At 59.9% G+C, this 55903-nt stretch carries 57 protein-coding genes, 1 tRNA gene and 1 riboswitch (2 of these 59 cut by a window edge); of the genes, 32 read left to right on the top strand and 26 right to left on the bottom strand.

Annotation, left to right across the window (positions count from 1 at the left end):
• Positions 1–837 carry the 3' end of a penicillin-binding protein 1C gene (gene pbpC, locus BDE40_RS16605; protein WP_134016708.1) on the top strand. The gene continues 1095 nt to the left of window position 1, outside the view, so the window shows 837 of its 1932 coding nt (coding positions 1096–1932); its start codon lies beyond the left edge, outside the window; the stop codon is at positions 835–837.
• Here the strand turns inward: pbpC and BDE40_RS16600 are convergent, their stop codons facing one another.
• Positions 838–2013: an acetyl-CoA C-acyltransferase family protein gene (locus tag BDE40_RS16600; RefSeq protein ID WP_134016465.1), complete on the bottom strand. Its 1176-nt coding sequence runs from the start codon at positions 2011–2013 to the stop codon at positions 838–840.
• A 97-nt stretch (positions 2014–2110) separates the two neighbouring features.
• Positions 2111–2926 (bottom strand): metallophosphoesterase family protein, encoded by an 816-nt coding sequence (locus tag BDE40_RS16595; RefSeq protein WP_162848115.1) that lies wholly within the window; start codon positions 2924–2926, stop codon positions 2111–2113.
• Between the two features lie 160 nt (positions 2927–3086).
• Between BDE40_RS16595 and BDE40_RS16590 the strand changes: the two genes are divergently transcribed.
• Positions 3087–4106 (top strand): NAD-dependent epimerase/dehydratase family protein, encoded by a 1020-nt coding sequence (locus BDE40_RS16590; RefSeq protein ID WP_134016461.1) that lies wholly within the window; start codon positions 3087–3089, stop codon positions 4104–4106.
• Here BDE40_RS16590 and BDE40_RS16585 read toward each other — a convergent pair.
• Entirely contained in the window at positions 4103–4663 is a 561-nt protein-coding gene (locus BDE40_RS16585; RefSeq protein ID WP_134016459.1) for a DUF2585 domain-containing protein, read from the bottom strand. The two genes, BDE40_RS16590 and BDE40_RS16585, sit on opposite strands and share 4 nt — an antisense overlap.
• A 92-nt stretch (positions 4664–4755) precedes the next feature.
• Here BDE40_RS16585 and BDE40_RS16580 point away from each other — a divergent pair, with 92 nt between their 5' ends.
• Positions 4756–6324: a hypothetical protein gene (locus BDE40_RS16580; RefSeq protein ID WP_134016457.1), complete on the top strand. Its 1569-nt coding sequence runs from the start codon at positions 4756–4758 to the stop codon at positions 6322–6324.
• Between the two features lie 61 nt (positions 6325–6385).
• Here the strand turns inward: BDE40_RS16580 and serA are convergent, their stop codons facing one another.
• Positions 6386–7981 (bottom strand): phosphoglycerate dehydrogenase, encoded by a 1596-nt coding sequence (gene serA, locus BDE40_RS16575; RefSeq protein WP_134016455.1) that lies wholly within the window; start codon positions 7979–7981, stop codon positions 6386–6388.
• 72 nt (positions 7982–8053) lie between these two features.
• Positions 8054–9193: a phosphoserine transaminase gene (locus BDE40_RS16570; RefSeq protein ID WP_134016453.1), complete on the bottom strand. Its 1140-nt coding sequence runs from the start codon at positions 9191–9193 to the stop codon at positions 8054–8056.
• 158 nt (positions 9194–9351) lie between these two features.
• Here BDE40_RS16570 and serB point away from each other — a divergent pair, with 158 nt between their 5' ends.
• Positions 9352–10224 (top strand): phosphoserine phosphatase SerB, encoded by an 873-nt coding sequence (gene serB, locus BDE40_RS16565; RefSeq protein ID WP_134016451.1) that lies wholly within the window; start codon positions 9352–9354, stop codon positions 10222–10224.
• On the opposite strand, the gene BDE40_RS16560 is transcribed toward serB, so the two are convergent.
• From BDE40_RS16560 to BDE40_RS16545, 4 genes are read right to left on the bottom strand one after another with little or no spacing between them, the layout of a single operon-like run.
• A complete protein-coding gene (locus tag BDE40_RS16560; protein ID WP_134016449.1) occupies positions 10221–11003 on the bottom strand; it encodes a carnitinyl-CoA dehydratase in 783 nt (260 codons plus the stop codon). The genes serB and BDE40_RS16560 overlap by 4 nt on opposite strands.
• Positions 11000–13021, bottom strand: coding sequence for an acetate--CoA ligase family protein (locus tag BDE40_RS16555; protein WP_134016447.1), 2022 nt, complete (start codon positions 13019–13021; stop codon positions 11000–11002). Before BDE40_RS16555 ends, BDE40_RS16560 begins: the two co-directional genes overlap by 4 nt.
• A complete protein-coding gene (locus tag BDE40_RS16550) occupies positions 13014–14174 on the bottom strand; it encodes an acyl-CoA dehydrogenase family protein (protein WP_134016445.1) in 1161 nt (386 codons plus the stop codon). Before BDE40_RS16550 ends, BDE40_RS16555 begins: the two co-directional genes overlap by 8 nt.
• Positions 14174–14923: a class II aldolase and adducin N-terminal domain-containing protein gene (locus tag BDE40_RS16545; protein ID WP_134016443.1), complete on the bottom strand. Its 750-nt coding sequence runs from the start codon at positions 14921–14923 to the stop codon at positions 14174–14176. Before BDE40_RS16545 ends, BDE40_RS16550 begins: the two co-directional genes overlap by 1 nt.
• Before the next feature lie 100 nt (positions 14924–15023).
• Between BDE40_RS16545 and ade the strand changes: the two genes are divergently transcribed.
• From ade to BDE40_RS16525, 4 genes are all read left to right on the top strand, one after another.
• Positions 15024–16826, top strand: a complete 1803-nt coding sequence (gene ade, locus BDE40_RS16540; RefSeq protein WP_134016442.1) for an adenine deaminase — start codon at positions 15024–15026, stop codon at positions 16824–16826.
• On the top strand, positions 16823–18307 hold the full coding sequence (locus BDE40_RS16535) for an AMP nucleosidase (RefSeq protein ID WP_134016440.1): 1485 nt from the start codon (positions 16823–16825) through the stop codon (positions 18305–18307). Before ade ends, BDE40_RS16535 begins: the two co-directional genes overlap by 4 nt.
• 133 nt (positions 18308–18440) lie before the next feature.
• The gene (locus BDE40_RS16530; protein ID WP_073144880.1) at positions 18441–18731 is read left to right on the top strand and encodes an HU family DNA-binding protein; all 291 of its coding nucleotides are present in this window, start codon (positions 18441–18443) and stop codon (positions 18729–18731) included.
• Between the two features lie 100 nt (positions 18732–18831).
• Positions 18832–19701, top strand: a complete 870-nt coding sequence (locus BDE40_RS16525; protein ID WP_134016438.1) for a DMT family transporter — start codon at positions 18832–18834, stop codon at positions 19699–19701.
• On the opposite strand, the gene aroC is transcribed toward BDE40_RS16525, so the two are convergent.
• Positions 19698–20792: a chorismate synthase gene (gene aroC / locus BDE40_RS16520; RefSeq protein ID WP_134016436.1), complete on the bottom strand. Its 1095-nt coding sequence runs from the start codon at positions 20790–20792 to the stop codon at positions 19698–19700. The two genes, BDE40_RS16525 and aroC, sit on opposite strands and share 4 nt — an antisense overlap.
• A 92-nt stretch (positions 20793–20884) precedes the next feature.
• Positions 20885–20984, top strand: a riboswitch (TPP riboswitch).
• A gap of 35 nt (positions 20985–21019) precedes the next feature.
• Here aroC and BDE40_RS16515 point away from each other — a divergent pair.
• From BDE40_RS16515 to BDE40_RS16505, 3 genes are read left to right on the top strand one after another with little or no spacing between them, the layout of a single operon-like run.
• The gene (locus BDE40_RS16515) at positions 21020–22003 is read left to right on the top strand and encodes a thiamine ABC transporter substrate-binding protein (RefSeq protein ID WP_134016434.1); all 984 of its coding nucleotides are present in this window, start codon (positions 21020–21022) and stop codon (positions 22001–22003) included.
• Entirely contained in the window at positions 21979–23526 is a 1548-nt protein-coding gene (locus BDE40_RS16510; protein WP_134016432.1) for a thiamine/thiamine pyrophosphate ABC transporter permease ThiP, read from the top strand. The genes BDE40_RS16515 and BDE40_RS16510 overlap by 25 nt, the downstream gene beginning before the upstream one ends.
• The gene (locus tag BDE40_RS16505) at positions 23513–24208 is read left to right on the top strand and encodes a thiamine ABC transporter ATP-binding protein (RefSeq protein ID WP_134016430.1); all 696 of its coding nucleotides are present in this window, start codon (positions 23513–23515) and stop codon (positions 24206–24208) included. The genes BDE40_RS16510 and BDE40_RS16505 overlap by 14 nt, the downstream gene beginning before the upstream one ends.
• A 1-nt stretch (position 24209) precedes the next feature.
• On the opposite strand, the gene BDE40_RS16500 is transcribed toward BDE40_RS16505, so the two are convergent.
• The 4 genes from BDE40_RS16500 to petA all read right to left on the bottom strand — a co-directional run bounded on the left by BDE40_RS16500 (position 24210) and on the right by petA (position 27534).
• Complete coding sequence (locus BDE40_RS16500) at positions 24210–24659, bottom strand: CreA family protein (RefSeq protein WP_134016428.1); 450 nt, start codon at positions 24657–24659, stop codon at positions 24210–24212.
• A gap of 140 nt (positions 24660–24799) precedes the next feature.
• Positions 24800–25606 carry a cytochrome c1 gene (locus BDE40_RS16495; protein WP_134016426.1) on the bottom strand — a complete coding sequence of 269 codons (807 nt, stop codon included), beginning with the start codon at positions 25604–25606 and terminating at the stop codon, positions 24800–24802.
• A gap of 13 nt (positions 25607–25619) precedes the next feature.
• The gene (gene petB / locus BDE40_RS16490) at positions 25620–26957 is read right to left on the bottom strand and encodes a cytochrome b (RefSeq protein WP_134016424.1); all 1338 of its coding nucleotides are present in this window, start codon (positions 26955–26957) and stop codon (positions 25620–25622) included.
• Between the two features lie 13 nt (positions 26958–26970).
• Positions 26971–27534 carry a ubiquinol-cytochrome c reductase iron-sulfur subunit gene (petA, locus tag BDE40_RS16485; RefSeq protein WP_134016422.1) on the bottom strand — a complete coding sequence of 188 codons (564 nt, stop codon included), beginning with the start codon at positions 27532–27534 and terminating at the stop codon, positions 26971–26973.
• 137 nt (positions 27535–27671) lie between these two features.
• On the opposite strand from petA, the gene BDE40_RS16480 reads away from it, so the two are divergent.
• Both BDE40_RS16480 and BDE40_RS16475 read left to right on the top strand, forming a co-directional pair.
• The gene (locus BDE40_RS16480) at positions 27672–28130 is read left to right on the top strand and encodes a tRNA (cytidine(34)-2'-O)-methyltransferase (protein ID WP_134016420.1); all 459 of its coding nucleotides are present in this window, start codon (positions 27672–27674) and stop codon (positions 28128–28130) included.
• Positions 28131–28192: 62 nt separating this feature from the next.
• Positions 28193–28759 carry a hypothetical protein gene (locus BDE40_RS16475; protein ID WP_246030490.1) on the top strand — a complete coding sequence of 189 codons (567 nt, stop codon included), beginning with the start codon at positions 28193–28195 and terminating at the stop codon, positions 28757–28759.
• On the opposite strand, the gene BDE40_RS16470 is transcribed toward BDE40_RS16475, so the two are convergent.
• The 6 genes from BDE40_RS16470 to dapF are packed head-to-tail and all read right to left on the bottom strand — an operon-like array spanning position 28756 to position 33168.
• Positions 28756–29175 (bottom strand): GNAT family N-acetyltransferase, encoded by a 420-nt coding sequence (locus BDE40_RS16470; protein ID WP_134016418.1) that lies wholly within the window; start codon positions 29173–29175, stop codon positions 28756–28758. The genes BDE40_RS16475 and BDE40_RS16470 overlap by 4 nt on opposite strands.
• 2 nt (positions 29176–29177) lie before the next feature.
• Complete coding sequence (locus BDE40_RS16465; protein ID WP_134016416.1) at positions 29178–29792, bottom strand: glutathione S-transferase; 615 nt, start codon at positions 29790–29792, stop codon at positions 29178–29180.
• On the bottom strand, positions 29789–30421 hold the full coding sequence (locus BDE40_RS16460; RefSeq protein WP_134016414.1) for an FMN-binding negative transcriptional regulator: 633 nt from the start codon (positions 30419–30421) through the stop codon (positions 29789–29791). Before BDE40_RS16460 ends, BDE40_RS16465 begins: the two co-directional genes overlap by 4 nt.
• 19 nt (positions 30422–30440) lie before the next feature.
• Positions 30441–31106: a glutathione S-transferase gene (locus tag BDE40_RS16455; RefSeq protein WP_134016412.1), complete on the bottom strand. Its 666-nt coding sequence runs from the start codon at positions 31104–31106 to the stop codon at positions 30441–30443.
• A complete protein-coding gene (gene mtaB, locus BDE40_RS16450; RefSeq protein ID WP_134016410.1) occupies positions 31103–32335 on the bottom strand; it encodes a tRNA (N(6)-L-threonylcarbamoyladenosine(37)-C(2))-methylthiotransferase MtaB in 1233 nt (410 codons plus the stop codon). Before mtaB ends, BDE40_RS16455 begins: the two co-directional genes overlap by 4 nt.
• Complete coding sequence (dapF, locus tag BDE40_RS16445; RefSeq protein ID WP_134016409.1) at positions 32332–33168, bottom strand: diaminopimelate epimerase; 837 nt, start codon at positions 33166–33168, stop codon at positions 32332–32334. Before dapF ends, mtaB begins: the two co-directional genes overlap by 4 nt.
• Positions 33169–33275: 107 nt before the next feature.
• Here dapF and BDE40_RS16440 point away from each other — a divergent pair.
• The 4 genes from BDE40_RS16440 to BDE40_RS16425 all read left to right on the top strand — a co-directional run bounded on the left by BDE40_RS16440 (position 33276) and on the right by BDE40_RS16425 (position 36127).
• A tRNA-Lys gene (locus BDE40_RS16440) sits at positions 33276–33351 on the top strand.
• Positions 33352–33909: 558 nt separating this feature from the next.
• Positions 33910–34614: an ABC transporter permease gene (locus BDE40_RS16435; protein WP_134016407.1), complete on the top strand. Its 705-nt coding sequence runs from the start codon at positions 33910–33912 to the stop codon at positions 34612–34614.
• The gene (locus tag BDE40_RS16430) at positions 34608–35324 is read left to right on the top strand and encodes an ATP-binding cassette domain-containing protein (protein WP_134016405.1); all 717 of its coding nucleotides are present in this window, start codon (positions 34608–34610) and stop codon (positions 35322–35324) included. Before BDE40_RS16435 ends, BDE40_RS16430 begins: the two co-directional genes overlap by 7 nt.
• Positions 35321–36127 (top strand): ABC transporter substrate-binding protein, encoded by an 807-nt coding sequence (locus BDE40_RS16425; protein ID WP_134016403.1) that lies wholly within the window; start codon positions 35321–35323, stop codon positions 36125–36127. Before BDE40_RS16430 ends, BDE40_RS16425 begins: the two co-directional genes overlap by 4 nt.
• 2 nt (positions 36128–36129) lie before the next feature.
• Here BDE40_RS16425 and BDE40_RS16420 read toward each other — a convergent pair whose 3' ends face one another.
• Genes BDE40_RS16420 through BDE40_RS16405 form a run of 4 tightly spaced genes read right to left on the bottom strand, consistent with a single transcriptional unit; the run spans position 36130 to position 38582 of the window.
• Positions 36130–36624, bottom strand: coding sequence for a DUF6505 family protein (locus BDE40_RS16420; protein WP_134016401.1), 495 nt, complete (start codon positions 36622–36624; stop codon positions 36130–36132).
• Positions 36621–37322, bottom strand: coding sequence for a biotin/lipoate--protein ligase family protein (locus BDE40_RS16415; RefSeq protein ID WP_134016399.1), 702 nt, complete (start codon positions 37320–37322; stop codon positions 36621–36623). Before BDE40_RS16415 ends, BDE40_RS16420 begins: the two co-directional genes overlap by 4 nt.
• Positions 37319–38386, bottom strand: coding sequence for an Mrp/NBP35 family ATP-binding protein (locus tag BDE40_RS16410; protein ID WP_134016397.1), 1068 nt, complete (start codon positions 38384–38386; stop codon positions 37319–37321). The genes BDE40_RS16415 and BDE40_RS16410 overlap by 4 nt, the downstream gene beginning before the upstream one ends.
• Before the next feature lies 1 nt (position 38387).
• Positions 38388–38582 (bottom strand): DUF6494 family protein, encoded by a 195-nt coding sequence (locus BDE40_RS16405; protein ID WP_134016394.1) that lies wholly within the window; start codon positions 38580–38582, stop codon positions 38388–38390.
• A gap of 57 nt (positions 38583–38639) precedes the next feature.
• Between BDE40_RS16405 and BDE40_RS16400 the strand changes: the two genes are divergently transcribed.
• On the top strand, positions 38640–39371 hold the full coding sequence (locus BDE40_RS16400; RefSeq protein WP_134016392.1) for a c-type cytochrome: 732 nt from the start codon (positions 38640–38642) through the stop codon (positions 39369–39371).
• Here the strand turns inward: BDE40_RS16400 and BDE40_RS16395 are convergent.
• Positions 39365–41323, bottom strand: a complete 1959-nt coding sequence (locus tag BDE40_RS16395; RefSeq protein WP_134016390.1) for a 4Fe-4S binding protein — start codon at positions 41321–41323, stop codon at positions 39365–39367. The two genes, BDE40_RS16400 and BDE40_RS16395, sit on opposite strands and share 7 nt — an antisense overlap.
• A gap of 208 nt (positions 41324–41531) precedes the next feature.
• Here BDE40_RS16395 and BDE40_RS16390 point away from each other — a divergent pair, with 208 nt between their 5' ends.
• The 12 genes from BDE40_RS16390 to rfbA all read left to right on the top strand — a co-directional run bounded on the left by BDE40_RS16390 (position 41532) and on the right by rfbA (position 52210).
• Positions 41532–42098: a DUF3305 domain-containing protein gene (locus BDE40_RS16390; RefSeq protein WP_134016388.1), complete on the top strand. Its 567-nt coding sequence runs from the start codon at positions 41532–41534 to the stop codon at positions 42096–42098.
• Entirely contained in the window at positions 42095–42700 is a 606-nt protein-coding gene (locus BDE40_RS16385) for a DUF3306 domain-containing protein (protein ID WP_134016386.1), read from the top strand. Before BDE40_RS16390 ends, BDE40_RS16385 begins: the two co-directional genes overlap by 4 nt.
• Complete coding sequence (locus BDE40_RS16380) at positions 42697–43305, top strand: TorD/DmsD family molecular chaperone (protein ID WP_134016384.1); 609 nt, start codon at positions 42697–42699, stop codon at positions 43303–43305. The genes BDE40_RS16385 and BDE40_RS16380 overlap by 4 nt, the downstream gene beginning before the upstream one ends.
• Before the next feature lie 58 nt (positions 43306–43363).
• Complete coding sequence (locus BDE40_RS16375) at positions 43364–43555, top strand: twin-arginine translocation signal domain-containing protein (RefSeq protein WP_073145995.1); 192 nt, start codon at positions 43364–43366, stop codon at positions 43553–43555.
• A gap of 70 nt (positions 43556–43625) precedes the next feature.
• A complete protein-coding gene (locus tag BDE40_RS16370) occupies positions 43626–46595 on the top strand; it encodes a formate dehydrogenase subunit alpha (RefSeq protein ID WP_134016382.1) in 2970 nt (989 codons plus the stop codon).
• Between the two features lie 12 nt (positions 46596–46607).
• Entirely contained in the window at positions 46608–47201 is a 594-nt protein-coding gene (gene fdh3B / locus BDE40_RS16365) for a formate dehydrogenase FDH3 subunit beta (RefSeq protein WP_073145997.1), read from the top strand.
• A gap of 82 nt (positions 47202–47283) precedes the next feature.
• Positions 47284–48471 (top strand): formate dehydrogenase subunit gamma, encoded by a 1188-nt coding sequence (locus BDE40_RS16360; protein ID WP_134016380.1) that lies wholly within the window; start codon positions 47284–47286, stop codon positions 48469–48471.
• Positions 48472–48473: 2 nt separating this feature from the next.
• On the top strand, positions 48474–48608 hold the full coding sequence (locus BDE40_RS18510) for a hypothetical protein (RefSeq protein WP_281275465.1): 135 nt from the start codon (positions 48474–48476) through the stop codon (positions 48606–48608).
• Between the two features lie 244 nt (positions 48609–48852).
• Positions 48853–49404, top strand: coding sequence for a dTDP-4-dehydrorhamnose 3,5-epimerase (rfbC, locus tag BDE40_RS16355; RefSeq protein WP_134016378.1), 552 nt, complete (start codon positions 48853–48855; stop codon positions 49402–49404).
• Positions 49405–49419: 15 nt separating this feature from the next.
• Positions 49420–50457, top strand: coding sequence for a dTDP-glucose 4,6-dehydratase (gene rfbB / locus BDE40_RS16350; RefSeq protein WP_134016376.1), 1038 nt, complete (start codon positions 49420–49422; stop codon positions 50455–50457).
• On the top strand, positions 50457–51323 hold the full coding sequence (gene rfbD / locus BDE40_RS16345) for a dTDP-4-dehydrorhamnose reductase (protein ID WP_134016374.1): 867 nt from the start codon (positions 50457–50459) through the stop codon (positions 51321–51323). The genes rfbB and rfbD overlap by 1 nt, the downstream gene beginning before the upstream one ends.
• A gap of 14 nt (positions 51324–51337) precedes the next feature.
• Complete coding sequence (gene rfbA, locus BDE40_RS16340; RefSeq protein WP_134016372.1) at positions 51338–52210, top strand: glucose-1-phosphate thymidylyltransferase RfbA; 873 nt, start codon at positions 51338–51340, stop codon at positions 52208–52210.
• On the opposite strand, the gene BDE40_RS16335 is transcribed toward rfbA, so the two are convergent.
• Positions 52207–53142, bottom strand: a complete 936-nt coding sequence (locus BDE40_RS16335; RefSeq protein ID WP_134016370.1) for a glycosyltransferase family 2 protein — start codon at positions 53140–53142, stop codon at positions 52207–52209. The two genes, rfbA and BDE40_RS16335, sit on opposite strands and share 4 nt — an antisense overlap.
• 219 nt (positions 53143–53361) lie before the next feature.
• On the opposite strand from BDE40_RS16335, the gene BDE40_RS16330 reads away from it, so the two are divergent.
• Together BDE40_RS16330 and BDE40_RS16325 are read left to right on the top strand one after the other, a co-directional pair.
• Positions 53362–55716, top strand: a complete 2355-nt coding sequence (locus BDE40_RS16330) for a calcium-binding protein (protein ID WP_134016368.1) — start codon at positions 53362–53364, stop codon at positions 55714–55716.
• 94 nt (positions 55717–55810) lie between these two features.
• A protein-coding gene (locus BDE40_RS16325) for a S8 family serine peptidase (protein ID WP_134016366.1) crosses the window boundary here: on the top strand, positions 55811–55903 show its start. Its footprint extends 2256 nt past the window's final position; 93 of the gene's 2349 nt are visible here — the first part of the coding sequence; its start codon is at positions 55811–55813; the stop codon falls past the right edge of the window.

The following is a 55903-nucleotide window of genomic DNA, read 5'->3' as shown; positions in this document are numbered from 1 at the left end:
GTCGTGAGTGTGTTGGACAGGCTTGGCCCCGCAAACCTGATTGCTAAACTGCATCAGGCGGGAACGTCGCCGCAACTGGCGGGTGATCAGGCTGGCCTCGCCATTGCGCTGGGTGGTTTGGGCTTAAGTCTCACTGAACTTGTCCAGCTATATGCCGCTATTGCGCAGCCCGACGGGGCGAAGACCCTCGCGGCGATTCAAAAGGATATCACGCCCCTACCTTCGGTTTTGAGCAAGCGGGCAAGCTGGTATATTGGCGATATCCTCAAGGGTGTTCCGCGTCCGGCAATGGCAGGGCGCAAGGACGTCGCCTTCAAGACGGGGACGTCTTACGGGCACCGTGATGCTTGGGCGATTGGGTATAACGGACGGCATGTGATTGGCGTCTGGATGGGGCGGGTCGACGGCACGCCTGTGCCGGGGGCCTTCGGTAGAGAGCTGGCCGCGCCGCTCATGTTTCAAGCCTTCGATAAGGTAAAACCCCAGAGCGATCCGTTGCCTGCGCCGCCACGCGATGCGTTGCTGTTAGGAAACGCCGAACTGCCGCGGCCCCTGCAACGGTTTACCAGCCGCTCCGAGCAAAAAGGCGTGGCGCAGGATCATCCCAAGGTGGCCTTTCCACCTGATGGCGCGCGCGTTGCGCGGCGTGATGGTGCAGTGACGGTTCAAATCAGGGATGGTGTTGCGCCGTTCACATGGCTGCAAAACGGCGCGCCGGTTCTCACCAACAGCTGGGAGCGTCAGGCGCAGCTGGTCCCGTCAGGACGCGGGTATCTGCAAGTAAGGGTAATTGATGCCCGAGGCCGCGCCGCGGGCACCACTATTTTTGCCGAGTAATCAGACCCGTTCAATCGCCAAGGCTATGCCCTGACCGCCACCGATACACATGGTGATCAGCGCTTTTGATCCGCCGGTCCGTTCCAGTTCGTGCAAAGCTTTGACCGTGATGATGGCACCTGTCGCCCCAACCGGGTGGCCCAAAGCAATTGCACCACCGTTGGGATTCACTTTGGCAGGGTCGAGGCCCAGTTCCTGCGAAACCGCCAGTGCTTGTGCTGCAAAGGCTTCGTTGGACTCGATCACGTCGAAGTCGCTGGCTTTCAGGCCCGTGCGTTTCAGCAGGTTTTGCACCGCGGGAACGGGGCCAATACCCATGACCTCCGGCCGCACCCCTGCGTGGGCATATCCGATGATGCGCGCGCGAGGAGTCAGGCCGGATGCCTTTGCCGCAGCCTCCGTGGCCAGCACGACTGCGCCAGCACCATCATTGATGCCGGATGCGTTGCCGGCCGTTACGGTGCCGTCTTTCTGGAACACAGTACGCAGCCCTGCCAACACCTCTAGCGAGGTCGCTTTGGGGTGCTCGTCCGTGTCAAAAGGCACCATGTCACGTTTCACGCGGACTTCGACGGGCACGATCTCGTTCTTGAAGTAACCTGCCTCAATGGCGCGTGCGGCACGGGTCTGGCTCTCCAGCGCAAAGGTGTCTTGTGCCTCGCGGGTGATGTTATGTTCCGCCGCGACGTTCTCGGCGGTGATACCCATATGGCCAGTGCCGAACGGGCAGTTCAACGCGCCCAGCATCATGTCTTGGGATTTGATGTCGCCCATTTTCTGACCCCAACGCGCGTCGGGCATGATGTAGGGGGAGCGGCTCATGTTTTCTGCGCCACCCGCAAGGCCGAACTCTGCGTCGCCCAGCATCAGCGACTGGATCACCGAGACGATCGCTTGCACGCCGGAGCCGCATAGCCGGTTCACGTTCATCGCGGGAACGGTGTCAGGAACACCTGCTTGCATAGCGGCGGCGCGGGACAGGTACATGTCCCGCGGTTCGGTGTTGATCACGTGGCCGAACGCAACATGCCCGATTTGGGACGGGTCGACCCCGGCCCGCTCCATCGCCGCTTTCGAAACTGTTGCGCCAAGGTCGATAGGGGGGGTGCTGGCAAGTGCGCCGCCAAAGGTGCCGATGGCCGTGCGTGCGCCGCTCAGGATCATAATTTCAGACATTCTGGGTCCTCCGTGTGTGTCACGCCAAGCTTACTGCATTTCTTCGCGGGCGTAGAGGTTACGTTGCGTTGTCACCAATTCGAACGGTAGCGGTACCTCAGCCGTTTTGACGAGGCTCCGTGGTTTGTAAAAACTCGACGGTTCCGTCGGGCAGGATCGCGGCAGCAGTCAGGCAGCCAGTGGAATACCCACCAGTATCCACCGAAATGCGCCCGTCTTCGCAAACAGCGTTCTCCATGACGGTGTGCCCGTGCGCGACCCAGTGTCCGTCAGAGCGCGCCCGGCTCAGGAACTCGGGGTGACCCCAGAGCAGAACACGCGAAGACTGGTCGTCGATTGCGCGCCCCGGATCGGCTCCGGCATGGGTTATCATCAGATTTCCAGACCTGACCGACATCGGTAGGGAACGTACCCAATCTTCTACTTGGTCGCCCATCTGCGCGCGCAACGCAGCGGCGATGGCCCCTGAGGTCGCTGTCCAATCAGCCTCTTCAGGAAGGTCGATACCAAAGCTGGCCAGAGTTTGCGCCGCACCGTTCCGGAACCACCTTGCATGCCTGGCTTCTGGAGCGTCAAGAAAGTCGAGCATCATCTGCTCGTGATTGCCAAGGATACAGGTCACGTTCTGCGGAAACTCGCTTGCCAACTCGTACAGCCGCGTCAGGACGGCGGAGCTTGACGGTCCGCGGTCAACATAGTCACCGACGAAGACCAGCTTGGGATCGCTTAGATCCAACGAGCCGATAACATGGTCGATTTGCTCTAGAATATGTTCAAGCAAATCGAGCGTTCCGTGTAGGTCACCCACCACGAAATGGGCTGAGGTCGGGTTTGGCCGCGAGACGTTCCGCCCGTCAGAGTGCTCCTGAGTGGCGGCTTTCTTGCTTTTGAAAAAAGAACGCAGCAGGTTCATTGGGCTACTCTCGGTTGGGTGCCTTACAGTTGGTGGCCTCAGCGGCGAAATGCAAGCGAAACAGGGGCAACGGCACCAACTCGCGGAAAGTCGCACTTTTTCGTGTTTGACCTGATAGGCAAATTGCCAGACGTAGGCTTGGACACAGGGAGTAACGATCATGACAGCAAAGAAACGCGCCGCACTGGTCTCCGGTTCGGCAGGGTTTATTGGCTACCATGTTGCGGCCCGTTTGCTGGCGGATGGCTTCAAGGTCGTGGGCTTCGATGGCATGACGGATTACTATGATGTGACGCTGAAGCAGCGACGCCATCAGATGCTGTCCCAATCCCCTAATTTCACACCGATCGAAGGCTTGTTGGAAACGGACGGCTTGGTCATGGACATCATGTCTGAGCACGAGCCGGATGTCGTTATCCATCTTGCCGCGCAAGCCGGTGTCCGGTGGTCCATCGAAAACCCGCGCGCCTATGTCGACGCCAATCTGATCGGTGCGTTTAACGTATTGGAGGCTGTGCGGGCGCATCCGTGTGATCATCTGTTGATGGCATCCACTTCGTCGATCTACGGTGCAAATACCGTCATGCCTTATGAGGAGACCCACAAGGTCGACACTCAGATGAGCTTCTACGCCGCCACCAAAAAGGCGAACGAGGCAATGGCCCATTCCTATTCCCACCTCTACGACATGCCCGTGACGATGTTCCGCTTTTTCACGGTGTATGGTCCTTGGGGGCGTCCCGACATGGCGTTGTTCAAGTTCACCAAGGCGATACTCGAAGGGACCCCGATTGACGTCTACAACCACGGCGACATGAGCCGCGACTTCACCTATATCGACGACTTGGTGGAAGGTATCCGGTTGCTTGTCGACACCCCGCCTGTGCGCCCCGAAAGTAAGGTCACAGACGGCGATAGCCTATCACCCGTCGCGGCGTGGCGGGCGGTCAATATCGGCAACGGCGAGCCGGTGCAGCTTATGGCGTTTATCGAGGCGATCGAAGCAGCGACAGGACGCGAGGCGAAAAAGAACTTCATGGATATGCAGCCCGGCGATGTGCCTGCGACATGGGCCGAAGCTGATCTATTAAAGCACCTGACGGGGTATCAACCCAAGACAGACGTGCGCACGGGCGTTGCGCGCTTTGTCGAATGGTATCGCGTTTACTATCAGGTCTAGCCCGCCGCCTGCCACTCGCGGATCGCATCCAGCGGGTAAAGCAGCATGATGATATTCAGCGCCAGACCATCGCGGATGGCGGACATTACGACGACCTCGGCGATGATCACGATTGCGACGCTGACCCACACTGGCAACCGGTGTGCCAGCCAGAAGCCGACCCACATGGCGATGATGTCGAAGACCGAGTTCAGAACGCTGTCGCCGTAGTAATCCAGCGCTATTGTCACCTCGCGGTAGCGGTTGATGACGGCGTCGGTGTTTTCCAGAATTTCCCACGCGGCTTCGATCACGGTGGCGATGGTGAGGCGCCAGCCTATGTTGATCCGCCGCGCAACCAGCCAGAGCAGAAAGTAGAAGATGAACCCGTGCAGCAGGTGCGAGGGCGTGTACCAGTCCGAGATGTGCTGCGAGTTCTCGGAACTCATCGTCTCCAGATGCAGCAGCTTGATATAGCCGCATTTGCACATGGGAACACGGCCCATCCACAGCAGGATGAGGGCCGTGGCGACAAGGATGCCGAAGGTGATCCAGTAGGGAAGGTAACGCTTGCTCATGAAGCGCACGGAATCACGCAAGCGGTAGGGGTGTAAAGCCTTTTCTGTGTCATGAACTTGCCCGCGCCACGGCGTCGTGCGACGGTCGGCCAATGAATTCCTTAGATACCTTTGCTCCGTTCTCTGCGGCAGAACAGAAACTTATAGACGACGCAACAAACCCCGAGCGCACCAGCGTCGGGGATGGGAACTTGCCCAAAGCCGCCGAGCCTGTCCACACGATCAGGGGCGAATTAATCCGGCATTTGCTGTTGGGATTCGACGCGCTGCACGACAAGGGTATTCGCCTCCGCGGGGCGTGGATCAGCGGCACGCTGGATCTGCAAGGATGCGATTGCGAGCGGGACATTTCGCTGTCGCATTGCCACCTGAGCAACCCGATCAATCTGGTCAACGCGCGGCTGCGCGGGCTGCACCTTTCGACCTGTCACCTGACGGGATTATCCGCTGACAACACGTCGTTTTCAGGATCGGTTTACATCAGGGCCGGCACCATCGTCATGGGCGAGATTTCGATGGCAGGCGCGCGGATCAGTGGCGATCTGCAAATATGCGACGCGACCATCGAAAGCCCCACGCAAGACGCCATCTTCGCGCCGTCCTTGCGGGTGGAGGGTTCTGTCTTTCTGGGCAACTACCCCTATGCCAAGAGCGTGACAGAGTTGCACGCGACGGGGCTCTTGTTCTTCTCATCCGCACGGGTCGAGCATGATTTTTTCATCACCAACACCTCTATCAGTCTGCCGCAGAATGACGTCATTACGGCCCCCGTTTTCGATCCCAGCGAGGAGCATGGCTACGGCATGGCGTTGAGCCTCGCGCGGGCTCGTATCAACGGCATCCTGTATATGACCGATAACCACATTACGAAGGGCATGGTCAATCTGGCTGCCGCCGAGGTGGCGCGGTTTCGGGATGAGCCTGTGGGGCCTGGGGCTTCTTATCCGATCAGGCTCGACGGGTTTCGCTATAGCGATTTCTCCCGCCATGTGGACACCAAGATTACCGCGCGTCTGGACTGGCTTGCCCGCAAGCCGGACGACATGCCCTTCACTTCGCAACCCTACGAGCAGCTTGCGACCGTGCTGCAATCGCTGGGTCACCGCAAAGATGCCCGCTCGGTTCTGATGCGCAAGGAGCGCCTTTTGCGCGCGGAAGATAGACGCCTGATGGCAGAACGTGGGGTTAACGGCCCGCGACGTGCTTTGGCGCGGGTGGCGGATGATTTTCTGCGGTGGACCATCGGCTACGGCTACAGGCCCGGCAGGGCCGTGGTGGTGGCGATTGTGATGATCATCTCGCTTGGCGTGTTCTTCCAGCGGACGTGGGATGCGGGCGACATGGCGCCGAATGCGGCCCCCATTCTCGTGTCGCAGGACTGGGTCGCGGCGACCCAGTCGCATCCTGAAAACCCTGCGGTGTTCTGGTCCGCCCCCGGTCAGGGCGGGCAGGATTGGGAGACGTTCAACGCCTTCGCCTACGCCGCGGATGTGGTTATTCCGCTGGTGAATTTCGGGCAGGAGGGCGCTTGGGCACCGTCCACCTCACGCTCTCCTCTGGGCAAGATCGCGTGGTGGGTGCGGTGGTTCGCCAAGTCTATCGGATGGATCGTTGCGGCGCTGGGGGCGGGTGCCATTACCGGCTTGATCCGTAAGGATTAACCGCCAACGAAAAACGCCGCCACCCTGAAGGCAGCGGCGTTAAATGCGTGTAGATTTTAGATTATGCCACGTCGAAATGCAGTGTTTTCACCTGTTTGAACATGCCAGTCTCCGTCAGTTTCTTGAGGACCGGTGCTGGTACGGGTTCATCGACATAAAGCAGCGCAATTGCACCTTTTCCGGCGGATGAGCGGCCCAAGGTGAAGTTGGCGATGTTCACTCCATTCTCCCCCATGGTCTGGCCCAAAGTGCCGATGATGCCGGGGACATCCTCGTTGGTGGTATAGAGCATGTGCTCCCCGATCTCGGCGTCAATGTTGATGCCTTTGATCTGGATGAAGCGCGGTTTTCCGTCGGAGAATACCGTGCCAGCAATCGACCGCTCGCGCTTGTCGGTGACAACGGTCAGCTTGACGTAGCCGTCAAACACACCGGATTTGTCCTGCGTCGTGGTCGAAATTTTCACACCACGCTCCTTTGCGATAACCTGCGCCGACACCATATTCACATCTGGATTGGTAGCCTTCATGATACCTGCCACCGCAGCGCAATTCAGCGCCTCCAGATTCATTTGGGACACGTTGCCGTTATAGGTGATCTGGATTTCCTTCATCGCCTCGTCGGTCATCTGGCCGATGAACGCACCAAGGTGTTCGGACAATTTTACCCATGGCCCCATGACCTTAGCCTCTTCCGCCGTGACGGAGGGCATGTTCAGCGCGTTGGCAACCGCGCCTGTCAAAAGGTAGTCCGACATCTGCTCGGCCACTTGCAGGGCGACGTTTTCTTGCGCCTCGGTGGTGGCAGCACCCAAGTGAGGGGTCACAACCACGTTGGGCAGGTTGAACAGCGGGCTGTCAGTGGCTGGTTCGACCTCGAACACATCAAAAGCGGCGCCTGCGACCTTGCCGGATTTGAGCGCGTCGGCCAGTGCGGCCTCGTCCACCAAACCACCACGGGCGCAGTTGATGATGCGCACGCCGTCTTTCATCTTGGCGATGTTTTCCTTTGAAATCATGCCACGGGTTTTGTCGGTGGCAGGCACATGCAGCGTGATGAAGTCGGAGCGGGCGAACAATTCGTCGAGCTCCACTTTGGTCACGTTCAGCTTGTCTGCGCGTTCCTCGGACAGGAAGGGATCATAGGCGATCACCTTCATTTTAAGGCCAACGCCGCGTTCGCAGACGATGCCGCCGATATTGCCTGCGCCGATAACGCCTAGGGTTTTGCCGGTGAGCTCGACCCCCATAAACTTGGATTTTTCCCACTTGCCTGCATGGGTGGACGCCGACGCCTCGGGGATCTGACGGGCCACGGCGAACATCATCGCGATGGCGTGTTCGGCGGTGGTGATCATGTTGCCGAACGGGGTGTTCATCACGATGATCCCCTTTTTCGAGGCGGCGGGAATGTCGACATTGTCGACGCCGATACCAGCACGGCCAATGACCTTCAGTTTGTCAGCGGCGGCGATCAGTTTCTCGGTCGCCTTGGTGGCAGACCGGATGGCGAGGCCGTCATATTGGTCGATGATCGACAGCAGCTTTTCTTTGTCTTTGCCAAGGTCGGGCATGAAGTCCACGTCGATGCCGCGGTCGCGGAAAATCTGGACGGCGGTCTCGGAGAGTTTGTCGGATACGAGTACTTTGGGGGCCATGATGGGCTCCTATATTTAGCGGTATGAATTACGTCGGCTTTGCGTCGGCAAAGCGTATGGCACGAAACGGGTTTAGGAGTTGATCTCTTGCTCGAACGCATAGGCGAGCCACGGGAGCATGGCTTCGATGTCGGAGGTCTCGACCGTGGCGCCGCACCAGATGCGCAGGCCCGGAGGGGCGTCGCGATAGGCTCCGATGTCGAGGGCTACGTTTTCCGACTCCAGACGCTTGGCGATGGCCTTGGCGAATGCCGCGCCGTCGGTGATCCGGTCGTCGGTGAACTTCAAACACACGGAGGTGTTGGAGCGAGTCGCGGGATCGGTGGCAAGGAAGTCGATCCAGTCATGCGCCGCGACGAAATCGGTGATCGCGGCGGTGTTGGCATCGGCGCGGGAGATGAGGCCTTTGAGGCCGCCCACGGATTTGGCCCAATCCAGCGCGAAGAGGTAATCCTCGACGCACAGCATCGACGGCGTGTTGATGGTGGCACCTGTGAAGATACCGTCGATCAGCTTGCCGCTCTTGGTCAGGCGGAAGATTTTGGGCAGGGGCCATGCGGGGGTGTAGCTTTCGAGACGCTCCACCGCGCGGGGCGACAGGATCAGGACGCCATGCGCGCCTTCGCCGCCCAGCACTTTCTGCCAGCTGAAGGTGGTGACGTCCAAGCGGTCCCACGGCAGGTCCGTTGCAAAAGCGGCGGAGGTGGCGTCACACAGGGTCAAACCGGCCCGTTCGGCGGGAATAGAGTCTTTCGACGGCACGCGCACGCCGGAGGTGGTGCCGTTCCATGTGAAGCAGACATCGTTGTCGAAATTGACTTGGGTAAAATCGACGATCTCGCCGTAATCGGCGGTCGTGACTTCAGCATCGATCTTCAGTTGCTTGACCACGTCGGTGACCCAGCCGGAACCGAAGCTTTCCCACGCGAGCATCTCGACCGGGCGTTCGCCCAGCAGGTTCCACATGGCCATCTCATACGCGCCGGTGTCGGAGGCGGGCACGATGCCGATTTTGTAGTCGGCAGGGATACCCAGCACGTCGCGGGTGGTCTCGATCGCGGCAAGCAGCTTGGCTTTGCCGACAGCGGCGCGGTGCGAGCGACCCAGTGGGGCGTCGGCCAGTTTATCGAGCGTGAATGTGGGGGGTTTGGCACAGGGGCCGGAAGAAAAGCGCGGATTCGTCGGCTTGGTGGCCGGAGCTTTCGTAGTCATAATGTCTACCCTTACAGATATATTGCCTCTCGTTGGGGAGAGGTGTCCCACTGGCGTCACTACGGAAGGGCGCGGGCTTTCACAATAGAGAAAACGTCGCTATAGCGCCGCTTGAGTGATTATTTGCGACACGCTTCTCCACGATAGGAAACTTCCCGATGTTCGTAGCGACCCTTCTATGCGACCCATCTTCGCCGAAACTGGACGCCGCCTTGCCTGCGAACCTGCGCAACGCGTGGGGCGGCGGGGACGTGATCTGGTTAATGCCGGACGTCGCGGCGGAGTTTGCTTTGGCGAGCGTTCCGGCGAATGTGGAACAGGTGTGGGAGGAGTGTCAGACACTGGGCGTGGATCTGGTGATCCAGCCGATGGAAGGGCGGCGCAAGAAGATGCTGCTGGCCGACATGGACAGCACGATGATCCAGCAGGAATGTATCGACGAGTTGGCCGACGAAGCGGGCGTGGGCGCGCGCGTGGCGGATATTACGGCTCGGGCCATGAACGGGGAGCTGGATTTCGAGGCTGCGCTGAAAGAGCGTGTGGGGCTGCTGGAAGGGCTGGAGTCCGGTGTAATAGAGACTGTTCTAGCGACACGGATCACCTATATGCCCGGCGGGAAAGAGTTGGTTTCGACGATGAAGGCCAATGGCGCTTATGCGGCGCTGGTGTCGGGCGGGTTTACGGCGTTCACGGCCTCGGTCGCGGCGGCGCTGGGCTTTGACGAGAACCGCGCGAACACGTTGCTGGAAGAAGGCGGCAAGCTGACGGGGCAGGTCGCGATGCCGATTTTGGGCCGTGAGGCCAAGGTACAGGCGTTGGAAGAAATCACGGCGCGGTTGGGGATTTCAGAGGCTGACGTGCTGGCGGTTGGCGACGGTGCAAATGATCTTGGCATGTTGCAACGGGCAGGTGCGGGCGTGGCGTTGCACGCGAAACCGACGGTGCAGGCGCAGGCGAAGATACGGGTGAACCATGGTGATCTGACCGCGCTTCTGTTCCTGCAAGGTTATGCGGTGAACGATTTCGCCTAGCGGCCTTTCCAGACCGGATCGCGCTTTTCGGCGAAAGCTTTTGCGCCTTCAAGCTGGTCCTCGCTGGAATAGAGCCGTTTTACGGTCTCAAACTTGCTGCCGGTAATCTGGTCCATCGTGTCCTGAAACTTCTCATCCTCGGCTTCGCGCACGATTTCCTTGATCGCGGCGTAGACCAATGGCGGGCCGGAGGCGAGCAGGCGGGCCATGTCCCATGCTTCCTCCATCAGCTTTTCGGCGGGGTGGATGTGGTTAACAATGCCCCAGCCGCGCGCCTCCTCGGCGTTGAACCAGCGGCCGGTGAACAGCAATTCCATCGCGATGTGATAGGGGATGCGTTTTGGCAGCTTGACGGAAGCCGCGTCGGCCACGGTGCCGGAGCGGATTTCGGGCAGGGCGAAGGTGGCGTGATCGGCGGCAAGGATGATGTCGGCGGACAGCGCCAGTTCCAGGCCTCCGCCGCACGCAATGCCGTTCACGGCGGCAATCACCGGCTTGTTGAGGTTGGGCAACTCCTGCAGCCCGCCAAAGCCGCCGACGCCGTAGTCATCGTCGACCGCGTCACCGTCAGCAGCGGCTTTCAGGTCCCAGCCGGGGCAGAAAAACTTGTCGCCAGCGCCGGTGATGATGGCCACGCGCAGGTCGGGGTCGTCGCGGAAATCGGCGAAGACGTCGCCCATGATACGGGAGGTCGCGAGGTCAATGGCGTTGGCCTTGGGGCGGTCGAGCGTGACTTCGAGAATAGTGCCTTCGCGGCGGGTTCTGATGGGGTTTGTCATGGGGTCCTCCGGATGAGTGCGTCTGCTGCGACGGCGCTGTTTGGGCCGCAGATGAGGGGGTTTACCTCGACCTCCGCCACCGCGCCGTCTTGGGCGATGACATAGGATTGAATGGCGAGGATTGCGTTGGTGATTGCGTCGATGTCGCAAGGAGCCGCGCCGCGATAGCCGGTTAGTAAGGGATGCGTTCTAAGGCGTGTTAGAGCCTGTTTTATAGCTTCCGGCGTGCTGGGGATGAGCACGGATTGGGTGTCGTTTAACAGCTCTGTCAGTATGCCGCCTGCGCCGATGGTCAACAGGTAGCCATGGGCGGGGTCTTGCGTGACGCCGATCAACAGCTCCGCGCCTGCGTCGCACATTTCTTCGACGTGGAATGAGGTGGCGTTGATCATGCTGTCCATCGCGTCGCGCACCTCGGCGCGCGAGTTGCAGTCGAGGATCACGCCGCCGACATCGGATTTGTGCGCCATGCCCTCGGCCTTCACCACGACGGGGAAGGTCAGCGCGTCGAGGCCGGTGGCGCTGTGGTTCGTCTGGATTGCTTTGGGGACCGACAAGCCGAACGCGGCGAGGGCGGCTTTGGCGTCGAATTCGGACAGGGTCTCGGTGGCCTCCGCAAAGGGGCGTTTTAGCACGGGCTCGGACGGAGGCGATTTGCGCGGGCGGGATGCGGCCTCAACCGCGTTCAGCGCCTCGGCCAAGCCGGCGAAGGGGATCACGCCGCCTTCCATGAGCTGCGCCGCGATGGCTTCGGGCATGAGCTCGGGCAAGGTGGCGACAACGGCTACGGGCTTGCCGGTCGCCTTGCGCATCCGCAGGGCGGCGTTGGTGGCGCAGGCCCAATCGCTGGCGTCGCAGATGTCGCCGCGCGGGTAGTCGAGCACCACCAGCGTCAGCGCGATATGCGGCGCGGCCATGGCGGACCACGCGGCGGTCATCGCGTCTTCGTCGCGCCAGATATAGGTGTGGTAGTCAAGCGGATTGGCCAGCGCGACCTTGGGGCCGAGGGCGTTAAACAGGCTCTGTTTCTGCTCAATTGTGAGTTCAGGGAAGGTCAAGTCGTGGTGATCGGCCATGTCGGCGACCAAGGACGCCTCGCCGCCGGAGCAGCTGATGGAGGAGATCTGGTTGGAGGTGAGCGGCCCTGCGACATGCAACAGCTTCAGCGTTTCAAGGAAACTGGGCAGGTCGGGGGATCGGAGTATGCCGAGTCGGTCGAGGAACGCCTGCGCGGCGGTGTCACCACCTGCCAGCGATGCAGTGTGACTGATCGTGGCGGCCTGCGCGTGGGTGGATTTGCCGACCTTGAGGGCGACGAGCGGGATAGATTTTGCGTGCGCTTTAGCGGCGAGGGCTTCCCAATGGGTGAGGTCGCCGAAGCCTTCTATGTGCAGGCCGATAGCGGTGACGCGGGGATCGTCGAGCAGGGCCAAAGCGATGTGGGCTTGCGTGGTCTGCGCCTGATTTCCGGCGGTAATCATGTAACCGATGGGCAGGCCACGGGTCTGCATCGTCATGTTGATCGAGATGTTGGAGGACTGGGTGAGGATTGCAACGCCGCTATCGACGCGCTTACAGCCGTGTTGGTCGGGCCAGACGGCGACGCCATCCAGCGCGTTGATGAAGCCGTAGCAGTTGGGACCGAGAATCGGCATGTCGCCTGCGGCCTTGAGCAAACGAGCCTGCGCGTCGGTGCCGGAAATATCCTCGCCACTGGCTTCTGCATAGCCGGAGGCAAAGCAGACCGCGCCGCCAGCGTCGAGTTTCCGCATACGTTCAACCGCGCCGATGGTCGCCTCTCGGTTGATGCCGATGAAGGCGGCATCAGGGACTTCGGGGAGGTCAATCACGCTGGGATAGGCTCTGATTCCGGCGATCTCGGGCTTTACCGGATGGACGGCGTAAAGCGTGCCGCGATAGCCAAACTTGCGGGCCTGATGCAGCACGGCCTCGCCCCATGCTCCGCCGCCGATCACCGCGAGGGATTTGGGGTTCAGAAGGCGCGACAGGTCAGGCACCGAGCGCCCTCAGCAGGTCGCGGCTGATGATGTGGCGCTGGATTTCGGAGGTGCCGTCCCAGATGCGTTCCACCCGCGCGTCGCGCCAGAAACGCTCCAGCGGGAAGTCGTCCATGAGACCCATACCGCCGTGAATCTGGATCGCGGCGTCGGTGACGCGGCCCAGCATTTCGGAGGCGTAGAGCTTGGCCGACGCGATCTCGCGGTTAGACGGCAGACCTTGGTCCAGCCGGTCGGCGGCGGCGAGGGTGAGCAGGTCGGCGGCGTCAATCTCGGTGATCATGTCGGCAAGCTGGAAGCTGACGCCTTGGAACTTGCCGATGGGCTGGCCGAATTGTTCCCGCTCTGCGGCGTAGCTCAGCGCGTAGTCGAACACGCGGCGGGCGCGGCCGACGGACATCGTGGCGACGGTGATGCGGGTGGCGTAGAGCCATGTGTTCATCACCTCGAAACCGCCATCGACCTGCCCCAACACCTGTGCGTCGGGCAGGCGGCAGTCGTCGAAATCGAGGATCATGTTCTTGTAGCCGCGATGGGACACGGATTTGTAGCCGTCGCGGATAGTGAAACCGGGGGTGCCGCGATCAACCAAAAAGGCGGTAATTCTCTTTTTAGGGCCTTTTGGCGTGTCATCTTCGCCGGTGGCGATGAAGACGATGAAGAAATCGGCGTGGTCGGCGCCAGAGATGAAATGCTTGGTCCCGTTCACCACCCAATCGCCGCCATCACGGACGCCGGCGCATTTCATGCCGCGAATGTCGGAGCCTGCGCCCGGTTCTGTCATGGCAAGGGCGTCCATGCGCTCGCCCCGCACGGCGGGCATGAGGTAGCGTTCTTTCTGGTCGCCTTCGCAGGCCATCAGGATGTTTTGGGGGCGGCCGAAGAAGTGGTTGAGTGCCATGGAGCCTCGTCCAAGTTCACGCTCGACCAGCGCAAAATCAAGGTGGTTCAGCCCCGCACACCCTACGCTTTCGGGGAAGTTACAGGCGTAAAAACCCAGATTTAGAGTCTTTTGTTTGATGTCTTGGGCGATCTCGTCAGGCACCTCGCCGGTGCGCTCCACCAGTTCCTCATGCTGGTAGATTTCCTTTTCCACAAAACTGCGGACGGTGGAGACGATCATCTCCTGCTCTTCGGTCAGTCCATATTGCATCAGGTCGCGTAGTCCGGTTGTTCGGTGTCGAGAATGGCCTTGAGTTCGGCCAAATGGCGGATGTCCTGTTCTGGGTAGTTTTCAATCTCGTCCGCGGTCTTGGCGGCGATGTCATCGGGCAGGATCGACAGGGGGCGACCAGTTTGAAGGGCTCGGATATAGACCTCGCAGGCGCGCTCGAAGAAATACATGCGGTTGAAGGTGTCGGCCACGGTGTCGCCGATGACCATGATGCCGTGGTTGCCCATGATCATAACCTTCTTTTTCGGGTCGGTGAACAGTTGGGCGCAACGCTCGCCTTCCTCCTCGAAGGCCAGCCCGCCGTAGCTGTCATCGACCACCTGACGGTCGTAGAACATCGCCGCGTTCTGGTCGAGCGGGGGGAGGATTTTGTCCTCCAGACAGGCAAGAACCGTGGCGTGGATGGAGTGGATGTGCATGGCGCAACGGGCGTGTGGACAGTGGCGGTGCAGACCGCCATGAAGGCCCCAAGCGGTCGGATCAGGCGCGTTAGGGCCTTTTAGAGTGTCAGGATCGTTGGCGTCGATCACCAGCATGTCGGAGGCTTTGATGCGCGAGAAATGCACCTGATTGGGGTTCATCAGGAACTTGGTGCCGTCGTCGTTAATGGCGAAGGAGAAGTGGTTGGACACGCCCTCGTGCATATTCAGCCGTGCGGTCCAGCGGAAGGCGGCGGCGAGGTCGACCCGCTCCGCCCAGTGTTCGATATTTGCTTGTGTTCCGTCCATGTCATGCCCCTTTCACTTTCGGCAAGTAAGGCATTTTGGGCGCGATATGACTAGCGATTTTGCGACTTGCACCTGTGGGCAAAGTCTGGACAATTGGAACATGGAACACCAACCCCTCAAATCATGGGCCGACAGCGCTGCAACCTTGGTTGCCGTTGCGGCTGGTCGTGCGCCTGCGGACACGGTTCTGCGTGGCGGGAAAGTCGTGAACGTACACACGCGGGAGGTGCTGGACGGCTGGCAGGTTGCCATCAGTGCCGGGCGGTTTGCCTATGTCGGGCCGGATGCGACGCATTGCATCGGGCCGGATACGGATGTGATCGAGCTGGGCGGGCGTTACCTGATTCCGGGGCTGTGCGACGGGCATATGCACATTGAATCGGGGATGCTGACGCCTGCGGAGTTTGCCAGCGCCGTGATCCCGCATGGCACCACGACGATGTTCACCGACCCGCACGAGATTGCCAATGTGCTGGGGCTTCGGGGTGTCAAGCTGATGCATGATGAGGCTCTGATCCAGCCGATTTCGATCTATACGCAGATGCCAAGCTGTGCGCCGTCTGCGCCCGGTTTGGAAACCACAGGGTATGAGATTGGCCCAGATGATGTGGCAGAGGCGATGACATGGCCGGGCATAATCGGGTTGGGGGAGATGATGAATTTCCCCGGCGTGGTGAGCGGCAGCCAGCAGATGCTGGCGGAGATTGCAGCGACGCAGAATGCGGGGAAAACAGTGGGCGGGCATTATGCCTCGCCCGATTTGGGGCCTGACTTTCATGCTTATGCCGCCGGTGGCCCTGCGGATGACCATGAAGGCACCTGTGAAGCGGACGCGATTGCGCGGGTGCGGCAGGGGATGCGGTCGATGATGCGGCTGGGCTCGGCTTGGTATGATGTGGAGACGCAGATCACGGCGGTGACGGAAAAGGGGCTGGATTCGCGGAATTTTATCCTATGCACTGATGATTGCCATTCCGGCACGTTGGTTAATGACGGGCATATGAACCGCGTGGTGCGCCATGCGATTGAATGCGGTTGCGACCCGTTGGTGGCGTTGCAGATGGCGACAATCAACACCGCAACGCATTTCGAGTTGGAGCGGGAGTTGGGCTCCATCGCGCCGGGGCGGCGAGCGGATTTGATTGTGACGTCTGATTTGCGGGAACTGCCGATTGAGCGGGTGATTGCGCAAGGGCGGACCGTGGCGGAAGCGGGCGAGATTACCGTGACCTGCCCGCATCTGGACTGGCCTGATGATGCGCGGCAGACGGTGCATCTGGGACGCGAGTTGAGCGCGGCGGATTTCGAGATTAAGGCACCTGACGGGGTGGAGGCGGTCACGGCCAAGGTGATTGGCGTGGTGGAAAACCAAGCACCGACGGAGGCGCTGAAACGCAAGGTTGCGGTGAAACAGGGTCTATTAGAGCCGGAAGGCGCAGTTTGCCAGATTGCCTTGGTGGAGCGTCACAGAGGCACCGGTGACGTGGTCAACGCGCTGGTGGAAGGCTTCGGGTACGAGGGCAACATGGCGATGGCATCGACCGTGGCGCATGACAGCCACCACATGATCGTCGTCGGCACCGACCGCGCGCAGATGGCGCTGGCGGCGAACCGCTTGGCGGAGGTCGGCGGCGGCGTCACCGTTTGGAAAGACGGAGAAGAACTGGCATTGGTCGAGCTGCCGATTGCGGGCCTCATGTCCGACCGGCCCGCGAGAGAAGTCGCGGCCAAAGCCGACAAAATGGTCGCGGCCATGCAGGCCTGCGGCTGTACATTGAACAACGCGTATATGCAGCACTCGCTGCTGGCGCTCGTGGTCATTCCATCGCTTCGGATATCCGATCTGGGGCTGGTGGACGTGACCAAATTTGAACTGACAGATTTGATAGAGGAAACTCAATGAACGGCACTGATGCCAATCTACCCTTTCGTACTCCCGACACTGCGGCTGCGGAGCTGTTTAGCGACCCCAAAGCGGCGGTTGAGCGGTTGCAGGAGCTTTACGACACGGCCACTTCCTTTCTGACGCAGAGCTTCCGCGATAGCCTTGTGGGCAACCCGCCCGCCGAGCGTTACCGCGCATTCTACCCTGAAATCAGGATCACCACGCAGAGCTTTGCCAAGATCGACAGCCGCCTGAGCTTTGGCCACGTGGCCAAACCCGGTACCTACTCGACAACCGTAACGCGGCCGGACTTGTTTCAATACTACCTTGAGCAGCAAATACAGTTGCTGATCGACAATCACGGGGTTTCGGTGGAAATCGGGCCGTCTTCGACGCCTATGCCGATGCACTTCGCCGTTGCAAATGCGACTGACCTCACCGTGCCGCAAGATGGCGCGATGGAATTCACCCTGCGCGACGTGTTTGACGTGCCGGATCTGGCGACAACGAATGATGACATCGTAAATGGCACGCTGGCGGAAATGCTGGAATCGCCCGCTCCGCTGGCGCCGTTCACCGCGCAACGGATCGACTATTCGCTGGCGCGCCTGTCGCATTACACGGCGACCGAGGCCGAGCATTTTCAGAACCATGTCCTGTTTACCAACTACCAGTTCTACGTCGAAGAGTTTGAGGCTTACGCGCGGCAGATGCTGGCGGATCCGGACAGCGGCTACACGGCATTCGTGAGCACCGGAAACCATGTGCTGACCGACCCTGAAGGCTCGATCCCCGTGACCGAGAAAACACCGCAAATGCCGACCTATCACCTGAAGCGCAAGCACGGGTCTGGCATCACCTTGGTTAATATCGGGGTGGGGCCGTCCAATGCGAAAACCGCAACCGATCATATTGCGGTGTTGCGGCCTCATGCGTGGATCATGGTCGGGCATTGCGCGGGCTTGCGGAACTCGCAAAGTCTGGGTGATTTCGTGCTGGCGCATGCCTACTTGCGCGAGGATCACGTGCTGGATGATGACCTGCCGGTTTGGGTGCCAATTCCGGCGCTGGCGGAGATCCAGATCGCGCTAGAGAAGAGTGTGGCCGAGATCACGCAATTCGAAGGGTTCGATCTGAAACGGATCATGCGCACCGGGACTGTTGCGACCATCGACAACCGCAACTGGGAGCTGCGTGACCAGTCCGGTCCGGTTCAGCGGTTAAGCCAGTCCCGCGCGATCGCGCTGGATATGGAGAGCGCGACGATTGCCGCCAACGGGTTCCGGTTCAGGGTGCCGTACGGGACGCTGCTTTGTGTCTCCGACAAGCCGCTGCATGGGGAGTTGAAGCTGCCAGGAATGGCGTCAGACTTCTATAAAACGCAGGTTTCGCGGCATCTTTTGATCGGAATTCGGGCGATGGAGCATCTTCGGGAAATGCCTTTGGAACGGCTCCATTCGCGGAAATTACGCAGTTTTGCCGAAACTGCGTTCCTTTGACCCTAGGTAAACCGCGAAAAAACGTGAAAAAGAAGGGGTTTTTGCACACTAATTGTTGTGCGACCCCGCAATATTCAGTTAGGTTCTCGCGATAACACCCCAAAGGTGGGGCAATAGAGAGGGAGCAGAGCTCATGGCAACGAAACCTATGACCAAGACACAATTGGTCGCAGCATTGGCTGAAGAAGCAGGCACAGACAAAAAGGGCGCAGCTGCATCCTTGGACGGCCTGATCGCAATCATCACCCGCGAAGTATCCGGCGGCGGTGCAGTGACCCTGCCCGGCGTTGGCAAAATCTACTGCCGCGAACGTCCGGCACGTATGGTTCGCAACCCCGCCACTGGCGAGCAGATTTCTAAAGACGCTGACAAAGTGGTCAAAATGACCATCGCGAAAGCTCTGAAAGACAGCGTTAACGGCTAATCGCCGGATACGTTTACAGAATTAGGGGTCGCCTTCGGGCGGCCCTTTTCTTTTGCGCCTATTCGCGTGACAGTGCCGCGAAACAGGCAAGGATTTCGGCGTGGATTTTAGAGCGATTTTGATGGGGCTGGCCTTTGCCCTGATGTGGTCCAGCGCCTTCACCTCGGCGCGGATAATCGTGGCTGACGCCCCACCGCTCTATTCGCTGAGTTTGCGGTTTTTGATTTCCGGATTGCTTGGCATACTGATCGCTAAAATGTTGGGTCAAACGTGGAAGTTGAGCCGTGCGCAATGGCGGGCGACGTGGATCTTCGGGATCTGTCAGAATGCGCTGTATTTGGGTCTAAATTTCGTCGCCATGCAATGGATCGAGGCGTCGCTTGCGGCGATCATTGCCTCGACCATGCCGCTGTTGGTAGCATTGGTGGGATGGCTGGTGTTCAAGGACCGCGTGCCGCTGATGGGCATGATCGGATTGGTCGCGGGGATCGCGGGCGTTGTGTTGATCATGGGCAGCCGGATCAGCGGCGGCGTTGATGTTTTAGGCGTGGTGTTCTGCCTGATCGGGGCGATGGCGCTGACCTTTGCGACTTTGTCGGTGAAAGGGGCCGCGTCGGGCGGGAATGTGCTGATGATCGTCGGCCTGCAAATGCTGGTCGGCTCGGCCTGCCTATTTGCCGTCGCGGTGCCGTTGGAGACATGGGATGTGACCTTGAGCCCGACATGGATCGCGGCGTTCGTTTACACCACGTTGGTGCCCGGGCTTTTGGCGACATGGGTCTGGTTCATGCTGGTAGGCCGCGTCGGGGCAGTGAAGGCGTCGACGTTCCACTTCCTCAACCCTGTCTTTGGCGTCGGGATCGCGGCTGTGCTGCTTGGCGAGAGCATCGGCATGACCGATTTCGTCGGCGTGCTGATTATCGCCGGTGGCATCCTTGCAGTGCAGCTGGCGAAGCAGAAGATAATTTAACCGATTTTGCCTTGGTTAGAGCCGATTTGGCCACGGTGCAGCAACATATGGTCGAGGATCACGCAGGCCATCATCGCCTCGCCCACGGGAACGGCGCGGATGCCGACGCAGGGGTCGTGGCGGCCTTTGGTGATGATCTCGGTATTCTCGCCGGACTTGGTGATCGTCTTGCGGGTGGTGAGGATCGAGCTTGTGGGCTTCACGGCGAAGCGCACGACAATGTCCTGACCCGTGGAGATACCGCCTAAGATGCCGCCTGCGTGGTTGGAGCTGTAGACGGGGCCGTCCGGCCCCATGCTGATCTCGTCCGCGTTGGCCTCTCCGGTGAGCATGGCGGCTTGCATTCCTGCGCCGATTTCGACGCCTTTGACCGCGTTGATCGACATCATGGCGGCAGACAAATCAGTGTCTAACTTGGCATAAACGGGTGCGCCTAGCCCAGCGGGAGCGTGTTGGGCGACGACTTCGATCATAGCACCAACGGAACTGCCGGACTTGCGCAACCCGTCCAGATAGTCGGCCCATGTAGCGGCCGCGTCGGCATCAGGCACCCAGAACGGATTCTGGTCGATCTGATCCATGTCGCGCTTGTCGGTTTTGTGCTCGCCCATCTGCACCATGAAGCCGGTGATCTTCAGATCGGGAGCAAGCATCTTGATCGCTTCCCGAGCCACGCCACCTGCCGCCACACGGGCAGCAGTTTCGCGGGCAGAGGAGCGACCGCCGCCGCGATAGTCACGGATGCCGTATTTGGTCCAATAGGTGATGTCGGCGTGGCCGGGGCGGAATTTTTCGGCAATGTCGCCGTAATCCTTGGAGCGCTGGTCGGTGTTCTCGATCATCAACTGGATCGGTGTGCCAGTCGTGACGCCTTCAAACACGCCGGACAGGATGCGCACCTCGTCCGCTTCGCGGCGCTGGGTGGTGTATTTGTTTTGACCGGGTTTGCGCTTGTCGAGCCAGACCTGAATCATCTCGGCCGTCAAAGGAACGCCGGGGGGGCAGCCGTCGACGGTCGCGCCAAGCGCAGGCCCGTGGCTTTCGCCCCAAGTGGTCACGCGGAAAAGATGGCCAAAGCTGTTCATCGACATGGGGTGTCTCCCTTTTGGCAGTGGTCTAGCGGTGGCTCACGCCGCCCTCAAGACCTTTCGCCTTGCCGATGTGGTGGCTGGGGCTTACATATCACGATACCTCGGGGGGCCATCACTGGCTGAGATAGCGCAAGCTGACCCGTTGAACCTGAACCGGTTAAGACCGGCGGAGGGAAGGTTTGAGATGCTCTCACTCCCCACTCCGTCCGGCGTTTTGGAGGAATGAGATGAAAAAGACCCTTCTGAGCGTAGGACTGATTGCACTGGCTGGCTCGGCATTTGCCGAGGACAAGCCCGTGCTGACGATCTACGCGCCTGACTACTTTACCAGCGAATGGGGCCCCGGCCCGAAGATCGAGGCGGCGTTTGAAGAGACGTGCGCTTGCGACGTGAAATATGTGGCGGGCGATGTGCTTCCGCGTCTGTTGCTGGAAGGCGAGCGGACCAAGGCGGATGTTGTGATCGGGCTGAACACCGATGTGACCAAAAAGGCGCGTGAAACGGGTCTATTCTTGCCTCATGGGCAGGATACCAGTGATCTGACTTTGCCGATTGAGTGGACGGATGACGTGTTCCTGCCGTTCAACTGGGGTCACACGGCGTTCATCTACAACACCGAGAAGATGGCCGATGCGCCGACCACGTTTGACGCGTTTTTGGCGGATGAAGACACCAAGGTGGTGTTGCAGGACCCGCGTAGCTCGATCTCTGGCCTAGCTTTGATGCTTTGGGTCAAGGCGGTCTATGGCGATGACAGTCAGGAGGCGTTCAACAAGCTGGCGCGCAAGACGCTGACGGTCACCAAGGGCTGGTCGGAAAGCTACGGCATGTTCACCGACGGCGAGGCCGATATGGTGCTGAGCTACACCACGTCGCCCGCCTATCACATCATCGCGGAGGAGGATGAAACGAAACGCGCGGCGATCTTTGACGAGGGGCATTACTTCATGACGGAACTGGCGGCGCAGGTGAAAGGCTCTAGTCAGCCGGAACTGGCGCAGGCATTCATGGATTTCGTGTTGTCGGAGACGTTTCAGTCAATGATTTCGACGGCCAACTGGTCCTTCCCTGCGAAACTGGACGCGGACAAGCTGCCGGATGGGTTCAAGAAGTTGGATATGCCTGAAAAGGCGCTGTTCTACTCAGAAGATGAAGCCGCTGAATTGCGCGATGCCGCGCTGGACGAATGGCTGAGCGCGTTCAGCCAGTAAGCCTGTCCACCTTCGGCGGGGCGGCGGTGGTTGCCCTGCTATTGGTGCTGACACTAGGCACGCTCGGCGCGGTTGCGTGGCGGGCGGAAGAAATGTCGGCGCTGTCGCGTTCCGACTGGTCTGCCGTGCGGTTTACGCTGTGGCAAGCGGCGGTGTCGGCGGTGCTAAGCGCGGTTTGCGCGATCCCCGTCGCCCGCGCGTTGGCACGGCGGCAGTTTTGGGGCCGGGGGGCGTTACTTACCATTCTGGGCGCACCATTTATTTTGCCGGTAATCGTTGCGGTACTGGGCTTGCTGGCGGTTTACGGTCGGAGTGGGATAGTATCGGATGCGCTGGTTTGGGCTGGATTAGAGCCTGTTTCCATATACGGATGGCATGGTGTGATCCTTGCGCATGTGTTCTTTAACTTGCCCTTGGCAACGCGGTTGATCCTGCAAGGCTGGCTATCCATTCCGGCGGAGCGGTTCCGCTTGGCACAGTCGCTTGGCTTCACCTCACGCGATATTGCGCGGCATCTGGAGCGCCCGATGCTGCGGGAGGTTTTGCCCGGTGTGGTCATGGTGATTTTCTTGATCTGCACGACCAGCTTCGCAGTGGCGCTGGCCTTGGGCGGCGGGCCGAAAGCGACGACGATCGAGCTGGCGATTTACCAAGCGTTCCGGTTTGACTTCGACCTTGGCAAGGCGGCGCTGCTGGGATTGGTGCAGTTCGCCATCTGCGCGGTGCTGGCATTGGTGTCGCTGACGGTTTCCGTTCCTGCGGGGCAGGGCGCGGGGCTGGACCGTGTCGTGCCACGCAATGACGGCTCCAAGGTTTTGGACGGGTTTGCTATTGCCGTTGTGGCGTTATTCTTGATCACGCCTTTGGCGATGATTGTAGCGAAGGGGCTGCCGGGATTGCCTGATTTGTCGCTGAGCATCTTGGGCGCGGCGTGGCGATCGGTGTGGGTCGCGGTGAGTTCTGCCGTCTTGACGGTTGTTTTGGCCCTTGCGCTGGCGTTGCTGTCGCTAAGGTGGGGGCGAGGGTTTGAGGCTGTCGGATATCTGTCCGTGGCGGCTTCGCCTTTGGTGATCGGCACGGGACTGTTTATCCTGACTTACCTTTGGATAGACCCTGTTTTGCTTGCCTTGCCAGTTACAATCGTCGTGAACGCGGCGATGAGTTTGCCGTTTACCTTGCGCGCCTTGTCGCCTGCATTGCGTCAGGTCGAGGCGGATTATGGGCGTCTGGCAGCCTCTCTGGGGCTGTCGGGGTGGGCGCGGCTGAAGATCGTGGTGCTGCCGCGCTTGCGTCGCCCTTTGGGCTTTGGCGCCGGACTAGCAGCGGCGTTGTCGATGGGGGATCTGGGCGTCATCACCCTGTTCGCTGATCCTAGTCGCGCGACGTTGCCGCTGGCACTGTATAATCTGATGACGGCCTATCGGATGGAACAGGCGTTCGCCGCGGCCTTGGTGCTGTTGGTGCTGAGTCTGACCTTGTTCTGGCTGTTTGATCGTGGAGGTCGCGTGGATGCTGACATTTGACGAGGTGGAGATCGTGCAGGGGGACTTCTCACTGAGCGCGGATTTTTCCATCGAACCCGGCGCGATGGTTTCTGTGATCGGGCCATCCGGCGCGGGGAAATCGACGCTCTTGTCGGCGCTGGCGGGGTTTGTTCCTGCCACCAGCGGTCGCATTTTGTGGGAGGGTGTCGACATCACCAAAGCCGCCCCCGCCGAGCGGCCACTAGCTATGGTGTTTCAGGACAGCAACTTGTTTCCGCATTTAACGGTAGCGCAGAATGTCGGGCTTGGGGTGAAACCCAGTCTGAAGCTGTCAGCGCAAGAGCACACCCGCGTTGCGGAGGCCTTGGCGCGAGTCGGACTTAGCGGCTTCGAGGCGCGCAAGCCCGCGGCCCTGTCCGGCGGACAGCAAAGCCGTGTGGCGCTGGCACGGGTGTTGCTGCGCGACAAGCCGGTGATGGTGCTGGACGAGCCTTTTGCCGCCCTTGGTCCCGCGTTGCGGGTCGAGATGCTGGCCCTGATGGTGGAAATCGCTGAGGAGCGCGGGTTAACGGTCCTGATGGTGACCCACGACCCCAAAGACGCACGGCAGTTGGATGGCAGCACGATTTTGGTCGCCGATGGGATCGCTCATGCACCTGTTCCCACAGGACCGTTTCTGGACACCCCGCCGGAGGCGTTGCGGGCCTATCTTGGCGGCTGACTTACTGGGCTTGATAGAGCGGCACAGTCGAGATCGACATCTTTGCAGAGCCCTGAGTTAGCTCGTTGCCATGTGCCAGATAGATCAACACCTGATTCTCATCGTCGTAGATGCGCGACAGGCGCAGGGACTTAAAGATGACTGACCTTCCTTCGCGAAAGACCGTTTCGCCGTCGTCGGACCGGTCAATATCACCAATCGAGATCGGCCCCGTCTGGCGGCAATCGATGGACGCGTTTGAAGGGTCCTCGAACCAGTTGCCGTTGGACAGGCGGTCGATCAGGCTCCGGTCAAAATAGGCGATGTGGCAGGTCACGCCCTCCACGTCAGGATCGGGAATAGCTTCGATGATGATGTCGTTGCCGACCCAGTCCACCCCGACGCGACCAACTTCTTCAGCGGCGAGCGTGAATGGTAGGCAGCACAGGATTGCGGTCAGTAGATGTTTCATCGGCTTGCTCCGGTTTTATACCATTAGTCGCTTGTGATGAAGATGGTGCCACTTCACCCGGTTCACAACACCTTTCGTGGCGCGCATAGAAAAAGGCGCGCCACGAGGGACGCGCCTTTCAAAGTCTTTAGCGAAAGCGCTTAGTCTTTGCGCTTGATCGGTGCCCAAATGCGTTTGTTGGTCAGGTAGAGCAACACAGTCAGGATAACCAAGAAGAACACAGCGACGAAGCCTGTACGCTTGCGGGCGTCTTGATGTGGCTCGGCTGTCCAGCGCAGGAAGGCCGCGACGTCTTCTGCTTCGTGGTGCAACTCGTTGGAGTGACCGTCGGCAAATTCGACATCCTCGCCGTATAGCGGTGGCGCCATAGCGATCCAGCCGCCCGGGAAGGCGGTGTTTTCGTAGAACGTGGTGCCGGCTTCTTCTTTTTCTTCACCGGTATAGCCGGTGAGAAGCGACGCGATGTACTCGGCGCCGCCGATGCCGTTCACGAGTTGGTTGATCCCGGTACCCATTGGGCCGTGGAAACCAGCGCGTGCCTTTGCCATCAAGGACAGGTCAGGTGCATTGGCAGAATTAAGCGCCGGGAAATTGTCCGTCGGAAGCAAGGTACGATACTCTTCGGTTGTTTTGTCGAAGAGTTTCGGATTCGACAGTTCGTCGTTGATCGGGAACGCTTTTGCGTAGGCCTTCATCTGGTCTTCGGGCAGCGCAGGGCCACCTTCATCTGCCAGCGTGCGCATGGGCACGAATTTCAGGCCGTGACAGGACGAGCATACCTCTGTGTAGATTTTCAGACCACGTTGAAGCTGGTTCTGATCGAAGGTGCCAAACGGCCCCTCGTAGGAGAAATCCACATCATGGGTGTGGCCCGCGTCACCAGCTGCAAAAGCGCCGGAAGCGAGAGCCACAGCCGAGACTGTTGCGAGTGAGAGTTTTTTGAGCATCGGTATCTTCCTCTTACTCTGCAGGCTTCGCGACAGCGTCGGAGCCTTTGGCGGGATAATGCGCGTCGAAGTCTTCTTCGATCGTCGCCGGACGGGCCAGCGGCTTCTCGATAACGCCCAGTAGTGGCAGGATGACCAAGAAATAGCCAAACCAGTATGCCGACGCGATCAGCGAGATCCAGTCATGCGGGAACTCGGTATCACGTGCGCCGACCCACATCAGGACGAAGAAGTCGACAACCAGCAGCGCAAACCACCATTTGAACATTGGACGGTAGCGGCCCGAACGAACCGACGACGTGTCCAGCCAAGGTGCCAGCGCCATAACGGCGATGGAGCCGAACATAGCAGCCACACCGAAGAACTTAGCGTCAACGATGCCACCGGTTACGAAGGACACAAGCTGCACGACCCACACATCAGCGGTAAAGGCCCGCAGGATGGCGTAGAAGGGCAGGAAGTACCATTCCGGCACGATGTGCGCAGGCGTGGCGAGCGCATTGGCCTCGATGTAGTTATCGGGGTGGCCCAGATAGTTCGGCATGAAGCCCACGATTGTCCAGAAGACGATCATGATGACGCCAAGCGCGAACAGGTCTTTCATCACGAAATAGGGCCAGAACGGAACGGTGTCTTTCGCCGCGTCTTCTTTCGACGTGCGACGTACCTCAACACCGGTCGGGTTGTTGTTGCCCGTGGTGTGGAACGCCCAGATGTGAACGGCAACAAGGCCGGCGATCACGAAGGGCAAAAGGTAGTGCAGCGAGAAGAAGCGGTTCAGCGTGGCGTTGTCCACAGCAGGCCCGCCCAGCAGCCACGTTTGCAGCATTTCGCCAACGCCCGGGATGGCGCCAAACAGGCCGGTGATCACGGTCGCGCCCCAGAAGGACATCTGACCCCATGGCAGCACGTAGCCCATGAAGGCTGTGCCCATCATGGCGAGGTAGATGATCATGCCGATGATCCACGTGATTTCACGTGGGGCCTTGTAAGAGCCGTAATACAACCCGCGGAAGATGTGGGCGTATACGGCCACAAAGAACAGCGACGCGCCGTTGGCGTGCAGGTAACGAAGCATGTAGCCGCCGTTTACGTTGCGCGTAATGTGCTCGACCGACGCGAAGGCCAGATCGACATGTGGGGTGTAGTGCATCGCCAGCACAATGCCGGTGATGATTTGCAGAACCAGACAGAATGTCAGGACGATGCCCCAGATCCACATCCAGTTCAGGTTCTTTGGAGTTGGGATCATCAGGGTGTCATAGAGCAAGCCAACAATCGGCAGGCGCGTGTGAAGCCACTTCTCGCCGCCGGATTTCGGCTCATAATGGTCGTGTGGGATACCAGCCATAATCGTTTCTCCCTTAACCGAGTTTCAGCACGTCTTCCGACGTGAATTGAGAGACAGGCACCAGCATGTTGCGCGGCGCGGGGCCTTTGCGGATACGGCCAGCTGTGTCGTAGTGAGACCCGTGGCACGGGCAGAACCAGCCACCAAAGTCGCCAGCGTCGCCCAAAGGCACGCAGCCAAGGTGCGTACAAACGCCGATCATCACCAGCCACTCGCCATCTTCGTCGAGTGTGCGGTTTTGGTCTTCGGCATCTGCCTCTGGACCAAGGTTGTTGTTTTCTGCGCCGGTGTCAGGCAAGTCCGACAGCGCGACAGCGCGGGCGGCTTCGATCTCGTCCGCGGTGCGGCGGCGGATGAAAACCGGCTTACCCAACCATTTGACGGTCAGTTGCGTACCAGGCTCGATGCCGGACACATCAACGTCGATGGAGGCCAGAGCCTGCACGTCAGCGGAGGGGTTCATCTGATTGACCAAGGGCCAGACGGCGGCCCCTGTAGTCACTGCGCCTGCACCCGCTGTTGCGTAGTACAGGAAGTCGCGACGGGTTGCGCCGCTGTGGTCGTCTGCGTGGGACACGAGAACTTCTCCCTTGTCGGACCGCTTGTGCGGCCGGTAAAATTGAAGAATCCGCACCGAGGGCGCAGGATATCGGGGCTAGATATATTCTAAGGTACCCCCACGTCCACCCATGAACGTACTGTAAGGGAAGCCATTTGTCGCACTATGTCCAAATTGCAGCGTTTGAGCCCGATTTAGCCCCGAATTTGGGGTCATTGGTGCGCTTGGGCGTCTGCTTCGATGCTCCGATCCACGTTATCGAGCCCTGCGGATTTCCTTTTTCGCTAAAATTGTTGAGATCACGCGCGCTGGATTACGGCGAAAAAGCCGAACTTCACCATCATGACAGCTGGGACGCCTTCGAGGCGGCAAAACCGGGACGTCTGGTGCTTTTGACCACCAAAGGCGCGACTGATTTATGGGATTTCGAATTTCAACAGGGCGATTGCCTGCTGGTGGGGCGCGAAAGCGCCGGGGTGCCGGATCACGTACACGAGGCCGCTGATGGGCGGGTAAAAATAGCCATGCCGGGTGGCGGGCGGAGCCTGAACGTGGCGATTTCGGCTGGAATTGCGATTGCAGAGGCGCATCGGCAGTTGCGGGATATTGTCTAGCGGTTGTTTTGTCCGTTTAGTTGCATAGGTTCACATTAACGCGGTCAATGGTGAGGGTTCACATGAATAAGCGCTACATTCTGTGTGTGTTCTCTGTTGCAGCAGCAGCGGGCATTTTGATGTGGGGCGGTGCGGTTGCTCAGCACGGTATGATGTCCGGTCACCACAACTGCGGCCAAGGCCACGACGAAGTCCGAATGCCCATGCTGAATGGTGGGGACACGACACCCGAGGAAGTGGAAGAGCTACGCGCATTGTTCACAGAGCACACATCTCTGGAACGAACGGTGGAGAACCTGCCCAACGGAATCAGGACAGTCACCGAAACCGACGACCCCGAACTTTTGGAGGCGTTGTTCAATCATGCTGTCGGGATGATCGCCCGTGTTGACGAAAGCCGCAATCCGCATATCCCGATCCAAAGCCCGACCTTGGACTACTTGTTTGACCACCCGGAGCGGATAACCACCGATATCGAGCCGACAGATAAAGGATTAATCGTGACGCAGACGTCGGATGACCCGAAAATGGTGGAAGCTCTGCAAACCCATGCGGCAGAGGTCAGTGACCTTGCTGCGCGCGGAATGGCGTCGGTGCATGACGCTATGATGAATCGTCACTCTAACTAGTCCGTTAGTGAGCGGGCCATATCACGGTGAGGAATTCCAGCGTCGTCGAACTCTGGTCCGAAAACCTCGAACCCCAGCTTTTCGTAGAATCCGATGGCGTGAGTTTGCGATCCCAAGACCGCCTCTTCGAAATCTGCGCGCAGGTCGGTCAGGATGAATCGCATCAACTCCGCCCCCAAACCGGTTCCGCGATGAGCGTCTAGCACTGCGACACGCTGGATTTTTGCCTTGGGGCCAAGCGGTTTAACCCGCGCCGTCGCGGCGGGGGTGCCGCCCACGTTTGCAAGGTAGTGGATACAGTCGGGGTCTTCGCCATCCACCTCCTCGGCCTCGGGAACGTCTTGGCCTTCGATGAATACCACCCGCCTGATGTTCAGGCAGGTGGCAATGTCGTCTGTGCGGTCAATCTGGGCCACTGCTAGCCAGCGGGTGGAACGGTTGCGATCATGCTGTCCCGTTTGGCAAATTCAGCCTCCCACGCAGCAAGCTTTGGACGGCCCTCGCGCCAGTTGCGGTCGGAGTGGCGAAAGTCGAGGTAGCCCAAGGCGCAACCCGTCGCGATCTGGCCGACATTTAGAATGTCCCAAGGGATAACATCAATCCAAGACTTCTCCAAAGCATCAAGTGTCGTGCTTATCTTGCGCCACTGGGCTTCGGTCCACGCCGCGAATTGCTTGTCCTCTGGTCGAATACGAGCCTCGTAAACCATCAGAATTGCTGCATCAAGAACGCCATCGGCCGTGGCCTCAAGCGTTTGTATTTGCCATGTGTCATCGCCCTCACCGTAGAGCCCCGCCTTTACGCGGTCGTCGAAGAAGCGGCAGATGACGCGGCTGTCATAGATGGGCTGTCCGCTATCAAGCGCCAGTGCCGGAATTTTTCCCAACGGGTTCAGATCACGCGGCATCGTGCCCGGATCAACGGGTGTGCCGCCAACTGGCTCCATTTCCACGTCATCGAGTTGGCCGGTTTCACGCAAAAGGACGAGTACCTTGCGTACATAGGGGGATGTCGGGCTTGAAAAAAGCTTCATTTCGAGGTCTCCGGTTTGGCTCCGCGCATTAGTGCGGAGAGGATTTGTGTTTCCTGCCCGATACCGTATCCCGCGACATGGTCTGCGGCAGTTAATCGGGCGTCTTCTGGTTTGTTCTGGCCGAGCTTCCACGTGCCATCGATTTTGGCGACTTCGAAGTGGAACGGCTGGATCTGACGCATCATCCGTTCAAGAACACCGTCGGACATCTTGTCAGTAGTCCATGGGGCTTTTGGGAGGAGGTTCTCCTCAAAATGTGCGGAAAGGCGATTTAGCAACGGGTGCAGTTGATCTTGCGGTAAGGGGCGCAAGGTACCCGTGATTCGAATAGCGACATAGTTCCACGTCGGGACCTGATCCTCGACGCCGTACCAGTCTGGCGAGATATAGCTGTCCGGACCCGTTACGGTGACTACCGCATCTAGCGGCTCCTTACAGGCGCGGGCGATGGGGTTGGAGCGGACAAGGTGTAGCTCTGCCTGCTGGCCGTTTTCATTCAACAGGATCGGAATATGGGCTGTGAGCGGACCATCCTCTCCATTGATGGCCAAAGTGCCAAACCCGCGCTCGCGGACGAAGCCGATATTTCGGCTAGCTGTCTCGTGGCGAAAGGCGGGATTTGGATGCATGATGCTATCCTTGGCGGTGTTAGGCCAAGGGCGCAAGGGTTGGCGGATCACCTGCCTGCCATTTGGGATATTTCACCATGATTGCGGCGAAGCGGTCGGAGGTGAGATGTGCATCCAACCACCTGTGTAAATGCGGCCATGGTTTTGCGTCAAACCAAGCGCGATCGGTGTTGGCGAACTGCCGTATAAACGGGAAGATTGCTATGTCCGCGAGAGTAGGCTGCGCGCCAAGAAGATATGGCTTTTGGGCCAGAATAGAGTCGTAACTCTCTAAAGTGCTCGCTCCGGCCGCACGCCATGTTTCGGGATCGTTGTCGTGCCGGTTCGCGTATTTGTACCGGTCGAGTGCAGTCTTGAAGGGTCCGTCATTTTGCGCGATCAGCGCGAGACTGTCTTCGCGATTATGTAGCCAGTTTTCAGGATCGTTCTGATCAAGCGCCCATTGCATGATGTCGAGGCTCTCTTCGATCACCACATCAGATGCGATGACAACTGGCACCGTGCCTTTCGGAGAGGCTTCCAGAAACTCGGGGGCTTTATCCCGCAGCACTATTTCGCGGTGCTGCATGGTTAATCCAGCCGCGTGAATAGCAAGACGCGCCCGCATCGCATAGGGGCAACGGCGGAAGCTGTAGAGAATTGGGATGCCTCCGGCGGGAATATTTTCACCAAGATGAAGACTCATGCGCGTAGCTGGGTGCCTTCGGTCCCGATGATACGGGCGGGGATGATCTGGCCTACGGGTTGGTCGGTGTCGAACAGCGTTTCGGTGAACTGCTCAGTCCGGCCCATGCGCGGGTTTTCCATCAGGATGTTATGCGTGAGGCCAACGCGGGAGGTGAGGTGTTTTTGAACCTGCGCTTCACCAGCGGCGCGCAACCGGGCGGCGCGGGCTTTGATGTCTTTGCCATTGACGGCGGGCATCTTGGCGGCAGGCGTTCCCTGACGGGCGGAATAGGGGAAGACGTGCAGCCATGTCAGGTCGCAGTCCTCGACGAGCTTGAGCGAGTTTTCGAACATCGGGTCCGTTTCGGTCGGGAAGCCCGCGATGATGTCTGCGCCATAGGTCATGTCCGGGCGCAGTTTGCGGGCGTCTTCGCAGAACCGAATTGCGTCATCGCGCAGGTGGCGGCGCTTCATGCGTTTCAGGATCATGTCATCGCCAGCTTGCAGGCTGAGATGCAGGTGGGGCATCAGGCGTGGCTCTGTTGCGATGGCTTGCATGAGGGAGGGATCGACCTCGATGCTATCGATGGAGGAGATGCGCAGGCGCGGTAGGTCAGGAACCAACTTGAGGATGCGTAGCACCAGATCGCCGAGTTGTGGCGTGGCGGGAAGGTCGGCACCCCAAGAGGTGAGGTCGACGCCGGTCAGCACTACTTCGTTATAGCCTTTGTCGACGAGGCGTTTGATCTGGTCGACCACGACGCCCGCAGGGACAGAGCGCGAATTGCCGCGACCATAGGGGATGATGCAAAAGGTGCAGCGATGGTCGCAGCCGTTTTGCACCTGCACATAAGCCCGCGCACGGGTGCCGAAGCCGTCGATCAGGTGACCGGCGGTTTCCTCGACGCTCATGATGTCGTCGACCTGCACCTTTTCGGTGTCGGGCAGGAAGCCCCATGTGGCACGGTTCATCTTCTCGGTATTGCCGATCACATTGTCGACTTCGGCCATGTTAGAGAATGTTTCGGGCTCGGTTTGCGCGGCGCAACCGGTGACGACAAGGCGGGCGTTCGGGTTCTCTCGGCGCAGTTTGCGGATGTCTTGGCGGGCCTTGCGCACGGCCTCGGCAGTTACCGCGCAGGTGTTCACCACGACCAGATTGTCCTGGCCTTGTGTCAGGTCGCGCATCGCCTCTGTCTCGTAGGCGTTCAGGCGGCAGCCGTGGGTGGAGAAAATTGGCGGCTTCATAGCGCGGCCAGAAATTCGGGCGTCAGATGGCCCGAGAACACGTGCGCTGTGGGGCCGGTCATCCAGACGCCGTCGTCGCGCCAATCGATATCGATGCGCCCGCCGTCAAGATCGATGCGCACCTGGTTGCCGGTCAGGCCGCGCCGCGCGGCGGCCACAGCGGTCGCACAGGAGGACGAGCCGGAGGCCAGTGTTACGCCGACGCCGCGCTCCCAGACGCGCATGCGCAGATGGTTTTCACCGACCAGATGCGCGACTTGCACATTGGTGCGCTCTGGAAACAGAGGGTGCTTTTCATGTGCAGCGCCAAAACTGGGCAGATCGACCAATTCGGCGTCCTCTACGAAGAATGTGCAATGCGGGTTGCCCATTCCAGTCGCGGTGGGATTGCCGTCAATGGGCAACTCCAATGTGTCCATTTCACGGGCAAGCGGCACGTCGTGCCATTCTAGAAGCGGTGCACCCATATTCACGCGTGTTAGGCCGTTCCCTGCATCTTCGGCACTCAACAACCCGCGTTCGGTTTTGAGGGAGAGAGACGTGATTCCCCGCCGCGCCATTTCGAATCGCGCCACACAGCGTGTGGCGTTGCCACATGCGCCCGCAGTGGACCCGTCGGAATTGAAAAATGTGAGGCCGATATCGGCGCCCGCCACGTCATTTAGAACCGCGAGCTGATCGAATCCCACGCCACGATGGCGGTCGCCCAAAGCGCGCGCGAGGGCCTCGGATACACGCGTATCGTTGCCCCGTTGGTCAATAACCACGAAGTCATTGCCCAGCCCGTGCATTTTCATGAAGGGCAGGCCTAGGGAGGCATCTGCGTGTTGCATGAGCCGCGATATAACCCTCGCACGGACACAATGGAAGACATGGTGCAGATTCACGTGGATTTGGGGGTTGACCCCATGGGGCGACCTTTCTAGATAGCACCCTCAGTGGGCCCTTAGCTCAGTTGGTAGAGCAACTGACTTTTAATCAGTAGGTCGATGGTTCGAACCCATCAGGGCTCACCACTTTCCCCGTCCTGACAAGTGACACTATACCCTCCCTTGCGACAGGCTCTTGTCCCTTTTGTGCTTATTGCAAAACTGTGTTGCGCCAATTGTTCGAAACGACAGTCTTACGATGCATTGACGAAGGCCTGGTCAGCGGCCAGACTGGCAAGCTGGCGTTGAAAGAGATCGAGATATCTGTACGAGAACCGGCGGTGACTTTTACTGACAAGGAAAGTTAATTTGCATCAGAGGCCTCGACGTATCGCATCTTAAAGGCGCACGATCTGATTCCCAGCCAATCCTTCGGCGTGATGAAATGCTGCCTAGACGAATTGAGAGGCTGAGACGTAAGCGCGACAAATCTAGGTTCCACGCGGCCTATGTGCATACCCATTTCGCCACCAAACTTTTGCGTGTTTGCCAAAGCGTCGAGACGGGCGTGTCGCAGGTGATCATCACCAAGTGACAGGGCACGGGACAATCTTCTCCGCCACACTGGACAGCCGCGGCCAACACTCCTAGCAACGTCGGGGCGAATACCGGCGTCGACAGAATGGGCAGGGACGTGCTGACGGCATGACAGAAATTTTCGAAGGACTGCGCGCGGCGTTCTGGCTGGTTATCGCGCTTGATCCAGAGCTGATCGACATCGCGTTGCGGTCCCTGCAGGTGACGCTTTCGGCCTTGGTTATCGCCTGCGTCATCGCCATTCCCTTCGGCACCTATCTGGCCATTTCCCGCTTCCGGCGGCGGCGGCTGGTCATTGCCGTGGTCAACGCCATGATGGGGCTGCCGCCCGTGGTGGTCGGGCTGATTGTGTACCTGTTGCTGTCACGGTCCGGCCCGTTTGGCGTGCTGGGGCTGCTGTTCACCCCCACGGCGATGGTCATTGCGCAGGTTATCATCATCACCCCCTTGATTGCGTCAATCACTCATCAGGCGATGCGGGAGCTTTGGGCCGAATACCACGATCTGCTGATCTCGATGCACACCTCCAAATGGCAGCGGGTCAAAACGCTGATGTGGGACGGGCGGCGCAACCTGTTGACGGCGGCCTTGGCGGGGTTTGGCCGCGCCATTGGCGAGGTTGGCGCGATTATGATCGTCGGCGGCAACATCGACAATGTCACGCGGGTTCTGACCACCGCGATTGCGCTGGAAACCGGCAAGGGCGACTTCGCGCTGGCGCTGGCCTTGGGCTTTGTGTTGATCGCGCTGGCGCTGCTGGTCAACTTCGCGATCCACTGGCTGTCGCGCACCGAACGGGAGGGCCTGTGGTGAGCAACCTGTTCCCCCTGCGGCTGTGTGACGCGCAAGTGAGACGTCGTGGCAAGACGATCCTTGGACCGGTCAATCTGGAATTGGACGGGCAGGGGCTGACGATTATTGTCGGGCCGAACGGGGCAGGCAAAACCAGCCTGCTTCGAGTGATGCACGGGGTGGAGCGGCTGAGCGGAGGCACGGTGCAATGGGGGATGAATGACGACCATGCGCGCGAGCGTCAGGCCTATGTCTTCCAATCCCCGATCATGTTGCGCCGGTCGGTGGCAGACAACCTGCATTACCCGTTGCGCCTTTCTGGCATGGCGCGAGGCGAGGCGTCCCCGCTGGTGGCGGATTGGCTGGCGCGGATCGGGCTGCAGGGTCAACGCCAGATGCAAGCCACCCGTCTCTCGGGCGGGGAGCGGCAAAAGCTGGCCCTTGCGCGGGCGCTGATCCGGCAGCCTGAGGTTCTGTTTCTGGACGAGCCCTGCGCCAACCTTGATGGCCGCGCGACCCGCGAGTTCGAGACCCTTTTGCTGGCCACCCGCGACAGCGGCACGCGGATTGTAATGGCCACCCATGATCTGGGGCAGGCAAAGCGCCTTGCAACCGACGCGCTGTTCATTTTGGGTGGATGTATTCACGAATCGGCCGCTGCGCCGGCCTTTTTTGAAACCCCACAGACACCGGAACTTGCTTCCTTCCTACGCGGAGATATTGTCGAATGATCAAGACCTTAACTGTTATTGCCTCGCTCGCGGCCTCGACCACCTTCGCGGCGGCGGATGACCTGAAACTTGCGGTGACGACATCGTTCGAAAACGCGGGGCTGGCGGATGTTCTGCTGCCACAGATCAAGGCTGATCTGGATCTGGATGTACAACTTCTGGTTGTGGGGACGGGGCAAGCCATCCGCTTGGGCGAAGCGGGTGACGTCGACGCCATTCTGGTGCATTCGCGCAAGGCCGAAGAGGCCTTTCTTGCCGCGGGCTACGGCACCCACCGCCGCGAGATCATGTATAACGACTTCGTTGTGATTGGCCCCAAGGCCGACCCCGCGGGCATTGCGGATGACGGGTCCGTTATCGAGGCGATGCAGGACATAGCCGAAGCCAAACCCGCCTTTGTCAGCCGTGGCGACGACAGCGGCACCCATAAGGCAGAGCTGGCGGTTTGGGCCTCGGCGGGTTTGGACGCGGCGGGTTTCGGGGATTGGTACAACGCGGTTGGCGCGGGCATGGGGGCGGCGCTGAACACTGCAGCGGGCATGGACGCCTACATCCTGTCGGACCGGGCAAGCTGGCTGAAGTTTGGCAACAAGGCGGGGCTGGCGCTGCTCTATTCCAGCGATCCGGCCTTGTTCAACCAATACGCCTTCCTGCCGGTTAATCCGGCCAAGCATCCGCATGTCAAAAACGATCTGGTGTTGCAGCTGGAAGACTGGCTGGTGAGCGACACGGCGAAGGATCTGATCAACGGCTACACCATCGGCGGCGAGACGTTGTTCGTGTTCAACGCCAACGCGGAATAATCCTAATGCTGGTGCGGTTCGTCATCCAGTGATCCGTGGATGGCGAACTGCTCCAGCCCCGCTTCCTGCGCCTCGATTACACGGTAGCTTTCGCGCACGCCTGCATCCGTCAATTCGCGCGCCACAGTGAGCAGCGTGTTGGGCGCGTGCTCTTCACACAGGGACGCCATATGGTCGACTTCTTCGGTGGCGACGGGGCGGGCGGCGTCCAGCGATGGCGCGCCGTAGATATCAACGAAATGCTGCGCCAGCAGATCAATCAGCCAGTCGCGTTCCGACGGCTCGATCTGGGTGACGGCGACGAAGCTGACCCGCCCGAACGTCTCGCAGCCCATCCAGCCATTGGCGAAGGCCTGACGGGCCTTGCCGACCAGATCACCTTCGGACCAGTTGGAGAACTCGAACCCGCCGGATACGCACCATTCACCGGTGCGGGCAGGGCTGTGGAACACGCGGGTGTCGCTTTCGTCAAAATGAATTGCGCGGGCAAGTTTCATGGGAGGGTCTCCAGCAATTCTGTCAGGGCAATCAGCCGCGTCGTGTCGCCTTGTCGCAGCAGCAGGCCGAAGCGCTCATCGACCCCGACGAAATGCCCCGCTTGCCCCAAAACGTCAATGTCGGTGCCTTTGCCATGGGCCAGACCGCCCCATTCGCGGTGCAGGCTGGCCAGACCGTCATCGGACCAGGAATTGAGCCCGACAAGGGTGTGGCGCACCCAGGCTTCCAGCAGCTCCACCGCGTCGACCTCGGCGCAGCCTTCGGCATAGAGCGCGGTTTGGTCGGGGGTCAGGCCGCCCTCGTCCGTTGCGGGCCAGAGCCATAAATCCAGACCGATCACTAGCCAGTCCGGCTCTGCCTCCGGATCGCTAGGGGACGCCGCTATGCGGAACGCCCCGCAACGCCCGCCATTGACGTAGATCGGGCCGTCCCAGCCCAGATGGACCGCGATTTCCGGCGGGCCAAGCGCGCCGAGCGCGTTCTGGAAGCCCACGCCGCACACGGGCAGGGCTGCAAGCGCATCTTGCAACGGCTCTTCGGGGGCAAAGACGATGGCCGCACGCAGGCGGTCGGCGGCCAGATCGTAGAGCACCAACCCCGCGTCGCACCCTTCAACGGCGCGCGCGCAGGCCTGCGCGAACGGATCGCCTGTGACGGCTTCGCCAGTGAATAATGGCGGGAATTGCGGCTGGGTCATGCGTGCCCGTCAGCAATCAGGCGTTGGGCCACGGCGCGGAAGCCTGCGGCCTGCGCGCTGTCGGGCTTGGACACCACGATGGGCGCACCGCCATCGGCGGCAAGGCGGATATCCAGATGCAACGGGATCTCGGCCAATAGGGGAACACCAAGCTTTTCAGCTTCCTTGGCGACACCGCCATGGCCGAAGACGTGTTCCTCGTGGCCGCATTCAGAGCAGATATGGGTCGACATATTCTCGATCATCCCGATGATTGGCGTCTTGAGCTGGTTGAACATGTCGATGCCCTTGCGGGCGTCCATCAGGGCCACATCCTGCGGGGTGCTGACGATGATCGCGCAGTCCACATGGGCCTTCTGCGCCAGCGTCATTTGCACGTCACCGGTTCCGGGTGGCAGGTCGACGATCAGCACATCCAGCGCGCCCCATTGCACCTGCGTCATCATCTGCTGCAAGGCGCCCATCAACATCGGGCCGCGCCAGACCACGGCCTGATCGTCATTGGTCATCAGCCCGATCGACATCATCGTAACACCGAAATTGCGCATGGGCAGGATGGTTTTGCCGTCAGGGGAGGCGGGCCGCCCCGACACGCCCAGCATGCGCGGCTGCGACGGACCGTAGACATCGGCGTCCAGCAACCCCACGCGGCGCCCCTCGGCCGCAAGGGCGCAGGCGAGGTTGGAGGCTATGGTGGACTTGCCCACACCGCCCTTGCCGGACGCCACCGCGAGAATGCGATCCACACCGGGGATTTTCTGCGGGCCGGAGGGGGCCGCGCGTTTAGGGTTCAGGTCGGGCGGGGCGGATGGCTTGCTGTGCGCGGTCATCACCACCGACACGGTGCTGACACCCGCCAAGCCTTTCACCGCGTCTTCGGCTTGCTGGCGCACCTCGCCATAAGCGGCGGCGTGGCTGGGGCTGACCTCCAACACGAAACGGACGGCGTTGTCGTCACCGACGGTTAACGCCTTTACCAAACCCGCCTCGACCAGCGATGCGCCGCTAACGGGATCGTTCAGAGTCTTGAGCAGCCCCAAGACGTCATCGCGGGTGACGGGCACGTCAGGACTGCCCTTCGATCTTGCCGGTGACAACATGTTCCAGATCGACACCGTCGATGGTCAGCACCATTTTGGCCTCGAAGGATTTGCCGGCGGTGTCGCCTGCGTCGCGCATGGCTTGCTCGATCGCCTGTTGCGAGGTGACGCCCACCTGCTTGAGGAATTTGCGCATCGACATATTGAAATCTTCGCTCATGGTCTGTTTTCCTTTATGGTTGATTTATCAGGCGGCCAAGGCCGATGGAGGGCGCTGATGCGACTGATAGCTGCGATACTGGTTTTGCTTGTGCCCGCCACCGCTCTGGCGCAGGACAGCGGCTTTCGCCTCGCGGTGTCTGCCGTGTTGGAGCAAAGCGGGTTCATGCAGCATATCGTGCCGCGGTTTTCGCTCAAGCACGGCATTCGGATCACCCGCGTGGCGGACACCGACCTTGCCGACGCGCGTTTGGGTGCGGAGGGCGTGCCGGTTTTTGCGGGGCTGGGTCAGGTCTGGGCTTTGCAGCATGACGGACATGCGGGCGCCGCGAAATTCGCCAACTGGCTGCGGTCCGAGGTGGGGCGTAACACCATCGCAGCCTTTCAGAAAGACGGCGAGGCGGTATTCACCAGCAATGTTGCCCCTGTCGTGGCAAAGGTTCAGATCAGCTTTGACGGTGACCCGGTGCAGGGTGAAAAGCTGAGCTTTGCCCATTGCGGGCGCTGCCATGTGATAAACGAGACCAACCGGATGAAGGGCATGGGGGCCACGCCGTCCTTTGGGATGCTGCGCACCTTGGGGGATTGGAAAAATCGCTTTGCGACGTTCTACGTTCTCAACCCGCATCCCAGCTTCACCCAAGTGGCAAACATTACCCCTGCCTTCGATCCCAGCCGCCCGCCGGCCATTGTGCCGGTGGAGGTCACGCAAGACGAGATTGAGGCGATCCTTGCCTATGTGGCCACGCTTGCGCCAGCCGATCTGGGGGCCCCGATCCAAAATCAGTGATCCCGCCGCTTGCTGAGGTAATCGTCCGTGGTGCGGGGCTTGGGACGCTCGCCACCCGCGAAGGGATTGTTCTCGGAATGATACTGCGCGTTGATCCGGCAACTGTCGCACATTTGGATCATCCGCGCCGCCTGCGAGTTCTGGAACATCGCGTGCTTGCCCGCGAGCTTTTCGGTGATCTTCTCGACCGTGGATTTCACCCCGAACAGATTGCCACACTCGATGCAGGCGAAGGGCTCCTCCTCGTGCAGCACAGTCTGGGTGAAGGCCGCATCGGTCAGGTCCATCTGCGGGGTCAGGGAGATCGCGTTTTCGGGGCATATGTTACTGCACAACCCGCATTGCAGGCAGGCATCCTCCTGAAAACGCAGCTGCGGCAGGTCGGGATTGTCGCCAAGCGCGCCGGACGGGCAGAGTGACACGCAAGACAGGCAGAGCGTGCAGGCGTCGGTATCGACCAAAACGGCGCCATAAGGTGCCCCTTCGGGCAGGGCGACGGTTTCAACCTCGGGCTGCAAGGTCTTTGCGGCCAGCCGCGCCACCTGACGCCGTGTGCCCATGGGCAGGGCAGGGGTGGTCACCGGTTGTGGTGTGGTTTCAGAATAAAGCGCGTCTGCCAACAGATCGGGGTCGGTTGCGTCGAGCAAGGTGACCGCCGTCTCGCGACCAGACAGGGCAATGGCCAGTGCCGCCTCGCTATCGGGGGCCTCGCGTTCGGTCTTCGGGCTGATCAGCACGGTGACGGAGGCAAAGCCCGCTGCAAGGGCCGCCAGCATTTCGGCATGGCCGAAGGCAGCCAAGGCGCTGACCTCCAACGGAATTACATCGGCCGGCAAGCCACGCCCGAAACGGGCGGTCATGCGGATCATGTCCGCGCCGTGATCCTCGTCATGGACCAGCAGGCGCGGGGCGGTCCCGCCCGCTTTGCGGAAGGTGGAGGCCAATGTGCTGATCCGGCGGAACGTGTCATCGGTGGTGGGGGCGTCATAGGCAATCGCACCTGACGGGCAAACCGCCGCGCAGGCGCCGCATCCGGCGCAGATCATGGGGTCGATAGTGACGTGATCCCCGGCCGACGTGATGGCCCCTGTCGGACACAGGTTCAGACAGCGGGAGCAGGCGGGCTGCTCGGCGCGGGAATGGGCGCAAAGGCTTGGTTCTGTGCGCACATAGAGCGGCTTTTCGAAGGTGCCGACCATTTGCGACGCGGCCAGCACCGCCTTGGCCACCGCAGGCTGGCTGCCGGGATCGGCGCGCAGATAGCCGTCGCGTTTGTCGTCGGCGGAAAACAGCGGGCCTGCGCCGCGCAAATCCAGGATGATATCGCACTGCGACAGCGCGTCATCACGCGGCGGGGTAAGCTGCACCGCGCCGCGCCCGCCGGGGTTTACCTGTTGCAGCGCATCAATGCGGATGTCGAACTGCCCGAGCGTACCGCTGGCATTGCGTAGCGCGCCGGTGACGGTGTCATACCCGAATGCGGTTTCAATCTCCGCGCCCGAGGGCATCAGCACGGTGATGGCCAGAATATCGGCCAGTTGCTGCGCCGCCTCAAACGCGACATCGGACGTGCCAAGGATCAGGCATGTGCCTTCGGACACGACATCAACGCTTTTGGGCATAGCGCGGGACAGGGCGGCCTCTGCCACCAAAGCGGCCATTTTAGCGGCGGCGCTGGCGGCCTCGTCTGACCAGCCTGCGCGGTCGCGAATGTCGACGAAAGACGGCGCCGGCGCGCCCAGCTCCTCGGCCAGCGCGGTGAAGCGGGGTGCCTCTTGCTGGCAGGCGATCATCACCTCGCCCGCGCCAATTGCGTCGGCAGCATCACCAAGCTGCGCTGCGCACAGGCTGGTGAATTTGCGCGAACAGGGCAAACCCGTCGCATCGGACAGGGTCTTGGCGTCTATCGGCTGGCTCCCCAAGCAGTCGCAAATCATCAAAGTTTTGGCCATGTGGTTCCCGCTTTCTGCGCGTTGGCATGTAGCGCCATACGTCCCCCGCAGGACAGCTAGCCAAGATTTGTGCGGAAGGTAAAGGTGCTTTCCTGATCGCGAGGAGCGTCGGCCTATTGCCAAAAGGTCAAATTGCGCACGACTGCATACAGAAAAGCCTTTGAAGAATCCGACTCTTGTTGCAACCTGTAAGCCTCAAGGGGGAATAATGTTCGTTTACCCGCAGTCGGAGTCGATACCGGTCGGCATCGTCATCCGTAAATCACCAGGAGTAACCCGCTGGGCCAAATGGGCCTGGCAGGCCATTGGCGTGTTGCCAGGGGCCGGGCCTGCGGATTGGAAAATGCTGCGCCACGAAGAGGGCGTTACCGAATATCACGCCGCCACCCGCGATCTGACGCTATATGTCTCCGACGCGGAGGCCTATGTGCACGAACTGGGCACGCGCCAGCCTTCCGTCTATGTGGTGATGCGCCGCGACGGGGTCACCGCTGACACTCCGCTGAATGTGGTGCTGATCACGGCATCCCCCTACGAGGCGCAGGATTACGAAGATTCGGGCGAAGAGGTTGTGGAGAAGGTGCCAATGCCCGTGGGCATGCTGGCATGGGTCCGCGATTTCGTAGAACGCCATTACGAGGAAGAGGCCTTCGTCAAACGCCGCCGCAACAAGAATCGCGTTGATGGCAAGGAAGACGGAATAGGCGATCCGCGCATTGCGCAGCCTTCTGACGTCTACCGCGCACCCACCGTCAAGAAGGAGGCCGCGCAATGACGCAAGAACGCTCTTTCTGGTCGCGCCGCCTTGCGGGCGTCAAACAGGAAGCCGAGGCCGAAGCAGAAGCTGCCGCGATGGCCGAAGTGCTGCCAGAGGACGCGCCGAAAACCGATGCCGAGATTTTGGAGATGCTGGAACTGCCCGACCCTGACAGCCTGCAGGCGGGTGACGATTTTGCTGCGTTCATGGTGAAGGCCGTGCCGCAGCATTTGCGTAATCGCGCGTTGCGCAAGCTGTGGCGCAGCAACCCCGTGCTGGCCTGCGTTGACGGCTTGAACGATTATGACGACGACTACCTGACCGGCAGCACCGGCAACGGTCCGATCAAAACAACCTATCAAGTGGGCAAGGGTTTGCTTGCCCATGTGGAAGAGATGGCCCGCCAAAAGGCGTTGGCCGACCCAGCCGATGACGGCGAGACTGTAGTGGTAGTGGAAGATACGACCAAAGTCGTAGTTGTCGACGACGAGCCGGAAGGCGAGGCTGTCGAAGCGCGTGAGGTCAATGCACCTTATGAGCTGTCTGAAGCCGACACCGAAGAAACGACACCCGCCGCACCGCGCCGGATGCAATTCCACTTCGAGGGAGACGTTGCATGACAACTGCCGCCGCGGATCTGCAGATTGCCGAGGAAGATCGCCTGCGGGCGGATCTCTACAATTTTCTTGGGCTGCTTCTGGCCGGCCCGCCTGACGAGATGCTGTTGTCCCAGACCGCGTCGCTTAGCGGCGACGACGGTGCGTTGGGCAAAGCGATCACCAGCCTTGCCCGCGTTGCGAATGTCAGCAAGCCGCGCGGTGTCAGCGCCGAATATAACGCGCTGTTCATTGGGCTGGGCCGGGGCGAGCTGCTGCCTTATGCAAGCTATTACCTGACCGGATTTCTGAACGAAAAGCCACTGGCGCGTCTGCGTAAGGACATGGCGTCGCTGCGAATGAGCCGCGCGCCGAACGTGTTCGAGCCGGAGGACAATATCGCGTCCTTGATGGAAATGATGGGCGGCATGATTGTCGGGCGCTTCGGGGCACCGGCCTCGCTGGAACAGCAAAAGACATTCTTCAACACTCATATCGGCGTTTGGGCCCCGCATTTCTTTGCGGACCTCGAGGCTGCCAAGACATCCGTTCTCTATGCGTCTGTCGGCGCTGTGGGCAAAGCCTTCATGGAGATTGAAAAAGAAGCGTTTCGTATGACGGCGGGCTGACGAGCCTGCCACTTCACTGGCGGGGATGCCCGCCAAAACCAGAAAGGGGAGACATCCCATGAGCGACAAGACTGAAGGCAAAAGCCGCCGCGATTTTCTGAAGCTGGCGGGCACGGCCGCACCCGCGGCGCTTGCGGCCGCAGCAACCGGCACCGCCGCCGAGGCGGGCCCGGCGGCACCGGACCTGTCATCTGACACCATGCAGGACACCGCACATACGCGGGCTTATTTCGACAGCGCCCGCTTCTGATCGGCGCGCAAACGGTAGTTCCCCGTAGACTGGCCCCGAGGGGCGCGGCAGCGGGAAAGGGAGAAAAGACATGCTGAGGAAAAAGACAACTCGTGTCGCAACGCGTGGGCAACGGCCCTCGATGGTGGCGCAGGTGGCATCCAAATCGGTTGACCGCCGGACATTTCTGCGCGGCTCTGGTCTGGCCATTGGCGGCTTGACGGCGATTGCCGCAACCGGCGGCACGATCACGCCCGCCACGGCCCAAACTGCGGCGAGGACGGCGGTGGAGTCGATCAAGTCGATTTGCACCCACTGCTCGGTTGGCTGCACCGTGATTGCGGAAGTCGACGCCGGCGTGTGGACCGGCCAAGAGCCCGGCTGGGACAGCCCGTTCAATCTTGGCGCGCATTGCGCGAAAGGGGCCGCGGTGCGTGAACACGCCCATGGCGAGCGCCGCCTGAAATACCCGATGAAGAAAGAAAACGGCGAATGGGTCCGCATCAGCTGGGAGACCGCGATCAACGAGATCGGCGACGGTATGATGAAAATCCGCGACGAAAGCGGGCCGGACTCGGTGTACTGGCTGGGTTCGGCCAAGCACAGCAACGAGCAGGCCTACCTGTTCCGCAAATTTGCCGCTTATTGGGGCACCAACAACGTCGACCACCAAGCGCGGATTTGCCACTCCACCACGGTGGCCGGTGTGGCGAACACATGGGGCTACGGCGCCATGACCAACAGCTATAACGACATCCACAACTCCAAGGCGATCTTCCTGATCGGTGGCAACCCTGCCGAGGCACACCCAGTGTCGCTTTTGCATATGCTGAAAGCCAAGGAAGAAAACAACGCGCCGCTGATCGTGTGCGATCCCCGCTTCACCCGCACCGCGGCCCATGCTGATGAGTATGTCCGCTTCCGCCCCGGCTCCGACGTGGCGCTGGTTTGGGGTATCCTGTGGCACATTTTCGAAAACAGCTGGGAGGACAAAGAGTTCATCCGTACCCGAGTTTGGGGCATGGACCAGATCAAGGAAGAGGTGGCCAAGTGGACACCTGAAGAGGTCGAGCGCGTCACCGGCACCCCCGGCTCGCAACTGCAACGCGTGGCCCGCACTTTGGCCAACAACCGCCCCGGCACCGTGATCTGGTGTATGGGTGGCACGCAGCACTCCAACGGCAACAACAACACGCGTGCCTATTGCGTGTTGCAGCTGGCCTTGGGCAACATGGGCACCGCCGGCGGCGGCACCAACATCTTCCGCGGCCACGACAATGTTCAAGGCGCAACCGACCTTGGCGTTCTGGCCGACACCCTGCCGGGCTATTACGGCCTGTCGGCAGGCTCTTGGGCGCATTGGGCCCGTGTGTGGGAGGAAGATCTAGACTGGCTGAAGGGCCGCTTCTCGGACGCAAGCTATGGCGACACCGAGATGATGAACCTGACCGGTATTCCGGTTAGCCGCTGGATTGACGGCGTGCTGGAAGACAAAGCCAATCTGCAACAGCCCGACAACACGCGGGCGATGGTGCTTTGGGGCCATGCGCCGAACTCCCAGACCCGCATGAAAGAAATGAAGACGGCGATGGAAAAGCTCGACATGCTTGTCGTGGTGGACCCTTACCCGACCGTTTCGGCGGTGCTGCAAGACCGGACCGACGGTGTTTATTTGCTGCCGGCCTGCACCCAGTTTGAAACCCGTGGCTCTGTCACGGCCTCGAATCGGTCCCTGCAGTGGCGCGACCGCGTGGTGGAGCCGCTGTTTGAATCGCTGCCGGATCACACGATCATGGCCATGTTTGCCGAGAAGTTCGGTTTCCATGACCGCATCTTCCGCAACATCGCGATTGATGAAGGCGGCGAGCCTAATATCGAGGACATCACCCGCGAGTTCAACGGCGGCATGTGGACCATCGGCTATACCGGCCAGTCGCCGGAGCGGATGAAGATGCACATGGCGAACCAGCACACCTTCGACCGCACCACTTTGCGGGCCATTGGTGGGCCCGCTGACGGGGACTACTACGGTATGCCATGGCCAACATGGGGCACCGCCGAGATGAACCACCCGGGCACAGCGAACCTGTATGACATGTCGCTGCCGGTGGCCGACGGTGGTCTGACCTTCCGCGCCCGTTTTGGCGTGGAGCGGGATGGTGACAACCTGCTGGCGGAAGGGGTGTATAACCCCGGCTCGGAAATTCAGGACGGCTACCCCGAGTTCACCATGCAGATGTTGATTGATCTGGGTTGGGACAGCGACCTGACCGCGCAAGAGCGTGCGACGATCGAATGGGTCTCGGGCTTCCGCGACACCCGCCCCGGCGGTGAGGAGGTCGGGGAAACCAGCCAGACTGGCGAGATGCCCTCGGATTACGCTGCAAAAGTTGGCGGCGTGAACTGGAAGACGGACCTTTCAGGAGGTATCCAGCGGGTGGCGATCAAGCACGGCTGCGCGCCGTTCGGCAACGCCAAGGCGCGGGCCGTGGTCTGGACATTCCCGGACCCTGTGCCCATCCACCGCGAGCCGCTTTACTCCAACCGGCGCGATCTGGTGGCCGACTACCCGACCTATGAGGACAAGACCTTCTGGCGCGTGCCGACCATGTATGCCTCCATTCAGGAAAACGACTTCTCGAAAGACTATCCGATTATCCTGACCTCTGGCCGATTGGTCGAATATGAGGGTGGCGGCGACGAGAGCCGCTCCAACAAGTGGCTTGCGGAATTGCAGCAGGACATGTTCGTCGAGATCAACACCCGCGACGCCAACAACCTTGGCGTGCGTGACGGCGCGCAGGTTTGGGTCGAAGGCCCCGAAGGCGGGAAGGTCAAGGTGATGGCGATGGTGACCGAACGGGTCGGCGAGGGCGTGGCCTTCATGCCGTTCCACTTCGGCGGCCATTTCGAGGGCAAGGACCTGCGGGACAAATACCCCGAGGGGGCCGACCCTTACGTGTTGGGAGAATCCACCAACACCGCACAAACCTATGGCTATGACAGCGTAACCCAGATGCAAGAGACCAAAGCGACTCTTTGCAAAATCTGGACAGCATAAGGGAGACTGACGATGGCTAGAGCAAAATTCCTCGTCGACGCTGAACGCTGCATTGAATGCAACGCCTGCGTCACCGCGTGTAAGAACGAACACGAAGTGCCTTGGGGCATCAACCGCCGGAAGGTCGTCACCATCAATGACGGCAAACCGGGGGAGCGGTCGATCTCGGTCGCGTGCATGCATTGCTCGGACGCGCCCTGCATGGCCGTGTGCCCAGTGGACTGTTTCTACCAGACCGACGACGGCGTGGTGCTGCACTCCAAGGACCTGTGCATCGGCTGCGGCTACTGCTTCTACGCGTGCCCGTTCGGCGCGCCGCAATACCCGCAGGCGGGCAACTTCGGCTCGCGCGGCAAGATGGACAAATGCACCTTCTGCGCCGGTGGCCCTGAAGAGAACCACTCTAATGCTGAGTTCTCCAAATACGGCCGCAACCGGATCGCCGAAGGCAAGTTGCCGATCTGTGCCGAAATGTGCGCCACCAAGGCCCTGCTTGCCGGTGACGGCGACGTGGTGTCGGGTATCTACCGCGAGCGCGTCGTCGCCCGCGGCTTCGGGTCCGGCGCCTGGGGTTGGGGCACCGCTTATGATCAAAAGGGTGGCTAACACCGCCGTTTTTTGATTTGAAACATCAGGGGCGGCTCAATCTGGGCCGTCCCGTTTTGGTTTACATGCAAGGAAGCACCCGATGCGCTTTATGCTGATCGTCCTGATCTCTGTCTTTGCCCTTCTTGGCCCCGTTGCCGCGCAGGACAGCGCAGCGGACCCTCGTGCCAGCACGGGCGGCGCCCAAACGCTTGAAGATATTCTGGCGCGGCAGGCCGGTCAGGCGATGGATGACAGCTTCCGCAGCGACGCTATCGGCGATCCCGCCCGCGCCGCGTCCAAGACGGACCAGTTGGGAACCCTTGGCGGGGTATCCGACCCGGAACTGTGGCGCGCCTTGCGCTATGGCAAAGCTGACATCACCACACAGTCACGCGGCCCCGCTGCCAAGACACTGATCCAAGATGGTGGCATGTGGTGGCTGGAATTCCGCCAAGGCCCGCTGCTGACTTATGGCAGCTACCTGCTCGGCGGTACATTGCTGCTGCTAGCACTGTTCTATCTGATCCGGGGCCGCATCCGCATTGACGGTGAAAAAACCGGCCGCAAGATCGAGCGGTTCAAAGCATTCGAGCGGTTTGGTCATTGGCTGCTGGCAAGCTCGTTCCTTGTGCTGGGCCTGACGGGCTTGATCTCCCTTTTCGGGCGCAAGGTGATGATCCCCACATTCGGGCATGACGCGTTTTCGACCATCGCGATTGGCTCCAAATGGGTGCATAACAACATCTCCTGGGCGTTTATCGTGGCGCTGGTCATCATCTTCGTGGTCTGGGTTGTGCACAACCTGCCTGATCGCACGGACTTGAACTGGCTGGCCAAAGGCGGTGGCATCTTCTCCAAGGGACACCCGCCAGCGAAGAAGTTCAACGCGGGGCAGAAGCTGATTTTCTGGTCGGTGATTATTCTGGGCGGCTCCATTTCGCTGACTGGCCTGTCGCTGCTGTTCCCGTTTGACTTGCAGTTGTTCGGGCCAACCTTTGCAAAGCTGAACGCGATCGGCGCGCCGGGCTGGTTTGGCATGGCGGACTTGTCTGCGACCCTGTCCCCGCAAGAGGAAATGCAATTCGCCCAGCTTTGGCACGCCATCGTGTCGCTGGTGCTGATCGCGATTGTCTTCGCCCATATCTATATCGGCTCTGTCGGGATGGAGGGGGCCTTTGACGCCATGGGAACGGGTCAGGTCGAGGAGCAATGGGCGCGCGAGCACCACAGCCTCTGGGTTGATGAAGTCACCGCCCAAAAGCCCGCCACTACGACGAAGGAAGCCTGAGCATGAAAGCGTTTCTTGTAGCAATTGGCGCGGCGGTGTTCATAACCGTCTGCGCGAACCTCATCCTCAAACAGATAAACTTCTCGGCTGAAGCCACCACAGCCAGCCCGAACGCACGCGTCGGCACCGACGGGTAGCGCGTTGGATGTCGTTTTCTAGATGGGACAGCTGTCAGATTCGCCTGCTGACCCTCTTGGCATTCTGGTGTTGCGGGAATACGGCTCTGGGGTTGCAATCAGTTTGAGCAGGGTTAACGCTTCCGCATAGCGGGCCGTACACTCTTCGCGACAAAACCCGACGCTCCTCGGCTTCCAACAGAGCGTTCCGTGACACTCGACCGAGACGCTGCTAGTAGAGCATCTCAAAGAAAAGGAACTTTACGTGCTGGTCGAAAACACTGCTCTTGATGGGGTGCTGGTCATTACGCCCAAGCGATTTGGCGATGACCGGGGATTTTTTTCCGAGGTTTGGAACCGCCATGCTTTGGCAGAAGCAGGCATTGATATTGATTTTGTGCAGGACAATCATTCCTTTTCGGCGGCACAGGGCACCGTGCGCGGCTTGCATTTTCAAAGCCCTCCGCATGCGCAAGACAAGCTCGTGCGCTGTGGGGCGGGGGCGTTTCTTGACGTTGCCGTTGATATTCGCACTGGCTCTCCGACCTATGGAAAATCCGTCACGGTTGAGCTGAGCGCCGAGAATGGCAAGCAGTTGCTGGTTTCGAAGGGCTTTTTGCATGGCTTCGTGACGCTGGTTCCAAACACCGAAATTCTCTACAAATGCTCTGATGTCTATGCGCCTGACTGCGATGGAGCCGTCTACTTTGACAGCCCGGAGCTTGGCATTGATTGGAGGATCGCACCCGAGCGAGCCATACTATCAGACAAAGACGCGCAAGCTCCGCGCTTCGCCGATTTCAAATCCCCATTTTAGCAGGGTGCAAAAGATATGAAGATTCTCGTCACAGGTGGAGCCGGTTTCATTGGGTCGGCGGTTGTAAGGCAGGCCATCCGAGATGGTCATGAGGTGGTAAACGTAGATGTGCTGACCTATGCCGCGTGTCTTGCCAATCTTAGCTCCGTTGATAGCGATCCTGCATATACTTTCGAGCAGGCCGACATTTGCGATGCGGCAGAAATGAAGCGCATCTTTACGACGCATAAGCCGGATGCAGTGATGCACCTTGCCGCCGAAAGTCACGTTGACCGCTCTATTGATGGCCCTCAGGCCTTCATCCAGACCAATATTGTTGGCACATTCACATTGCTGCAAGCCGCGTTGGCATATTGGGAGGGAATAGGGCGGCCGGAGGGGTTCCGCTTTCACCATATCTCCACTGACGAAGTGTATGGCTCTTTGGGGGCGGAGGGGCAGTTTGTCGAAACGACCCCTTATGACCCCAACAGCCCCTATTCGGCATCGAAAGCGGCGTCCGATCATTTGGTACGGTCTTGGGGGGAAACCTACGGGTTGCCCTACGTCCTGACCAACTGCTCCAACAATTACGGCCCCTACCATTTCCCCGAGAAGTTGATCCCGGTGGTTATTTTGAACGCTTTGGCGGGCAAGCCTGTGCCGGTCTACGGCAAAGGCGACAACGTGCGCGACTGGCTCTATGTAGAGGACCACGCGGACGCTTTGCTGACTGTTCTGCAAAAGGGAGCCAACGCGCGCACCTACAATATCGGGGGCGAGAACGAGGCGCAAAACATCGAAATTGTGAGGATGATCTGTGCGTTGCTCGACGAGTTGCGCCCAACAGATGCGTCCTATGAGGAACAGATTTCTTTTGTCACCGACCGCCCCGGCCACGATCTTCGCTACGCGATTGATCCTGAGCGCATTCGCACCGAGCTTGGGTGGCGCCCGTCTGTCACGCTGGAGCAGGGTTTGCGGAAAACGGTGCAGTGGTATCTGGACAACGAAGACTGGTGGCGTGCGCTGCAAGACCGTGATGGCGTCGGCACCCGGTTGGGGAAAAGTTAATGCGCGTTTTGGTGTTTGGCGCGACGGGGCAGGTTGCCTTGGAATTGTCCCGGTTTGACGGGGTCACGACCCTTGGCCGCACCGAGGCGGATTTGTCGGACCCGGCAGCCTGCGCGGCGGCTATTCGGCAACACGCCCCTGACGCAGTTATCAACGCGGCGGCCTACACCGCCGTTGACCGTTGCGAACAGGAAGAAGCTGCGGCCACTGTGATCAACGGGCAGGCGCCCGCAGCGATGGCGCGGGCCTGTGCGGAGCTGCGCATCCCATTCGTGCATATTTCGACGGATTACGTTTTCGATGGCCAAGGCACCACACCGATGTCTCCCGATGACCCGGTTGCGCCTTTGAATGCCTATGGCCGCAGCAAGCTTGCGGGTGAAGTGGGCGTCGTAGACGCGGGTGGTCAGTATTGTATACTGCGCACCTCTTGGGTGGTGTCGGCCCATGGCAGCAACTTCGTGAAAACCATGTTGCGCCTGTCCGAGACCCGCGATGCAATATCTGTGGTGGCCGACCAGATTGGCGGTCCGACGGCGGCCCTCTCCATTGCGCGGGCCTGCATGACGGTCGCGAAAGTACTGCGCGACAAGGGCGCGGCCTGCTCCGGCATTTATCATTTCAGCGGGGCCCCTGACGCGAGTTGGGCAGATCTTGCCCGCGCGGTTTTCGAGCTTGCCAACCGGCCGGTTACAGTGACGGATATCTCCACCGCAGATTATCCGACACCGGCGACGCGACCGCTGAATTCGCGGCTCGATTGTGCGACACTGGAAAAGGTTTTCAGCATAGCGCGACCAAATTGGCGACAGGATGTCGCGGACATCTTGCAAGAGCTGGGTGCACGCGCAGACAACGAACACTAAGAAAGCAGGCTGCTATGAAGCAACGCAAAGGTATCATTCTCGCCGGAGGGTCCGGCACACGGCTATATCCGATCACACAGGGCGTGTCGAAGCAGTTGATGCCGATTTACGACAAGCCGATGATCTATTACCCGCTGAGCGTGCTCATGCTTACGGGGATCCGTGAGATTGCCGTGATCACCACTGTCGAGGATCAGGCGCAGTTCAAGCGGCTTCTAGGGGACGGCAGCCAATGGGGCGTCTCCTTGACGTTCATTCAACAACCAACCCCTGACGGGCTGGCGCAAGCATACCTTTTGGCGAAAGACTTCCTGGACGGCGCCCCAAGCGCGATGGTTCTGGGCGACAACATTTTCTTTGGCCACGGTCTGTCGGAGCTGCTGGATGAAGCCGACAGCGTGTCTGAAGGCGGCACCGTTTTCGGGTATCACGTCACCGACCCGGAGCGCTATGGCGTGGTGGAGATGGACGAGGACGGGCAAGTTATTGATTTGGTCGAGAAACCGGTCGATCCCCCTAGCAACTTCGCGGTGACGGGTTTGTATTTTCTGGATGGGACCGCACCTGAGCGTGCGGCACAGATTGCACCATCTGAGCGGGGCGAGCTGGAGATTACCACATTGTTACAATCCTATCTGAGAGACGGGCTTTTGAATGTTCAGCGCATGGGGCGCGGGTTTGCCTGGCTGGACACCGGCACGCATGGCAGCCTTCTTGACGCGGGCAATTTCGTGCGGACGCTACAATCGCGGCAGGGGATGCAAACCGGCTGTCCCGAGGAAATTGCCTATGAGCAGGAGTGGATTGACGCAGAGACACTGCGAGGCCACAGCGAGACCTACAAAAAGTCGAGCTACGGCCAGTATCTTTCGTCCTTGCTGGACTAGAAACGATTCAATGCAAGGGCCGCCATAAGCCCAGCCTGCCCCAATGTCCCCTGGCGGTAGAGCCCGGGTGACCTCATCAAGGCCAACCTTTGCGCCATTCCGCCGTTCCGTTGTGCAAGCACGGTTTCCAGCACAGCTTTGTTGTCTTGGCTTAACAGCGGATAGCATGCGCTCAGCGCTTTCAGGTTGGCCGTATTCCAGTTGCGGTAGTCACCGCGGACCATGCGACGCATCCGTTTCCCCATGGCCAAAAGCCCTGCGGCATCACCGATCTGGTTGGTCTTGTGCTGACGGTAAAAAAGGCAGGGTTCACGGTCATAGACAACACGGCCCCCCGCGCCAGAGACAAGCTGGTAAAGCCACCAGTCATGAACCGGCACCGAGTTTTGCGACAACGCCCATGCCTTTTGCACCAGGCGTAACCCGGCGTTGTTCAATACCATAGTGTTGCCGCCCGCGAAATTTTGGCCGATGGCATGACGGAACCCCAAGGCAACCCGAAGGGGTCTGGACTTGCTCGTGACCTTAAGTCCCTCGTCACAAATCCACGTCGCACCGCCATATAGTGCAGGCATATCGCCGAGCGGCTCTAGCATTTTATGCGCGCGGTTCAGTTTGGTCGGCGTCCAGACATCATCCTGATCCGACAACGCCACCAAGTCAGTTTCGGGGGCAATCCGTGCCAGCGATGCCAGAAAATTGACCGCGTAGCCGCGCCCCGGGCCATTCAGAATCCGCGTATCTCCGGCGGTCCACTCCTTTGAGAAGCGTTCCGCGACGGCGAGCGTGTTGTCGCTGGAGCCATCGTCAGACACCAGAATTTCGGAGGGGCGGAGCGATTGATTTGTGATGCTGTCAAGCTGTTCACGCAGGAAGCGGGAGCCATTGTAGGTGCAGACGGCGACAGCGCAGCTTGGTGAAGGGGTTCTCATGGTTACGGATGTCCGGAATTGGTTCAGGCGGCTGTCTGTGTCGCCTATCTTGTCTGGTGGATGCACCGCCGAGTGTCAATCTTGGATCAAACCGGTCGGGGCGGAGCCGCCGATAAGTCTATTAAATTTATCGGTGATCGCCCCGAATTTGACTGATTTCCAGCCCCAAAACTTCGCCCCGGCCCAATCTAAATGCAGGTGTGAAATCGAGGGGCCAACATGCAAATCTTATCAGGACCAATTGTTCAGGTGACAGGCTTCGAGCCTCAGTCACGGATCACCGAAATGGTTGTCTGGCGCGACGGAGAACGGCAGTTTCTCGTTACCGCCTACGAGGCTACGGGCGACCTTGTCAGTTATGAGCTGATGGCCGATGGCAACCTTGTGCAGCGGGATCTGTTGCTTGGCTCCGGCCCTACAGGTGTTGGCCGGAGCGTTGGTTTTGAGGTGGCGGAAACCGGCGTTGTGTGGGTGACCGAAGGCCGGACCTCCGAAGCGCGGCAACTGGCGCTTGATGTCGACGGCTGTTTTTTGCCCGAACCTCCGGTCACGACGCTTGGCAACGCGTTAAGCCCGCTCCAATCCCTCGTTGTCGCGGAAACCGGTCAAGGCCGATACTCGTTCTCGATCAGCGGGACAGACGACAAGATTTCGATTGATGAGCTCGTTGGCGGCGAAAGCGCGTCAACCCAAGCCATCACCGTGCTCGGACCACCTGCGGCGACCGGCAGCGCCGTTACCTTGCGAGATCTTTTGATGGTTGAGGCGAGCGGGCAGCAATGGCTGATCGCGAGCGCATCAGGTGCGGACTCCCTTACAAGCTTCCGCGTCGACGCGAGCGGAACCCTCACCCAAACGGATCGCATAGGAGCTGAAACCGGATTGGGCGTGAACGGGCCCGATATCCTAATAGACGCCACGATAGGGGGCAACGCCCTGCTGCTGGTCGGCAGCAGCGGCAGTTCGTCAATCACCGCGATCAGGGTGCAGGACGACGGTTCCTTGATGCCGCTTGACCATGTGACCGACAATCTTGGGACCAGATTTGCCAACTTGTCGGCCATGACTACGCTTGAGGTTGATGGAAGCACGCTTGTCTTCGCCGCTGGGACCGACGGCGGCATGAGCGTGCTGCAACTGTTGCCGACCGGCCGGCTTGTCCATCTTCAAACCGTCGTTCACAGCTCGGGCGCATTGTTGCAAAACGTCAGCTCTATTGTGGCAACGCTGGATGCCGCGACCATCAAGGTCTTCGTCTCCAGCCAGCGCGATGCGGGCATATCAAGCTTTGAAATTGCCAGAGACGATTTGGGGCTCACTCACTTCGCTGACACATCAGGGGCTTCTGTCGCCGAGGGAGCAGGGGATGATCTTCTGATCGCCAGCGCGATGGATGTCACCCTGACAGGAGGCGCGGGGGCCGACCATTTCGTCTTCGAAGCCTCCTATGAGAACATTGGGTCGCTTGGGACCATTTCGGATTTCCAGAGCGGGCAGGACCAGATTTCTTTCCCAGGCTTCGTCCTTCTGCGCAACATGTCGCAACTTTCGATCACCTCCACGGCGACGGGTGCCGTGATTGGGTACGGGGAGGTCACGCTAACAGTTCAAAGCCACGATGGATCAAGCCTGAGCGCGTCAGATTTTTCAGCCAGCTCGTTTTTCGACCTAGAGCACCAGTTTGTCGGGAATGCGCCGGGCGTCCCTGAAATCAACCCGAATGAACCCATCGAGCCGGACCCGCCTGTCGAGCCCGACCCTCCGATCGAGCCGGATCCTCCTGTGGAGCCTGACCCGCCGGTTGAACCCGACCCTCCCGTGGAGCCGGAACCGCCCGCGACCGCGTTGCTTCTGGGAACGGAGGGCGACGATACCCTCGTCGGCAGTGCTGCGCACGATACGATCCGCGCCGGCGGGGGCAACGATGTTGTGAGTGCGGGCGACGGTGATGACACGATCTATGGCGGCAATGGCTATGACCAGATTCAGGGGGGCAACGGTGACGACGTGATCTACGGCGGATTCAATTCGAATGATATTCGCGACGAAATCAATTCGGGAGCCGGCGACGACTATATTGACGCAGGCTATGGTAACGATCAGGTCTATGCAGGTGCCGGTGACGACTTCGTTTTGGGGGGCTTCGGCGCGGACATGCTGATCGGGCAGGCGGGCAATGACGTGATAACCGGCGGGCCCTTGAGTGATCTGATTTTTGGTGGTGATGGTGCGGACTTCATCAATGGTGGGTTTGGCCACGACCGGATAAATGGCGGGGCGGGGACGGACTCGTTCTATCATTTAGGTATTCGCGATCACGGTTCCGACTGGATTCAAGACTATCGCTATGCTGATGGTGATACTTTGATTTTTGCAGATGGCGACGCCACTTCGGCTGATTTTCAAGTAAACTTTGCTGAAACCGAAAACGCAGGGCAAAACGACATTGCCGAAGCTTTTGTAATTTACCGCCCAACAGGACAAATAATATGGGCCTTGATTGACGGGGCGGCGCAGGATGAAATTACCTTACAAATCGGGTCGAGTTCGGAAGTCTTTGATTTGTTGGCTTGAAAACCGCGCATAATTGCCTCAAAAAAGCTCCACTTCTTTGTGAATCGTGCGCAAAATTGTGCGCAAAGAAAATTTTTTAGGCGGAGATTTCCCAGTGGCATCATTTAGTGATCCGTTATTTTCGAACCAGTGGCACCTTGGCCGTATCAATGTGGGGCTTGTTTGGGACGACTACAGCGGCAACGGC

Source organism: Litoreibacter halocynthiae (assembly GCF_004365635.1).
In the GTDB taxonomy this organism is placed as follows: Bacteria; Pseudomonadota; Alphaproteobacteria; order Rhodobacterales; family Rhodobacteraceae; genus Litoreibacter; species Litoreibacter halocynthiae.
This window is presented reverse-complemented; position numbering and strand designations above follow the sequence as displayed.

Bases quoted from the DNA above. Each gene is read 5' to 3' on its own strand.
- BDE40_RS16515 (WP_134016434.1), top strand. From the start codon at position 21,020: ATGAAAAAGACCCTTCTGAGCGTAGGACTGATTGCACTGGCTGGCTCG.
- petB (WP_134016424.1), bottom strand. From the start codon at position 26,957: ATGGCTGGTATCCCACACGACCATTATGAGCCGAAATCCGGCGGCGAG.
- BDE40_RS16400 (WP_134016392.1), top strand. From the start codon at position 38,640: ATGCGACTGATAGCTGCGATACTGGTTTTGCTTGTGCCCGCCACCGCT.
- BDE40_RS16385 (WP_134016386.1), top strand. From the start codon at position 42,095: ATGACGCAAGAACGCTCTTTCTGGTCGCGCCGCCTTGCGGGCGTCAAA.
- BDE40_RS16425 (WP_134016403.1), top strand. From the start codon at position 35,321: ATGATCAAGACCTTAACTGTTATTGCCTCGCTCGCGGCCTCGACCACC.
- BDE40_RS16465 (WP_134016416.1), bottom strand. From the start codon at position 29,792: ATGAAGCTTTTTTCAAGCCCGACATCCCCCTATGTACGCAAGGTACTC.
- BDE40_RS16580 (WP_134016457.1), top strand. From the start codon at position 4,756: ATGAATTCCTTAGATACCTTTGCTCCGTTCTCTGCGGCAGAACAGAAA.
- BDE40_RS16415 (WP_134016399.1), bottom strand. From the start codon at position 37,322: ATGACCCAGCCGCAATTCCCGCCATTATTCACTGGCGAAGCCGTCACA.
- BDE40_RS16335 (WP_134016370.1), bottom strand. From the start codon at position 53,142: ATGAGAACCCCTTCACCAAGCTGCGCTGTCGCCGTCTGCACCTACAAT.
- serB (WP_134016451.1), top strand. From the start codon at position 9,352: ATGTTCGTAGCGACCCTTCTATGCGACCCATCTTCGCCGAAACTGGAC.
- BDE40_RS16495 (WP_134016426.1), bottom strand. From the start codon at position 25,606: ATGCTCAAAAAACTCTCACTCGCAACAGTCTCGGCTGTGGCTCTCGCT.
- serA (WP_134016455.1), bottom strand. From the start codon at position 7,981: ATGGCCCCCAAAGTACTCGTATCCGACAAACTCTCCGAGACCGCCGTC.
- BDE40_RS16475 (WP_246030490.1), top strand. From the start codon at position 28,193: ATGAATAAGCGCTACATTCTGTGTGTGTTCTCTGTTGCAGCAGCAGCG.
- rfbA (WP_134016372.1), top strand. From the start codon at position 51,338: ATGAAGCAACGCAAAGGTATCATTCTCGCCGGAGGGTCCGGCACACGG.
- BDE40_RS16595 (WP_162848115.1), bottom strand. From the start codon at position 2,926: ATGAACCTGCTGCGTTCTTTTTTCAAAAGCAAGAAAGCCGCCACTCAG.
- rfbD (WP_134016374.1), top strand. From the start codon at position 50,457: ATGCGCGTTTTGGTGTTTGGCGCGACGGGGCAGGTTGCCTTGGAATTG.
- BDE40_RS16560 (WP_134016449.1), bottom strand. From the start codon at position 11,003: ATGACAAACCCCATCAGAACCCGCCGCGAAGGCACTATTCTCGAAGTC.
- BDE40_RS16380 (WP_134016384.1), top strand. From the start codon at position 42,697: ATGACAACTGCCGCCGCGGATCTGCAGATTGCCGAGGAAGATCGCCTG.
- BDE40_RS16370 (WP_134016382.1), top strand. From the start codon at position 43,626: ATGCTGAGGAAAAAGACAACTCGTGTCGCAACGCGTGGGCAACGGCCC.
- BDE40_RS18510 (WP_281275465.1), top strand. From the start codon at position 48,474: ATGAAAGCGTTTCTTGTAGCAATTGGCGCGGCGGTGTTCATAACCGTC.
- BDE40_RS16500 (WP_134016428.1), bottom strand. From the start codon at position 24,659: ATGAAACATCTACTGACCGCAATCCTGTGCTGCCTACCATTCACGCTC.
- rfbB (WP_134016376.1), top strand. From the start codon at position 49,420: ATGAAGATTCTCGTCACAGGTGGAGCCGGTTTCATTGGGTCGGCGGTT.
- BDE40_RS16460 (WP_134016414.1), bottom strand. From the start codon at position 30,421: ATGCATCCAAATCCCGCCTTTCGCCACGAGACAGCTAGCCGAAATATC.
- BDE40_RS16545 (WP_134016443.1), bottom strand. From the start codon at position 14,923: ATGGACGGAACACAAGCAAATATCGAACACTGGGCGGAGCGGGTCGAC.
- BDE40_RS16550 (WP_134016445.1), bottom strand. From the start codon at position 14,174: ATGCAATATGGACTGACCGAAGAGCAGGAGATGATCGTCTCCACCGTC.
- fdh3B (WP_073145997.1), top strand. From the start codon at position 46,608: ATGGCTAGAGCAAAATTCCTCGTCGACGCTGAACGCTGCATTGAATGC.
- BDE40_RS16455 (WP_134016412.1), bottom strand. From the start codon at position 31,106: ATGAGTCTTCATCTTGGTGAAAATATTCCCGCCGGAGGCATCCCAATT.
- BDE40_RS16535 (WP_134016440.1), top strand. From the start codon at position 16,823: ATGAACGGCACTGATGCCAATCTACCCTTTCGTACTCCCGACACTGCG.
- BDE40_RS16570 (WP_134016453.1), bottom strand. From the start codon at position 9,193: ATGACTACGAAAGCTCCGGCCACCAAGCCGACGAATCCGCGCTTTTCT.
- BDE40_RS16530 (WP_073144880.1), top strand. From the start codon at position 18,441: ATGGCAACGAAACCTATGACCAAGACACAATTGGTCGCAGCATTGGCT.
- BDE40_RS16585 (WP_134016459.1), bottom strand. From the start codon at position 4,663: ATGAGCAAGCGTTACCTTCCCTACTGGATCACCTTCGGCATCCTTGTC.
- dapF (WP_134016409.1), bottom strand. From the start codon at position 33,168: ATGCAACACGCAGATGCCTCCCTAGGCCTGCCCTTCATGAAAATGCAC.
- aroC (WP_134016436.1), bottom strand. From the start codon at position 20,792: ATGTCGATGAACAGCTTTGGCCATCTTTTCCGCGTGACCACTTGGGGC.
- BDE40_RS16375 (WP_073145995.1), top strand. From the start codon at position 43,364: ATGAGCGACAAGACTGAAGGCAAAAGCCGCCGCGATTTTCTGAAGCTG.
- BDE40_RS16435 (WP_134016407.1), top strand. From the start codon at position 33,910: ATGACAGAAATTTTCGAAGGACTGCGCGCGGCGTTCTGGCTGGTTATC.
- BDE40_RS16395 (WP_134016390.1), bottom strand. From the start codon at position 41,323: ATGGCCAAAACTTTGATGATTTGCGACTGCTTGGGGAGCCAGCCGATA.
- BDE40_RS16505 (WP_134016430.1), top strand. From the start codon at position 23,513: ATGCTGACATTTGACGAGGTGGAGATCGTGCAGGGGGACTTCTCACTG.
- BDE40_RS16590 (WP_134016461.1), top strand. From the start codon at position 3,087: ATGACAGCAAAGAAACGCGCCGCACTGGTCTCCGGTTCGGCAGGGTTT.
- BDE40_RS16510 (WP_134016432.1), top strand. From the start codon at position 21,979: ATGGCTGAGCGCGTTCAGCCAGTAAGCCTGTCCACCTTCGGCGGGGCG.
- BDE40_RS16330 (WP_134016368.1), top strand. From the start codon at position 53,362: ATGCAAATCTTATCAGGACCAATTGTTCAGGTGACAGGCTTCGAGCCT.
- BDE40_RS16600 (WP_134016465.1), bottom strand. From the start codon at position 2,013: ATGTCTGAAATTATGATCCTGAGCGGCGCACGCACGGCCATCGGCACC.
- BDE40_RS16390 (WP_134016388.1), top strand. From the start codon at position 41,532: ATGTTCGTTTACCCGCAGTCGGAGTCGATACCGGTCGGCATCGTCATC.
- mtaB (WP_134016410.1), bottom strand. From the start codon at position 32,335: ATGAAGCCGCCAATTTTCTCCACCCACGGCTGCCGCCTGAACGCCTAC.
- BDE40_RS16420 (WP_134016401.1), bottom strand. From the start codon at position 36,624: ATGAAACTTGCCCGCGCAATTCATTTTGACGAAAGCGACACCCGCGTG.
- BDE40_RS16360 (WP_134016380.1), top strand. From the start codon at position 47,284: ATGCGCTTTATGCTGATCGTCCTGATCTCTGTCTTTGCCCTTCTTGGC.
- BDE40_RS16405 (WP_134016394.1), bottom strand. From the start codon at position 38,582: ATGAGCGAAGATTTCAATATGTCGATGCGCAAATTCCTCAAGCAGGTG.
- ade (WP_134016442.1), top strand. From the start codon at position 15,024: ATGGAACACCAACCCCTCAAATCATGGGCCGACAGCGCTGCAACCTTG.